We start from the raw sequence: 57671 nt of genomic DNA, 5'->3' as shown, positions 1-57671 counted from the left end.
AATCAACAGTACATTATGCGCCTTACAAATTTCAGCAACACGAGTTAAGTATTGCGGAGAAGGAACAATGACACCTCCGCCTGACATAAACGGCTCTAAAATAACACCAGCTACAGTTTCTTCTCCTTCCCAATTTATCACTTCCTCAATATAATTAGCAGCGAGAAGTTCAGGATCAGATGCATCACCAAAAGAGCTTCGATAACGATATGGAGCCGGAACATGGATAAAACCTGGAGCCATTGGATCATACTTCGTTTTACGATTTGCCTGTGCCGTTGCACTCATTGCCCCCATTGTCGATCCATGATAAGCGCGGTATCTAGATATGAATTTATATTTACCAGGATTTCCGTTCTGGGCATGGTATTGGCGTGCTATTTTGAAGGCCGTTTCATTCGCCTCCGAACCACTATTCGAGAAAAAAGTTGTATAGGATCCTTGCAATAGTTCACTTATTTTTGCCGATAATTTAATAGCTGGCTCGTGGCTTAAAGTTAATGGAAAATAAGATAAATTTAACATCTGTTCATACGCCGCCTCAGCAATTTCACGACGTCCATGTCCTAAATTGAGACACCACAATCCAGATACACCATCAAAATATCGATTGCCATCAATATCTGTAAACCAGCCTCCCTCACCACTTTTCGCAATCATTGGAACAGTATTTTTATGATATTTAGACACTGCATGCCAAAGATGTTCCTTATCCTCTTTAATCAACTTTTCTTTATTTATATCGAGCGACATATTCTTCTCCTCCTAGTTCTGTTTGACTTGTATGAAAGCTCCTTTTCCCCGAAACGGAAATATTTGTGCAGGCTGATGTGGCAATAGCAATAAAAGTAAACAAATATGAGTGGCACGGCAGCTCAAAAAGTGATAAGACTTATAAGAAGGTTATTTAATGAAAGCATTTCATCCTATCCCTATATTTTTAAGTGTAGAATGACGATTTAGAACTAATATTTTCTAAATCCAATTCACTTCTCCTCCATTCGGTCTCTTAAGATTTCATTTGCTATTAACTAAAATATAACTTATATAATGAATTTTCAAACTATTCGTGATGTTTCTTAACATATTTTATTTAAGGTTTCATATTTAGAGAGTGAGCATAGGACGGAAAGGGAAAAATATTTTAGCCATATAATAAATAGAGTGAGTACCCACCCTATCTATTATATGGCTTGTATGTGTCTCTATGATGATGAACAAAGCCCAATGAAATTAATGAAATAATTGCATGATTCTTCCTAACAGGATTCCGACGACACCAAAGTCTGCATCACCAAAAGTTGTTCCTTGGAAACCTAAAGAACCGAGAACTGGAAGGAGCAATGCTGGCAAGAAACTAATGATTAAACCATTGGCAAATGAACCGAGAACCGCTCCTCTTCTGCCTCCGGTAGCGTTTCCAAAAACACCTGCAGTAGCCCCTGTAAAGAAGTGTGGAACAAGTCCCGGAACAATCACTTTTAAACCTACAGCTGGGAGAATGAACATAGCAATAACGCCAGCGACGAAGCTTGAAAGAAAACCTATGACAACCGCGTTTGGTCCAAACGGGAATACTGTCGGACAATCCAAAGCAGGAATTGCATTCGGTACAACTTTATCCGCAATCCCTTTAAATGCTGGGACAATTTCTGCCAAAATCATGCGGACACCAGATAATACAACATAAACACCAGCGGCAAATGTAATACCTTGAATAAGTGAAAAGACAATAAAGTTTTGCCCTGCACTTAGTTTTGTTTCAATATATTGTGGCCCGGCGAAAATAGCAACAATGATGAATAATATCGTCATTGTTAAAGAGACAGAAACAGATGTATCCCGTAAAAATCCTAGAGATTTTGGCACTTTAATATCCTCTGTCGTTTTTTCACGATTCCCAACAAATTTACCTATTGTTCCAGAAACAAAATATCCGATTGAACCAAAATGGCCGATGGCGATATCATTCATTCCTGTAATTTTTCTTACATATGGCTGCAATAGCGCGGGCATAAGCACCATTAATAATCCAAGAATAATGGCCCCCGTAATAACTAAAGGTGCGCCTGACATACCACCGGTTGATAAAATAACAGCAATCATACATGCCATAAACATAGTGTGATGTCCAGTTAGAAAGATATACTTAAATCTAGTAAAACGAGCAAGCAATATATTTACAATCATCCCAAAAAGCATAATAGAAGCTGTCTCTGTTCCAAATGTTTTTTGTGCAACAGCTACGATCGCCTCATTATTTGGAATCACACCTTGAATCGAAAAGGCCTCATTAAACATTTTCCCAAACGAATCAAGAGAACCGGTAATAATAGTTGCTCCCGCGTTTAGAATTAAAAATCCCATGATCGTTTTCAATGTACCAGATACAATATCGGCCGTTCCCTTTTTTTGGAGAATTAATCCGATTAGGGCAAATATCCCTACTAAAATGGCAGGTGTCCCTAATATATCTTTCATAATTAAATTAATCATGGTTTATTCCTCCTTAAAGTACTGTTGTAAAGCCGCTTTAATTTCCGCTTGATCTAAAATATTTTGCAGGCCGATGATATATCGTTTACCGTCTTCTAATTGATCAACGATATCTTTTGACCCTAAATAAACATCCGCTAATTCCGTTTTGCTCGTTGTTAAATCTGTATGTGAAACGTCTGCTTGAATCCCTAATTCTCCTAAAATCTTTTTAACATTCATTTCAACGATAAAACTGCTTCCTAACCCATTCCCACATACTACTAAAACTTTTTTCATCTCGAAATCCTCCATTTATTTAGAATATCTTGAAATCAGATCAAGAATTTCATTTTTTTGTTTAGCATGAATGAGTATTTCTACGTTTTCATGCATAGATAACATATTCGAAAGCTGTGCCAGCGCATTTAAATGTGTTCCATTATCGATTGCAGCTAATACGATAATTAATTGCACTTCATGTTCTTTTTGATTTGAAAATGCAACAGGTGTCTCGAGCTTTAACAAACTCATTCCAACTTTTTTGACACCCTTCTCTGGTCTGCCATGTGGCAATGCAATTTTTGGGGCGATAACAATATAGGGTCCAAGCTCTTCTACAGTTTCTATCATAGAATCAACATATTCTTTTGAAATGTAATTAAGTTGTAGTAACGGCTTTGAAGCAACACGAATCGCCTCTTTCCAATCCCCCACTTTCTCTTCTATTTGAATAAATGATTCCGTTAGCAATTCATTTAACATTGGTTTTCTATCCTTCCTTAAAGGTGGCTTTGAATGTTCTAGTAAACTTTTTAACTCTGTAATCAAATTCGCCTCATCTTGTATAACAGCATGTTTCTTTACGATATCTAACACACTTTTAATACTGATAGATTCAGAAGTTGACGCTATACCTAGAAGCTTCCCCTTTTCTGCATCAGTTAGAATTGGACTGACAACTACTGTTCGATGGCGATGCTGGTGAATTGTGCTCGTTGTAATAACAAAATCAACATCACCGTCGAACTCGTTGTACTCTCTTAATGTGATTGGACCAATTAAATCAACATTAGAAAACAAGTGTTCTAATTGATGATATAGTATTTGCGATGTCCCCACGCCATTTGCACAAACAATCAGTGCCTTTTTACGGTCAGCAGGTCTTGCCCCCTGTCGTTTCATCCATCCTCCGAAGTGAACAGCAAAATATGCAACTTCATCTTCTGATATCGAGGTACCGACCAATTTTTCAAGAGGAGACAGCGCTTTTTTTGTTAACTGAAAAACATCTGGATATTGCTTTTTAATCGCATTTAATAATGGATTACTCATTTGAATATTAAATTTCAGTCTATAGAAAGCCGATTTTAAATGAAGATAAATATTATGTTCAAGCTTTGCACGATCATCAAACAGAATACAAGCATAGATTTGAAAAAGATCAATCATTTCGGCAATCAAATCACTCATCCACTGATCGTCTCTCAGTCCACCTTTGACCGATATAACATTTGCCCCTAACAAAATGGTAGAAATATAACATTTCTCATTATCATCGAGCGTGATGTCGAAAGTAGCATATAATGTATTTGCCAAATGACTTGCCGCTGCAAAATTCTTCGTTTTATAAAGATCGCTTTTTTCAAACTGATCCATATCAATCAAATTATGATTTAACATTCTTTTGATATAACAAGGCAATACATAACTGAGAGTCGTGACAATATCATCCGAAAATTGCATATGAAGCTGTTGTTCACAGTATTCAAGCCACTCCAAAATCACCCCATGTATGGAAGCATGACTTTTATATAAACAGGTATCGAACACTAGCTTAATATGTTCTTCCAATCCCTCTGCCAGAAGGCGTGAAATATGCATATTTATTATATTTCGGATGATCTGTTCATTCCCCAGCAGCTGATATCCATGGTTACGGTCATAGACTAAACTAATCTCATAGGCATGCAGTTCCTTTTTCAATTGCTTGACATCTTGCAAAACTGTATTTCTGCTCACCTCTAGTAATTTAACACAATCATAAGTTCCAATCGATCTATCAGATAAACAAACCATTAAAAAGATCATGGATCTGCGATCTTCAGCCGTAAAAATATCATTCACTTCCAAATGATCCATTAGCACCTGTTTCACTGCTGAACGGGTCTGATCATCCATATAAAACCCAGTATTGTAGGCATATCCAAGATAAGGTAAATATTGGTCTTTTAGCCATGAATTAATGGCATCAATATCGTAATAAATCGTCCTTCTTGATACATTAAACTTTTCCATTAAAGCATGAATGGTCACGAAGCCACTTGCTTGGGCAATCATTTTCAGCATTTGTTTATTTCGTTTTGTTAACATAGAGATCCCTTCAGTTTAATAAACTGCACAACATGTTGTGTTCATGAAATCCTTTACACCATTTATTATATATTGATCTATCGTGATTGTTTAGAACAAAAAAGCAACATAGATTTGTGCAAAAAATGTGCCTGACCCCTTTTGTGCTTCAACGCACAAAAGGGGTCAGGCACCAATAAAAAAGCACTTATCCAAGGATAAGTGCTTTTTACACATTTTATTTCTCTACGACGCTGTGTCCACCAAATTCATTGCGTAGTGCTGCGACAACTTTACCAGAGAATGTATCGTTTTCTAAAGAACGATATCTCATAATTTGAGAAAGGGTGATCACTGGTGCGACCGCTTGCAAATCAAGGGCTGTTTCAACAGTCCATTTACCTTCCCCAGATGAGTGCATAACGCCTAAAATATTATCAAGCTTCTCATCTTTTGAGAAGGCGTCTTCCATAAGCTCCATTAACCAAGAGCGAATAACGGAACCATTGTTCCAAAGACGAGATACGTCTTTATAGTCAAAGTCAAAATCACTTTTTTCCAAGATTTCAAAGCCTTCCGCAATCGCTTGCATCATGCCGTATTCTATGCCGTTATGAACCATTTTCAAAAAGTGACCGCTTCCAAGTTTACCAGTATATAAATAACCGTTTTCAACAGCAATATCCTTAAATAACTGTTCTACATGTGCAAAGGCTTCTTGCTCGCCGCCGATCATTGTGCAAACACCGTTACGTGCGCCTTCCATGCCACCGCTCGTACCGCAATCTAAGAAATAAATGCCCTTTTCTTTTAATTCTTTTCCGCGGCGAATAGATTCTTTATAATTAGAATTTCCGCCATCTATTATAATATCCTTCTCAGAAAGGTATCCTGAAATACTATTTAACACTTTTTCAGTAATGTCACCTGCAGGAACCATCAACCAAATTACTTTTGGAGAAGGGAGTTTAGCAACCAAGTCTTCATACGTTTCAGCGACTTCTATACCTTCTTTTGCAATTCTTTCTAACGCTTCTTTAGATACATCATTGGCAACTACTTCATGGCCTTTATCTTTCATATTTAATGCCAAATTGTAGCCCATCTTTCCTAAACCGATTAATCCTAGTTTCAAAATAATCCTCCTAAACTTTATTATAATAACATCTATATTATATCCATTAAATAAATAAGTTAGCAACCAGAAGGCAAATTAAAGCTGTAAACCATAATAAAGTCGTCGGAATGGACCAAACCATCATTTGTTCTTTTACTTCTTTTATTCCTAGCATTCGGTTTACTACCCAAAATAAACTATCATTGAAATATGAGAATACGAGAGCGCCCATTGCTGCTGCTTGAGCAGCTAGAACCATGTTCACATGTAACGGCATTAAAATCGGGGCTGAAATGGATGCTGCCGTGATCATCGCGACTGTGCCACTTCCCTGTACTAGACGAACGATCGTCGCAATAAAAAAAGGAAGCAAAATAGCCGGAAGTGACAAGTCCGTAATTTTCCCTGCAATAAAGTCACCTGCCCCGCTTGCACGCAATACTTCACCAAGCGCCCCACCTGCACCTGTAACGAGGAGTATAATCCCTGCTGATTGGATTCCTTCTTCCATACGCTCAAGTGTTTCTGATCGCTTCATATGTCCAGCAAGAAAGTAAATAGCAACAATCAAGCCAATACTGACAGCAATCACCGGAGTACCTAAAAATATAAGAATGTTATAAACGCCCTTTGTCGCTTTCAGAGCTGTAAGAGTCGTATTTAAAATGATTAGAATGATTGGAACTGCAATCGGTAAAATGGATGTAATTAATGAGGGAAGCTCTTTTTTTCTATCATCAATAACTTCTAGTAAATCAGGATATGCAATATTCTCAGCTGGTCGAGCAATTCCTTGTTCAGAACTGTCTGGAATTTGATAAATGCGGTTTCCTAACCATTTCGCATACAATACTCCAACAATTAATAGCGGAATACCGAACAATAGACCTGCGCCAATCATTGAACCAACATCAATCTTAAAAATACCGGCTACTCCTAAAGGTCCCGGAGTTGGCGGTACTAACGAATGGGTAATAACAAGCCCCGATGCTAAAGCAACTCCAATAGCAACGACGGATTTCCCTGTTTTTTTGGAAAGTGATTTAACTAAAGGATTTAAAATCACAAAAGCAGAATCAACAAAAATAGGGATAGAAATGATAAATCCTGCGATCGCCATCGCCCATTCTTCTTTCTTCCTCCCAACAGATTTTATAAGAGAATAAGCGAGAGTTTCAGCTGCCCCTGATACTTCCAATATTCTCCCCATCATTACACCTAAACCAACAATAATGCCAACGGACGCTAATGTATTCCCAAATCCCGCTGAAATTTTATTCGCCACGTCTACGGGAGCCATCCCCCCAACAATTCCTGCAATAGAAGCAGCAATTATTAAGGCTAAAAATGCATGAATTTTTGTTTTTAATACTAGAAAAATTAATATAATAACCGCTATTACTAGCCCAATAACCATTTGTGTTCCAGAAACTGAATTCATCATAGAACCCCCTCACGATGTAAAATAATAGCGTTTACAAACAGTTTAATAGGAAGGGCCATCCTTCCTATTAAACTCCATTCTTATGAGTGAAACTTCGGTGCATATTGAGCTGCCACTTTAATGCATTCCTCCATACTGGTACTTTCAGCAATATTTTTCCCTGCAATATCAAAAGCGGTGCCGTGATCAACTGATGTCCTTAAGAATGGCAGCCCATTCGTAATCGAGATTGTTCGATGGAAATCTGTCATTTTAGCCGCAATATGCCCTTGGTCATGATAGAGAGATAAAACTGCATCATATTTCCCATTTAAAGCCTGAAAAAAGACAGAGTCAGCTGGAACAGGCCCTACTGCACTGATTCCATCCTTCACAGCTGCTTCAATACCTGGTTTAATTTCTTCTACCTCCTCCCAGCCAAATAACCCGCCTTCTCCACTATGGGGATTTAATCCGGCAACAGCCAATCTTCTATTTCTAACCCCCAATCTCTGTAATGCTTGATCACAACGTATGAGATAATCATGCACGCGCTCTTTTTTCATCGTGGCAATAGCATCTTTTAAAGAAAGATGACGAGTTAAGAAAAAAATCCTTAGCCCATTGACTTCAAACATTGTTAATGGATCATGAGCTCCTGATAATGCCTCAAGCATTTCAGTATGACCAATATAAGGAACTCCTGCTGCCTTTAAAGATTCTTTGTTGATCGGAGTCGTTGCAAGTGCCTTCACTTCGCCATTCATTGCAAATTCAACAGCTTTTTGAATATATTCATAGGCACCTCGACCACATTGAGCAGAAACTTGACCATATTGAAGCTGATCCACGTCAATATTATTTAAATTAATAACATCGACAAAACCTAATTCATACTTGCCTTCAGCTGGAGAATGAATTTCATGAATTTTTAAATTAGTTCCTACAACTGCGATCGCTTTTTTCAGCACAGCAGCATCACCAATCACCACTGGTTTACAGACATCGTAAATCTCCTTTTTTTCCAAAGCTTTAATTGTGATTTCCGGTCCAATGCCTGCTGCATCTCCCATCGGAATTGCAATAATGGATCTATCCGTTTTCATAAGTTTTCCTCCTTTATGTTTTATAGATCGCTAGTGAGAGTATTTTTATCTAATAAATATTTGACGCATTTATAAATGGCCTGACGATCTCCGACCATCCCTCCTTTTGTAATAAGCGGAATTCCAGCGAAGTAACCCCCAATGAATTGCCCATATGCTACAAGTGGTAACACTTCATCTTCTAATCTAATACCTTCTGCCATACCAACAGAGCATAATGAGGCTGTCACATCACCTCCACTTGAAAAACAGCCGCCGATATCATGTGAACTTTGCAATATAACAAGACGAGTGATTTTACCTAAGCCGTCTGCTATTCGTTTTGCTAAAAAATCCTGACTAACATTTTGCTTATTTGCCAATGCTTTAAGATTTAAGTCATTTTCAGCAGAATTCGTTGTAATCACTAAAATGTGCTGATGATCTAATTTTTTTAATGCAACCTTTACCGCCCTTTCCACTTCCTGATCCCATATGTTCGTTATATTTGCGAGCTTTTCAGCATTGACAATAACGGGCCTTGCATTTATTTTTTTCACAAGGTACTGTAATTGTTTTTCAGTAATGGACGTCACGCTGCCGACAGTGACAATGATCTTTTTCTTTACTGCAGATTGCCGTATAACAGCTTGAGCATATGCAGCCGTCAACGGTCCAGGATCAACGGGAATCATTCTATAGCCTTTCATCAAAGTCATCGCATTTGCAATCTGTTCAATCTCTTCATCTGTCACGGCGTCTAAAACAATAATCCGTTTTCCATTGTTTATATGTTCTTTAATTGCTTGCTCTGTTACCTTCACCCCTTCCAAAACTGTTTCAAGACCAATGTGAGCAACGGCATATTTAGTCTGTCTTTGTACAATAGCAGGTACGTATGATCTTGTAAGGGGAGTAACTGGATCTTTTGCGACATCTGTTGTCTGTACAGGAACACCTTCAACTAATAAGTAGCCTCCTGTTGTTATTCGTCCTGATTCAGGGAAGGATGGCACCAGTACCGCAATGGTTTCTTCTCCCAAGTGTGTCAATACTGTATCAATTTCCACACCAATATTGCCGCGAACCGTACTGTCAATCCGTTTGCAAATAATGTCTGCACCCCAATGAATGAAATGCTCTAATACTGTTTTTACCCTCATTTGTGATACATCTTTTTGGGCATATCTGCTGTCTGTATCTACACAAATAGCATTATAGCCGCCAGCTAGAGGGGGCTGATCATAATACACCATCGTCGCCACATTAAAACCTTTCTTTTTCAGTAATACCCCTGTTCCATTTGCCCCTGTCAAATCATCAGAAATGACCCCTATCTTCATCAAATTCCGCTCCCATCCACCTTGATGATCTCTAAATGCTCTTTTAATTCCTTCTCCAATTCGTTTGTTATTTGATGATCCGTAATCACTCCATCAATCTCTGAAAGGTCGCACACTTTTGCTAAAGATATTTGATGAAATTTACTTGAATCAGCTACTAACCACGTAGTTTCAGCAGCTTCTATCATTAACTTTTTAATAGAAGCCTTCGCAAACGTTGGCACTGTGAGCCCAGCATCTAAATGAACAGCATGCGCCCCTAAGAAACAGAAATCTACATGAACATTTTTCAACAGTTGCTCTGTTGCGGGACCAAATAATGCACCTACAGTGTTTTGCAGTTCTCCCCCAGCTACAATTACTTTTAGTTCACTATCTACTAGTTCAGCTGCAATTTTAATGTCATTTGTAATAATCGTTAAATGTTGTTTCTTCCTTAACAGTTTTGCAATTTCTAACGTCGTTGTCCCAGAATCTAATATAATCGTTGAATCATCTCGTAAAAGACCGATGGCAGCCTGAGCTATCTCTTTTTTTTTGCTCACTATGCTTGCCTTCCTTTGCTCGGAAAGGGGTCTCAACAATTATTTGTTTTTTGAGAATAGCCCCTCCATGAGTTCGAATGATCTTTTCCTCTTCCTCTAGTAGAGCTAAATCCCTGCGTATGGTCATTCCCGAAACATGCAATTGTGTAACTAAATCATCGATATCAATTTTCCCGTGCTGTTTCAATTTCTCTAATATCAAGCCTCTTCGCTCTTGTGGTTGCAATATCATCACCTTTGTTCACTTTAAACATTTGACACTACTAATATATGTTCGAAATGAACAATAATGCCTGACCCCTTTTATGCAATAAAGCATAAAAGGGGTCAGGCACCTTTTTTTTGCAACATCATTTTTAATTGGACGAATATACTTTTTATTATAAATATAATGAATATTAATTTACTTTACCGAAAAAGGAGTGAATACATGGGGGAAATCTTTAATGATAAAGAAGAAGCATTAATATCTGTTGCCCACGTTTCTGAAAGGATTAAAGTTTTTCCATATTATTTTCGGCATCATATCCCTGGAGCACAGAATGACTGTTTTTTGAGAGAAGGTGTGGTTCAAAAATTATTAGCGGCATTGAAAAGTATTCCGGAAGAATACCATTTTGTTATTCTAGATGGATGGAGATCTTATCGAACTCAGCAGGCCCTTTATGATATGCACCAAACATATTTTTTACAGAGATATGACAAGAAAGAAGCGAAAAAACAACTATCACGTTTTGTTGCTGCCCCTTCAATGGATCCTTATAATCCCGCTCCCCATTATACCGGCGGTGCAGTTGACCTAACGCTTGCAAATGAAAAAGGGTGGTTAGACATGGGAACTGATTTTGATGAATTTACGGAGAAAGCACATTCTCTTTTTTATGAAAAAGAACTATTAACCGATGAAGAAAAGAATATTCGTGACCGCCGCCGCTTGTTAAGAAAAAGTATGATCGATGTTGGATTCCGTTCCAATCCCGATGAGTGGTGGCATTTCGACTATGGAAATCCATTATGGGCCAAGGAAAACAATACGTTACCAAAATACATGGGAATCGAACTCACAGCTAAAAAGGGAGGAAAACATGTTGAAAAAGATTAGCTTAATATTACTGATCGTTTGTATGATGGTCTTAATGACCGCTTGTAAAGAAAACGCAAATTCCCCATCAAAAAAAGCTACAACGAATACGACTGCCGCGAGTAATACAGGTAAAAATGAACTTGTCGTCGCCATTCCTGCCGATGTCGGAACAATCGATCCGGCAGTTACAATGGATAATACATCGTGGAAAATTATTTATTCTACATATGAACGACTTGTCGATTATGATGGAGCCACGACGAATATTAAACCAGGTCTTGCTAAAAAGTGGACTGTTAGTAAAGATGGAAAAACATGGACATTCACATTGGAAAAGGGCCATACATTTGCAGATGGAACACCTGTCGATGCTGCAGCTGTTAAAACCAGTTTTGAACGCACATTAAAAATTGCCAGTGGACCTGCAGGTGTGTTTAACATGATATCAAAAATTTCTGTAAACAATCCTACGACGATTACATTTAAGCTTTCGGAAAATTTCCCTCCATTCCTTTCAGCTCTCGCAACAAACTACGGAAATATTGTAAGTCCAAAAATAATGGAACATGAAAAAGACGGAGACTTAGGACAGAACTATCTTGCCAATCATACGATGGGAAGCGGTCCTTACCAATTAACAGATTGGAAAAAAGGTGACTCCATTACACTCGGACTTAATCCTCATTCAAAAGTGAAGCCAGCATTAAAAAATATTGTGTTTAAAATCGTTAGTGACTCATCTGTACAACGTATGCAATTGCAAAAGGGAGAAATTGACATCGCTGAAGGCATTCCTGTTGACCAAATGAAGGATGTCAAGAAGCTTAACAATGTTCAACTAATTCAGAAACCTAGCCTAACAACCGACTATGTATATATCAACACAAGTAAAGGAAACCCCGCACTTAAAAATGCAAAAGTTCGTCAAGCCTTAAACGATGCGATTGACTACGATTCTCTTATTGATGCTGTTCAATTAGGATATGCAACAAAAACAAATGGGCCTATTCCAGATGGTATTTGGGGTCATGATAAAACGGCTAAACCATACAAACATAGCGTGAAAAAGGCAAAAGCATTATTAGCAGAAGCAGGAGTGAAACACTTAACGCTCAATTTATTGTATTCAGATAATAAGTCATGGTGGAAAACAGAAGCATTAACCATTCAATCAAATATGGCTGATATTGGTGTAAAAGTTAATTTAAAAAGTGTCGCATATGCAACTTCTCGTGACATGATTGACAAGGGAGACTTTGATTTAGCCTTAGGAGTATGGAGTCCTGACTTCGGTGACCCTTATGGCATTATGAACTATTGGTACGATTCTAAAAACTTTGGTTTAGCTGGAAATCGCGCGTTCTATAAAAACAGTAAAGTTGATCAGCTATTACAAAAAGCTGCTACCAACAACAATAAAACAACCCGAGAACAACTTTACAAACAAGTTCAAGGAATTGTCATGAAAGACGCGCCTTATATTTTACTGTATCAGAAAAACTTTACTTTACCGATGAACAAAAATGTTAAAGGCTTCGTATATAATCCAATGCTCGACGGAATTTACAATTTAAGTGAGATGTCAAAATAATTACTGGAGTGACGAACCATGCAAAAAACGATCTTGAAGCGAATGGGGTTTCTTTTATTCGTCGTCTTTGGCGTAACATTAGTTTCATTTATTTTGTCTCATGTAATACCTGGTGATCCCGCTAGCATGATGGCAGGGCAGCATGCTAGCAAAGAAACAGTTCAATCAATTCGTCAACAATTGGGTCTAGATCAGCCGATCTGGATCCAATATTTCCAATATGTTGGCAATTTACTATCTGGTGATCTCGGAACATCAATTAGAACGCATCAACCTGTACTAGATGATTTAATGACCTATTTCCCAGCAACACTCGAATTAGCTATCGCAGCCTTTTTCATTGCAATTATTATCGGCATCCCATTAGGGGTTCTTTCGGCATTGAAAAAGAATACCTTTTGGGACCATTTTAGCCGTATCTTTTCTATTAGTGGTGTGTCAATCCCTGTATTTTGGAGCGGTTTAGTAATCATCTTAATTTTTTACGGATGGTTAGGGTGGTTCCCTGCAAATGGCCGTATTGATGAAACAATCAATCCACCAACACATATTACTGGATTCTATATTTTAGATAGTATTTTGACTGGTGACTCTATTGCCCTAAAAAGTAGCTTAAAGCATATTTTTCTGCCAGCAGTCGTATTGTCCTTTGCGCAACTTGCCATTATTACAAGACAAGTCCGGGCAAGTATGTTGGAGGTTATGAGGCAAGAATATATTCGAACGGCAATTGCAAATGGAATTCACGGACGATTATTAATCATCTCATATGCCTTAAGAAACGCTTTAATTCCTACCATTACCGTAATCGGCACGTCTTTTGGCTCATTGTTGGGCGGTGCCGTCGTAACAGAGACCGTATTCGGTTGGCCCGGAATGGGAAAATTTGTTGTCGACTCTATTGCCTATTTAGATTTTCCAGCCATCATGGGATTCACGATTGTCATTAGTATCGGCTATGTATTAATTAATCTAGTTGTAGATATCTTATACGGATTATTAAATCCACAAATGAAGGAATAGGGGGAATGATGGTGGCTTCTTCAATTACTTATAGTGAAAAAATACGCTCATTAAAAACAAACCCCATTTGGTATAAGTTGAAGCAAAATAAAATGACCTGGATTGGCATCTTTATTCTCGGAATAATTATTTTGCTATCTTTATTTGCTCCAATTGTTACACCATACAACCCAACGAAAATCAATATTTCCGAAAAGTTCCAATCTCCCTCTTTCCATCATTTGTTCGGAACGGATGAAGTTGGGAGGGACATTTTTACAAGAATCTTATATGGTGCAAGATTATCACTTGGTTTCGGCATTGTTGTCATCGTAATCGCAAGCCTCGTTGGTGTTGTTGTCGGAACGGTTTCTGGATATGTAGGAAGAATTTTAGATCAAATCATTATGCGGATTGCAGATATGCTGCTTGCATTTCCAAATCTAATATTAGCAATGGCCTTAGCAGCTGTATTAGGACCAAGCTTGCAAAACGCTATGATCGCCATTGCAATTGTAAAAATACCTGTTTATATTCGCTTAGCAAGAGGTGAAGCATTAGTTTTAAAAGAAACACTGTTTGTAAAGTCAGCTGAAACCTTTGGGATTGGCAAAATACGAATTATTCTCAAGCATTTCATTCCAAACTCTTTTTCTCCAGTTATCATTCAAGCAACGCTAGATGTAGGCGATGCAATTTTATTAATATCCACTCTTGGATTTTTGGGACTTGGCGCTCAACCTCCTACACCAGAATGGGGAGCAATGATTAGCGTAGGTTGGGAATATTTATTAACTTATTGGTGGTATCCTACTTTTCCGGGGCTCATGCTATTTCTATCATCTGGCGCTCTTAATCTAATTGGAGATGGTATTCGCGATATACTAGACCCTAAATCAGCAAGATAGGAGGAAAAGATATGCTGTTGGATATTAAAAACTTACATGTCGATTTTGTAGGAATGCGCGGGCGAACGGAAGCATTAAAAAATATTCATCTCTCCCTCCAAAAAGGGGAAATATTAGGCATTGTCGGTGAATCTGGATCCGGCAAATCAATTACTGCTCTATCAATTCTTGGATTATTAGAAGAAAATGCAATCATCTCAAGCGGGGAAATCATATATAATGGCAGGGATCTTCTTCAATTAAAACCTAATGATCGGCAAGCACTAAGAGGAAAAGAAATTGGCATGGTGTTCCAAGAACCAATGACTGCCCTCCATCCTACGATGAAAATCGGAAAACAATTACTTCACGTGATTAAACAACATCGAAATATCTCCACAAAACAGGCTAGGGAGTTAGTCCTACAAGCTTTACATGATGTTCATATTGATCATCCTGAGCTCGTCGCAAAGAAATATCCATTTGAATTAAGCGGTGGAATGCGCCAGCGAATTGTCATTGCACTCGCGATGTCATCCCCACCAAACTTATTAATTGCCGATGAACCAACAACTGCACTCGATGTCACAATTCAGTATGAAATTTTAAATCTCATTAAAGAATTAAATCAAAAAAGAGGGACCTCCGTTCTACTAATTACTCACGATTTAGGAGTTGTTGCTAAAGTATGTGACAGAACAGTGGTCATGTATGCCGGAGAAGTGGTTGAAAGCGGGAGAACAAAAGATATTTTGGAACATCCTTTTCATCCATATACACAATCATTATTGAACGCGTTACCTGATTTAACTGAACCTACCCAGCCATTAAAGGCAATCACTGGAGAGTCTCCAAGTTTGCTTCATCGCCCTAGTGGTTGTGCTTTTGCTGCTCGCTGCTATAAAAAAATGGAAATTTGCAATAGCAACCACCCTACATTATCCACTGTTAACGACTCTGCTCACCAAGCAGCCTGTTGGCTAGAAAGGGCGGTCTTATGATTGAAATCAAGCAAGTAGAAAAAACTTATTATACTGGTAAACATAGCACGAAAGCGGTAGGGCCAGTCGATATGAGCATTAAGCGCGGGGAAATTCTGGGATTAGTTGGTGAATCTGGTTCTGGAAAAAGTACATTAGGAAAGATGCTGATCGGTCTGGAAGCTCCGACGAGTGGAATAATTACGTATGAAGGTAAATCATTATGGAAGAAGAAACAATACCAACGAATTCGCCCAGGTGAAATTCAAACAGTATTCCAAGATCCGCATTCATCGCTTGATCCAAGAATGCGGATTAAAGACATTATTTTAGAGCCATTGCTTGCACTGCCGCGAACAGAGAGAAAAGAAAAGTCACAGAAATTAAAACAATTAATTCAGCGGGTAGGTCTTCAAGAGGAGCATCTTGGAAGATTTCCACATGAATTTAGCGGCGGACAAAGACAAAGAATCGCCATTGCAAGGGCACTCATAACAGAACCGACTTTTATCATATTAGATGAACCGACATCAGCCCTCGACGTATCAATTCAAGCACAAATATTAAATTTATTAAAAGAATTACAGAGAGAACAGCAATTAACCTATCTATTTATCTCTCACAATATGTCCGTTATTCGCTACATGTGTGAACGGGTTGCTGTCATGTATAAAGGGATTATTGTAGAAATAGGCGATACAAAAGATGTCTTCGAAACACCACAACACTCATACTCTCAAAAACTTTTATCGTCCGTTTTATAATAGGTGCCTGACCCCTTTTGTGCGATAAAGCACAAAAGGGGTCAGGCACTTTATGCGATTTCTAAGGCGATACCATGATTGACAAAGTAATCAGTTATTTCTTCAGGCGCTTCTTTATCTGTAATCAATAAGTCAATCTCATCAGGACGAGCAAATGTCGCAATGGAGCTCTTGTCCATTTTACTATGATCTAATAAAGCGATAACTTTTGAGGCTACTGATACCATTTTTCTTTTTAATTCAACTTCATAGTAGCTAAAGTCAGTAAGACCATCTTTAATATTAAAGGCATAGGCAGAGGTAAACAAAATATCGACATTAATCTTTTGCAAAAGCTCTTCGCCGAGCATCCCTTCAACCGAATTGGAAGAATTTCTTACAATGCCACCAATTATAATGACAGTTAGATACGGATTTTCCTTCAGCATGACAGCAGTAGCGATTCCACTTGTAACAACCGTTAGCCTTATTTTCACATCTCTTAAATATCGAGCTAGCTCAAAGCAGGTAGTACTTGCATCTAAGAGAATACATTGGCCTTCTTGTATATATTTTAGCGCATTACTGCCAATTCTTTGCTTTTCAACTCGGAACTTTTTTTCTCTTTCTTCATATCTTTTATCTAGTAACTCCGAATCTTCTTCCTTTATCATTGCTCCACCATGTGTTCGATTCAGTAACCCTTGTTTCTCCATCTGATTCAAATCTGATCGAATGGTTGCAGCAGAAATATTAAGTAAACTTGTCAGTTCATTTACTGTCACGGTCCCCTTTTCTGTTACGATTTCAAGGATTTTATTTCTGCGTTGATCAGCGAACATATTTTCACCTCCTCATAACTTGTTTTTATATTTTCTCATTTTTACCTACATATTAGAAATAAACACATTATATTATAAAGGAAAATAGACAAAAACTACTAGTTTTTTTAAATAGAATGTTTTCCTTTATCACAAATTTGCTTTCATTTATCCCTTTTTTATGAACGAGGTAAAAGAAAATGATGAAAATTAATAATGACGTGTACAGTTTATAAAAGTGTTTCTTTAATAGTTATAACTAGTTTAAAAAAACTGTATCCTTTTTGACTTCTTTTAAGGATACAGTTTACTCTATCTGGATGAATATGATCCAAAGCCGCTCATTCTTTCATTCAATTCTCCCAATCACTTTTTAGACAAACATATGAGAATCCAGTTGTTTGAGAATATATTGGAAACTTTCAATATCCCAAGCCGCCCTTCCAATGAACAGGCCATCAACATTCTCAATTTCGATATATTCAAGGAAATTGTTCTGATTCACACTCCCACCATATAAAAGAGGAATATCTATTCCAGCATCAGGGAAAAGCACTTTCAATGTATCCCGTATAAATGTATGAATAGCCGCAATATATTCGGCATCAGCAGGTATCCCTTGCTCTCCTATTGCCCAAACAGGTTCATAAGCAACCATTACATGCCTTGCCTGCTCTTCAGACAAATGTTTCAAGCAAACCTTTAATTGTGTTGCCAATATTTCCTTTGAAATATTATTATTTTTTTGTTCTAGATTTTCTCCAATGCAAATAAGAGGTTTCATATTGTATTTCAAAGCAGCTAGCACCTTTTTATTAATTGCATTGTCATTTTCATTAAAATATTGTCTTCGTTCCGAATGTCCTAGTTCAATAATATCTATGCCAATTTCATCTAGCATCTTTGGGGAAATTTCGCCAGTATAGGCACCTCGATCTTCCCAGTGCATATTTTGAGCACCTAGTTGAATGCTTGATCCAGAAATAATCTCCTTAATCGGCAACAATGCTGTGTAGGAAGGAATAATAAATAATTCTATGTTTGGTGATATCTCTTTTGAAATACTTTTAAGTTTTGTTGAATAGGATAATCCCTCAGCCAATGTCTTTGTCATCTTCCAATTGGTACCGATCCAAATCTTATCCACGATTAGCGAACTCCTCTAGCCATTCTCTCATAGATTTAAACATAATCCATACAGTTGTTGCACCAGCATCTTGATGGCCGATGGCTCTCTCACCTAAAGATTTGGCTCTACCAAATTTTGCAATATATTCTTTTGTGTTCTCCACACCTTTTGCTGCACTTTCTTCAGCCTCTTTAAGGCCTGCTAACAAACTTTGATTGCTAGCTGCACTCTGCTTTAAACTGTTTACCGCTGGTTCTAGTGCATCAATCATCGTTTTATCTCCTAAACTAGCTTTTCCTCTCACCTTGATTGAAGTTAATGCCTTTTCAAGAATTTCAGCTAATAACGGAAGATCTAATTCTTCTTTTGGTTCAAGCCCTTTAATTCCACCAGTAAACAGAGTGCCAAAAATAATGCCGGATGCTCCTCCCATAGATGAAATCATTGACATACCGATTGTTTTAAATACATCATGAATATTCGTAAACTCTTTTTTTCCTAGATTTTCCTCCGCCTTTTTAAAACCAACAGACATTCCGATTCCATGATCTCCATCACCGATAGCGCTATCAATTTTTGTTAAAAACGGTTTATTTTCTTGAACTTTCTCACCAACATAAAGAAACATATCTTTAACTTGAGTTGCGTTTAAACCTGTTGTTTGTATACTTTTTTCCATGATATTTCCTCCTATCTATTAATCACTTATTTTTTGTAATATGGTGAATAAGCAGGTGCATTATATAATTCTTTTAATTCGTCATCTAACTTCAATAGAGTGATTGAGAATCCACCCATTTCCTGTGTTGTACAATAACTATTTACATCCATATCGTATGCCCTAATTCCTCGTTGCTCCAAAATATGTTCTACTCTTCGGTTCACAATTAATAATTCCATTAATGTTGTAGAACCAAGGCCATTTACTAAAACAGAAACCTCATCACCTGCAACAATGTTGCCTTCCTCTAATAAAATTTCCATCAAATTATCCGTTAACTCGTCAGCAGGTTTTAATTTTGTACGTTCTACTCCTGGTTCACCATGAATTCCCATTCCTACCTCTATTTCATCATCTCCAAGTGTATATGGCAGTTCCTTAACACCCGGAATCGTTCCCGGAGACAATCCAACACCAATAGAAAAGGTTTGATCATTTGCCCTCTGTGCAATGTTAGCAACTTCTTCTAAACATAATCCCTTTTCTGCGGCTGCACCTGCAATCTTGACAACAAAAATATCACCAGCAATCCCTCTACGATCCGCTTTCCGTTCAACTGGAGCAGACGCCACATCATCCGTTACTAAAACTGTTTTACAGTTAATATCATCCAATTCCAATAACTCTACTGCCATATCAAAGTTTAAAACATCTCCTGAATAGTTTCCGTAAACGAACAAAACACCTTTTCCAGCATCAACTGCTTTGGCAACTTCCTGCACATTATACGGGGTTGGGGCAGCAAATACGTTACCAAGAGCTACTCCATCCGCAAGTCCTTCACCAACTAATCCTATAAATAAAGGCTCATGTCCGCTCCCGCCACCAGTGACTACAGCAACTTTATCTTTAAGGTCTTTCCGAATGACTCCGTTTACATTTTCAACCTTTTTATATAAATGTTTATTGGCAGCTATGAAACCTTCTATTGTTTCTTGTACAACGTTATCAGGATTATTAATAACTTTTTTCAAATGAAGTCCCCCATCCCATTACGGTAATTAAACTGAATATATATTTTCATTTAGTTTTATTTTCTTTCATTTTAAATTATAAAACATTTCGTTTATTTGTGTCAATTTTCATTTTTTGTTTTTTTTGTAATCTATTTTTATGTTCTTTACGCGGTTTTTCCTATGTACTTATTAAGATATATATTACTTTGTAACATCGTTAAAATCCTTCCCAAAAGTGAACTTTTATCATTTTATCTAAACGTTTTGCAAATAATCTCCGTTAATAAGCAACTATGATACGTAATTTCCCAGATGGCCCAAAGCATGTAGGTTATCTCATCACGCCTGGAAACGTCGGGGAGGCTCAGCACCGCCTGGAAAAGTGAACAGATCACCGGCAAAATTTAAAACAATAAAAATAAAAAAAGCTGTAAGCAATCTCCCGTTTTTAAGGAGACTGATTACAGCCTGCAAGGAACAATTTATTTGGATTCAATTTCAATCCTATCTACTTTACCAACTAAAAGCAGATAGGAAAGCGCACCAACTAGCGCAACTGTACTAACGAAGATAAGAGCGCCGCCAAAATGCTGGCTTTCTCCGACAATCATACCAATAACAATTGGTGTAACAATTCCAGATAGGTTACCTGCAAAGTTAAAAATACCTCCAGCGAGCCCTAAAAGTTCTTTCGGTGCAACATCGCCAATTAGTGTCCAAGAGATACCTGACATACCTTGAGCAAAGAACGCAACCGACATAATTGTTATAACTAGACCAATAGAAGAAGTATAATTCGCAAGAACGATTGTACAAGCTAAGAGCAGTCCGATAATAATTGGTGTTTTCCTGCTAATACTAGCTGATACACCTCTTCGAATAAGCCAATCAGAAATCGCTCCCCCAAACAGGACACCACAAAAGGCAGCAATATATGGAACCATTGAGTAAAATCCAGCATGAATAATCGTCATATGCTTTTCATTTACTAGATAAGTTGGGAACCACGTTAAGAAGAACCATAGTGTTGTCGTTACTCCAAATTGGCCAATATAAATCCCCCAGAGTGTACGGCGTTTAAGAAGGACACTGATCTGCGACCAACTTAGTTTTTTCTTGTCTTTCGCTTCTTCTTCAAGACCTCCGCCTTCTGCGATATATGCAAGCTCTTCGTCATTTACGTAAGGACTATCTTTAGGGTCGTGTACAAATTTAAACCAAATAGGAACAAAAATGAGACCCAATATCCCAGTAACGATAAAAATTGCATGCCAACTAAAATCGGAAACAATCCAAGCAAGAACTGGTGTTAAAAATGCTAATCCAACATATTCACCAGCAGTGTAGAAACCTGTAGCAAATGCACGCTCATGTCTAGGAAACCATGTGGCAACTAAACGGTTGTTTGTCGGAAAAGCGGGTGCCTCAGAGAGACCAAGTCCAAGCCTCAATCCAAATAAGGAACCGAATCCTCTTGCAAAGGCTTGGAACAACGTAAACAGTGACCAAATTGCTAACGCTACTCCATATGTGAGACGTGCTCCAAATTTATCTAAAAACCACCCACCAGGAATCTGCATGATTGCATATGTCCAACCAAAAGCTGAGAAGACTAAACCTAAGACAACTGCATTTAAGTGCAGGTCACTCTTTAACAAAGGAGCTGCAACAGATATATTCGTTCTATCAAGGTAATTTAAAGCAGTACTTAAAAATAAAATGAACAAAATGATATATCTTGCTTTCGTTCTCTTTTTAAATTGTTTCTTTTGTATAGGGGGCGACGGGTTTCTCAATCCCATACTTCTTCTCCTCCAATTTCCTCAATATTTTTGTTAGCGGTTACAAAAATAATATAATAAGAGTGTATACCAAATGAAACGAATCACTTTTTGAATAAAAAGTCCTTAACGTCACAAAGCTGAATAATAGATTACCATACGCCACATTTCAGTCATGTATATTTGTATCAGCTTCTTTATACTTTACATAGATTCATTGGAGAAATTGAAGAAGCTGATACTCTTAAGTTAGTTACCAAGTTCTAATCAATGTTAACCGTATTGCACCTCTTTAAACATTGCTTATTTTGCTGGTTGTTTTACTGATTCGATATCCTTTTTTAGCCAATGAATTAATTCTTCTTCGCGTTCGCGTTCCATTTGAACTGTAAATTCAGGTGTCCAATCATAGAAACCTTTTCCAGCTTTCGGACCTATATGACCGTTATCAACCAATTCTTTCATAGCTGGAAAGATCTCTTTTCTATCACATAAATCTTCAAAGAGATATGAAGTAATCGCGGCGTTCGTATTCAATCCACCCATATCCATCGTCATAAATGGACCTGTTACACCAAAACGGCGGCCAAGACTATAACGAATAGCTGCATCGATATCTTCCATAGATGCGATTCCCTGTTCAAGGATATATTGAGCCTCTCTAAAAATTGCATATTGCAAACGATTTCCAACGGAACCTAACACATCTTTTTTAACGAGAATCGGCTGCTTATTCATCGCTTTTAGTAAAGCAAGCGCACGTTCGGCTGTTTCGTCGGATGTATATTTTCCACGTACAACTTCAACTAACGGCATTAAATGAGCAGGATTCCAGAAATGTGTTACAACTGTACGCATAGGATTTTTTGTTAATTTAGCGATTTCAGTTGCACTAAGACCCGAAGTATTGCTTGCAATGATTGTATTTTCTGGACACAATTCATCCAGTTGTTTGAAATAGTCTTGTTTTAATTCAAGTATTTCGGGTATTGCTTCTATTACAAACGTTGCATCTGCAACACAATCAGTTAGCGAATCAGTAAACGTGATAGCTTGAATAATGTCTTGTTTTTCACTCTCAGTTAATACATCATAGCCCACTAATACACGTAATTTTTCCTCAAGTCCTACTCGAGCCCGTTCAATATCAGGTTCATTTGTTCCCCATACTTTAACATGAAATCCCGACCAAGCAGCAGTTAACGCAATGGAGTGTCCCATAATTCCTGAACCAATAATAGAAAGCTTTTCTTGACTAGACATAATGATTTCCACCTCACATGAATATTTTCTTTTATATAAAAGAATGATTTCTAAAATAAACCGCTTACTTTTCCAACTACAATTGGTTTTAAATTTTTTTCCACATATTTATATACATTATAGATAACTTTATCTGGATCTACGGCTGTTTCTGGAGTCTCCTCTTCAACCATAATCCAACCATCATACCCGTAATCTACTAAATCTCTTACAATTGTAGGAAAATCGATATCACCTTCGCCCATCTTTCTCCAAGAAAGATTATTTGAGCAATCTTTAAAATGAACATGCTTAATGATAGGCAGATTTTGGCGGATAATTTCAGCCGCATTCATTCCTCCTGCAGTAATATGCCCAGCATCAGGTGTATATCCGATATACCTTCTATCCAACTCCTCAAACAGAACGTTATAGTCTGATTCTGTTCTAAAATATGAAGTAGCTGGAGAAGCAGGATGGAATGAGGCAACGACACCATTTTCATACGCCCGCTTCCCAAGTGCGTTTGCACAACTTATAATCTCTTTTTGTCTCTTCAATAAATTATCACGATTTGGGCCTACTCTTGAAGGAACATTCAGCTTTGCATTCGGAAAATGTTTTACATATTCTATATAGAAATCAGCTCTTGCCTTTTCTTCTTCGGACTCTTTATCACTTAACCATGTGAATGGGACAGTCAATGCAGCTAATTCAATCCCTTTACTGTCAAGTCGTTCTTTAAGCCGTTGAGGATCATGTTTATATTTCCCAAGTAAAGCTACTTGAACATCAACACCTTCAAATCCAGCATCACTTACTGTATCAATAATTTGATCAATACAGTCAACCTCTTTATCGTAATCCAATACCCACGTAGACGTATGGCAACCGAATTTAATTGTCATATCCTTACACTCCTTTCAACATTTTCGGACTTATCATCAAGAATTTTCTGACTTTTTATGCCGTTTTTCTAGACTACAGTATTAGATCAATCTCCTTAAGACATCTATCTATTCCGTCTTTCTAGATCCTCCTTTAAACATATAAAATTATGAAACAATTACTTTAAAAAATAAAGCGTTAACAATAAACAAATAAATCATGCAGCAATTTCTATATTTAGAATATTATCATTTATTAACGTTTTGTCAACGTTTTTTTATTTTTTTAAAAATACTGATTGAAAACGAAAACAAATAAACTATAAACAATAACCTTTTCACCTACAGATCCATATTATAGTACTCTCTCTATTGTTATATATCCGTAGTCAACCATGTTCATTGTTTATTATCACGTTCATTTGTAGATCAATAGCTACTATATTTACATTATAGATGGTACGGATTACTTTAATTTCATTTACTTTCGTTTATTTTCATAATTAAAGAAAAATATTGACAAAAACGAAAACAAGTGAAAAAATATAAACGAATAAACAAAAAAATCAGGAGTGATTATCATGAAAATTGGTGTAGGAGCAGATCATAATGCATTCGATTTAAAAGAGGCTGTAAAAGCTTATATTGTAAACTTAGGACATGAAGTGATCGATTATGGATGTTATTCAAAAGAAGAAGTGGATTACCCAGGGGTTGCTTTTAAAGTAGCGACTGAAATAAAAGATGCCTCTATCGAGAGAGGTATACTTTTTTGCGGTACTGGAATCGGTATGTCCATTGCTGCAAATAAAGTGCCAGGTATTCGTTCTGCACAATGCCACGATGTTTATTCAGCAGAGCGAGCACAGCTCAGCAATAATGCCCAAATTATTACAATGGGTGCAAAGGTTATTGGAGAAGAGGCAGCCAAAAAAATAGCTGAGGCCTATCTAAATGTTTCATTCAAAGGTGGCAATTCCGAAAGAAAAATCAATCAAATTATGGATCAAGAAAAAGAATATTTTCTGCATGGTTCAAACTGCTAACTCCTTATCGTTCATGATCTTTTAGAATGGAGAGAATAACATGAAGTTCTTTTTAGATACTGCGAACATAGAAGAAATTACAAGAATTAATGCTTTAGGACTTGTAGACGGAGTAACGACTAATCCATCTATTATTTCTAAAGAAGGCCGTCCGTTTGAAGAAGTAATTAAAGAGATTTGTAATGTAGTAGAAGGTCCTGTAAGTCCAGAAGTAATTGGCTTACAAGCTGAAGAAATGATAAACGAAGCACGTGTCATTTCGCAATGGGCCCCAAATGTAGTCATTAAAATTCCTATGACTGAGGAAGGGTTGAAAGCGGTTCACACACTATCGAAAGAAAATATTAAAACAAATGTAACACTTATTTTCTCCGTTGCCCAAGGATTAATGGCTGCAAAAGCTGGTGCTACTTTTATTAGCCCATTTCTTGGAAGGCTTGATGATATCGGCATTGACGGAATTGAAATGATTAAACGGTTAAAACAAGTATTTGATCACTATGGACTAAAATCAGAAATTATATCAGCAAGTATCCGCCATTTAGGCCATGTCGAAGCGGCTGCAGAAGCTGGTTCCCATATTGCGACCATTCCAGGTTCATTATTTCCGAAGTTATGGGGGCATCCATTGACAGACAAAGGAATTCAAGGTTTTTTAAAGGATTGGGAATCTTTTAATAAAACATTAGAAGGTGAAAACCATGCAGTCACTCGATAATCAGGTCGTCCAGTCCCTTCGAGTCCTTTCAATTGATATGATTGAAAATTCAAAATCTGGACACCCCGGCTTACCAATGGGCGCAGCTCCAATGGCTACTTCCCTATGGAAAAACCATTTAAAATTTAATCCGAATAACCCTGACTGGTTTGATCGAGATCGCTTCGTACTTTCAGCCGGACACGGATCAGCACTACTATATAGCTTACTTCATGTATTCGGATACCACTTGCCTATGTCTGAATTGAAACGATTTCGACAAATGGGAAGCAAGACGCCAGGACACCCTGAATATAGACATACCGTTGGAGTTGATGCCACGACGGGTCCACTTGGGCAAGGCATTGCCATGGGAGTCGGAATGGCACTATCTGAGGCTCATCTTTCTGCTATGTATAATCATCCAAATCATGAAATAATCGATCACTATACGTATCTATTATGCGGCGATGGTTGTTTAATGGAGGGAATTTCGTACGAAGCAGCTTCACTTGCCGGTCATCTCGGCTTAGGAAAATTAATTTTATTATATGATTCTAACAACATTTCATTAGATGGTGATCTAGATAAGGCTTTTTCTGAAAATATTCAAGAGCGATTCCGCTCCTGCGGCTGGCAGACGCTTGTTGTCGAAGATGGCAATGATTTAATCGCAATCAATAAAGCAATTACGGAAGCAAAGCCAGAAAGAAACAAACCAACCATCATTGAAGTTAAAACGATCATCGGTTATGGAAGCCCAAATAAAGCTGGCACATCTTCTGTTCATGGTTCACCACTCGGTGCTGAAGAAGCTGAATTAGTAAAGAGACAATATAACTGGGAGCTCCCTCCTTTTACATTACCAGCTGAAGTAAAAGCCTTAAAAGATGTTTATCGTGAAAAAGGAGCAAAACTAGAAAAAGAGTGGCTTACAAGATTCAAAAGCTACTGTATAGAGTATCCAAAGTTAGCGTCTGAAGTTAAGGCATTGATTGAGGGCAGACTGCCAGAAGCTTGGGATGCAGGATTGAAACAATACAATCCAGAAGATAAAGCAATATCAACAAGAGATGCATCCGGCATCGCATTAAATCAAATCATAGAAAATTTACCAACTCTCTTTGGCGGAAGTGCTGATTTAGCTTCCTCCAACAAAACAGCTTTGAAACATGCTGGTGATGTAACGGCTGCAAATTATGAAGGAAAAAATATTTGGTTTGGGGTTCGTGAATTTGCAATGGGCGGTATTCTAAACGGAATGGCTTTACACGGAGGAGTTCAGCCATTTGGCGGTACATTCTTTGTTTTTTCTGACTATTTAAGATCTGCAGTACGTTCTGCTGCTTTAATGAACATTCCTGTTACTTATGTAATGACTCACGATTCAATTTCAGTTGGCGAGGATGGACCAACCCATGAACCAATTGAACATTTAGCTTGCTTCCGCGCAATGCCTGGGCTTACCGTTATTCGCCCTGCAGACGGCAATGAAACCGTTGAAGCCTATCGTTATGCTATCGGACAACAGGAACAGCCAATTATGATCGTACTTAGTAGACAAAACCTCCCGATTTTATCACATAGTCGTGAAAAAGCGAGCGATGGATTGAAAAAAGGAGCTTATGTACTTTTAGAATCAAAAGGAACACAAGCCGATATTATTCTCATTGGAAGCGGCTCAGAGGTCTCACTTCTCATCGAGGCCCAAAAGGTATTGTCTGAGCAAGGATATGACGCTTCTGTTGTCAGTATGCCAAGTTGGGAACTATTTGAAAAACAATCTAATGAATATAAAGAATCTGTTTTACCTTCCCATCATCAAAAACGTTTAGTATGTGAAATGGGCTCTACCTTTGGCTGGCACAAATATATCAGTCATGAAGGACGCATTATTGGTATCGACAGCTTCGGTGCCTCTGCACCAGGCGACCAACTCATTCAATCATTTGGCTTCACTGTTACGAATGTAGTGGAACAAGCAAAAGCTGTCATCCACAACGGTACTGCTGTAAGTGCAAATTAGATTTTCAAGGACTGTATAACTGCAATAAATGGTTTACAGTCTTTTTTTATATTAGCTTTCCCAAAATCTCCCAGTTGTTCTTGTTACGATGAATATATATAAAGGAGGAAATCTAAGCTATGCCTACAAAAAGTAAATTCGCTGAAATCATATGTACACAGAACTTGGTAATGGAATTTCTTGCAGTTTCCCAGCAAGCCGCCATTGCTTGTCATCCTTGGATTGGACGGAACGATAAAATGGGAGCTGACGGTTCAGGAACAAAGGCTATGCGCAACAGAATGAATCAAATTAATATGTCTGGTGTAATCGTAATTGGAGAAGGAGAAATGGATGAGGCCCCGATGCTCTACATTGATGAAAAACTCGGCACAGGCCTCGGTCCCGATGTTGATATTGCCGTCGATCCTGTAGAGGGCACCAATTTAATGGCAACAGGAAAAGACAATTCACTGGCAGTTATTGCCGTTGCAAGTAGAGGATGTTTACTGCACGCTCCAGATATGTATATGAAAAAAATAGCAGTAGGTCCTAAAGCAAAAGGTGTCATTAATATTGAGCGACCCCTTATAGAAAATATGCAAGCGGTAGCGAAAGCACTCGGAAAAGAGGTAAAAGACTTAACTGTAATGATCCAGGAACGGCCGCGCCATAATGAACTAATTAATGAAGTGATTAAAGCCGGTGCCAGTGTAAAGTTTTTTTCTGACGTGGATATCACTGGAGCTATTGCAACGGCTTTTGATGAATGTGATGTGGATATGCTAGTTGGCACAGGAGGCGCACCAGAAGGAGTAATTGCTGCTACAGCCTTAAAATGCTTAGGTGGCGATTTTCAGGCGAAATTAATTCCACAAAATCAGGAAGAAATAGATCGTTGTATTTCAATGGGCCTCTCAAATCCAGAAAATGTTTTAACGATTGATGAAATCGTTAAAACAGATGACTGTTTTTTTGTAGCAACAGGTATAACAGACGGAATGCTATTAAAGGGGTTAAAAAGAAAAGAACAAGGCTCACTCCTCGCCCACTCGTTAGTAATAACAGGCGGAAAAATGAAAAATACTCAATTCATTACTGGCAGCTTTTCCGTCGATAGTCATTTTTAAGTGCCTGACCCCTTTTGTGCGATAAAGCACAAAAGGGGTCAGGCACCTTAGTTTTCAAATGAAACTAGTACCTTATTAAAATCTAACGTTCGATCTGCCATACCTTTGAGATATTCCCCTACCTCTTCTACTTGAATTTTGTGTGAAATCATTGATTTAAATTGGATTTTTCCATTTGCCATATAATCCAATGCTGCCTTCCAAGCTAGACCAGGATATGGGGCAGTGTAGGAATTCCAAGATCCTTGAATAGTTATTTCTCCACGCATAAGATGATTCATTGTTTCTTCCCGCAAATTTAAACCTTTATGCGTTATACCCAAAAATACGACACGGCCTTTTTTCTTAGCTACTAAAATGGCCTGTTGCTGAGTGACGACACTTCCTGCAGTTTCAGCTACAACATCAGCGCCGCCATGAGTCAGTGCTTTTATTGCCTCCACTGCATTTACTTTCTTTGAATTAATTGTAATATCTGCACCGAGTGTTTTTACTAATTCTAATTTTTCATCGAAAATGTCGACTGCAATAATTGTAGTTGCCCCAAAAATTTTAGCCCATTGAACGGTTAATTGACCGATTGAACCACACCCCATTACCACGACCGTTTCTCCTGGTTGAATATGGGCTTTTTGTAGTCCATGATATCCAATGGTAGCTGGCTCGATTCCTGCTGCCGATTCATAATCTAAATGATCCGGAATCGGTATCACATGGCCTTGAGGAGCCTTTACATATTCTGCAAAAGCTCCATTACTTCCAGTTCCAATTATGTTATAATTATCACAGAGTCCATAGTTCGTTGCTCTACAATGTTCACACTTGCCACAGGGAACTAAAGGAGCAACGACTACTCTATCATTAACATTAATATGATCTACCTGATCTCCTATCTCTACTACTTCACCAGTGAACTCGTGTCCTAAGATCAAAGGATATTTCCGTGCACCGCTTATCATCGAGCGCGGAACATCTGATCCGCAAATCCCACAATACTTTACTTTAATTAACACTTCGTCATCATCAATTGTTGGAATATCCACCATCTCCGTCTCAAAATGACGAAGCGAATGCAAAACGGCAGCTTTCATTTTTCCTTCCATTAATGAATACCTCCTATTAACCATACTGCTTCATTACTTTTAGGAAGCGATATCTTCCTCAGTTACAGGATTGTTTTTCGCTGCTTGCCGATCTAAATAATCATAAATCGCCATTTTATTTTTTCGGAATAAGAACCATAGAATAAAGTAAATCACAACAGCAATTCCTATAAATAATATATTTTCACTTAAGAAAGCTAAGAAAACTAATCCCATTAAAGGTTTTCCGAGAATATTAAAACTAGTAATGAGAAGTGCTCCAGCAGGCAAAGCAATCCCTACATCTTTTGCAATATCCGTGAATAGAGGTGCTGTATACGTACACATATACAGGCCTAAGCTAAACCATATAATGCCGTTCACAAACACTTTGGCCATATTTCCATTAGTAATTGCTACAAGACCTTGAACCATAAATGGTAGTGCTAATAAGTCTACAACAGGCAACACTTTATTACCCGGCAGAATTAATGCAATAGCTACCATGAAAGGTATTAATAGAAGTCCAGAGGTTAAGGTTGCCGGCTCCCCAAACCCAGCAGCATCATTAATCCCTAAATACCACTCACGCCCTGATCCTTTCTCTCTTTTCATCGTTGATTTTCTCGCTGCATCTGTGATTGGAATAAATGCTTGAGAAAAAATCCCAGCTACTTTTGGAAATATTGCCATTACAGCACTCGTTGCCACACCGACAATCATGATCGTTCCCCAAGAATGTAATGAATCTAACGAATTAAGATTTCCAAGAAATCCGATAATGAGCCCGAGAAAAAATCCTAGAGTAATAGGTTCACCGATAATTCCTAAACGTTTTTGCAAGGCATCAGGATTTAGTTTAATTTTATTAAATCCTAGTTTATTTAATAGCGGATCCATTATGATCCCAAAAATTGTCGGTTCAATATTATGCATAGCAATAATCGTTGCATTTGGATATCCATAATAAGTTGACCACCTTCTTGCCATGATTTCCGCATTTAATAAGCTATATAAATTAAGGAGAATCATACACCCTAGCGCTAAAAGCATATGATGCGTTACAACATAGACCATTGATCCCCAAATAGCATAAGAATAGTTGTTCCAAAGATCTGATGGTTGGAACACGTCAGTCCATTTCACAAGAAAGAGGACAGTTTGTAAAATTAAGCCTACGGCTAAAAAAATCATTCCTGGCTGCGTCGAAAATGCCACTATCGATGTTGCTTGCCAACCGACATCAAATGCGGGGAGATTAATTCCTGTAATTTTTACCATATTCTTTATAACGGGTGAAATGATAGGGGTAAATGAGTTGAGCACTAGCATAAATCCTTGTAAACCGATACCTGCGTATAGCCCTGCCATTAAAGCTTTCTTTCTAGGAACTTTAAGAAGAAAGGCAATAATTACAATGATAACAGGTACAAGAATTGGAGCACCAAAAGCATTAAAAACGGCCTGTAAAGTCTTCAGCATATAGGTACACTCCTTTTAATTTTTTATTTTGCTAATGATCTCAGTACTGCCTCGACTTCATCGAAAAATTCTTCCTCTCCTATCCCTGTCAAACAACTGATTGAGCTAATTGTTGGGATGCCATAATCTGCTTTTGGCAATGGGCTCGTATGTGTAATAAGATCATAGGCCCCGCTTTGCGCAAAGCTTAATGCTTCAGTTGGTTTACCTTCATTCGTTGTAACTCTAATTCCACGCACTTCCATTTCCTCCTTTAATTTTTGTGCCACCATAGAAGATGTTACAGTTCCTGATCCACATACCGATAAAATTTTAAATGTTTTCAATATTAGTTCCCCCTTATTTAAAAATTCAAAAAATGCAAAAATTCATACCAACTCAAGAGAAGCTTTAATAACTTGATTTAAACTGTTTTCATCCTCTATGTCTTTCATTTGCGCCAATAATTCTTCATTTTGAAAGATCGCAATCAAGTTCTTTAATAATTGCACTTGCTCCTCTGGTTCTTTTACCGCTAAAAGAAAGACAATATCAACATCTATTTCCTGACTAGGGTCTTCCATTAGATAAAATTTCACAGGTCTATTTAATGTTGTCATAGATATTGCAGATTCATTTACATGTGTAACATCTGTATGGGGAATCGCGACATTTACAAGTCCAGTCTTTAGCCCTGTAGGCAAAATATCCTCTCTTTGCAGCACAGCCTCGATATAAGTATCTTTAACATAACCTGCCTCAAGCATCTGTACTCCAAGCCTCTCAATTATTTCTTTACAATTTCCTACTTGTAATCTAGTATTAACAATGATTTTTGGCACTATTACTTCACCTCCTTTCAATATTTATTGAGAAGTATACTTATCTAATAAATTGCAAATTTCTAATGGTGATCGTGATTGAATTATAGAATTTCTTTTATCTTGATTAGCAACTAGTTTCATTAGTTGAGTAAGCGCGCGCAAATGTTGTACCCGATCAATAGCGGCAACAACAACGACTAGATTGATGAAGTGATCTTTAACAAATTTCACTCCATTTTCCAAGCGCAACAAACTCATTGCTAACTTTTTTACGCCGTCATCTGGAACTGCATGGGGAATAGCAACGTTTGGACTAATCACAATATAAGGATCCGTATTATTCTTAATCATTGCTTCTACATAGTTTTCAGTAATACAGCCATTAAGAATCAATGGCTTTGAAGCGACTTTTATTGCTTCCTCCCATGATGTAACAGACCTCCTTGTGATGATCGTCTCCTTTCTTATTAGTTCGGATAAATTTGTTTCTTTTTTGGATCTATTCTTTTTAACAACCGGCTGGTCATCACGATGAAGATATTTTTGCAAGCCTTCTTTTAAGGCGATTTCATCATGAATAATACAATGATTCTTAATCATCTCTATTAGACCATTAACATCTATTTCACTTGGTACAAAACCATAGAGGTCTAACATCACTTGTCTTCTTAAACGAATTTTTTCTTCCTGATCTAAAAATGCTTTCGTAACAATTAATTTTTTATCTGTCTCCAAAAAAATGGAGGAAAAGATAATGTCATATTCAAATTGATAACCAATATATTCACGAACTGACAACGAATCTAAAAAAATAAACTCTGGAAATAGCCCTCTTAATTCATTAAACATGAGTCTTGAAACTGATATGCCTTGGGGGCAAACAACAATCGCTTTCACTTTTGTATGAATACTTTCTCCTTGTTGTTTCATCCATCCCCCGATCAACATAGTAATATATGTGATTTCACTTTCCGGTATAGGGTTGCCTATTATTTCTTCTAATGAGCCAATGGAACGCTTAACTAAATGATGGATTTCTTTAAACTCATTGCTAAAAGAAAGTTCAAAGTTAATGGTGTCATTAAGATGGTATTTGATCCGGTAATACGCTGGTTTAATATGTTGAAGAAGTTTATCCAACAGTTGCTCACGATTTTGAAAGTAAATACATGCACTTTCCTCAAAGTGCAATAGCATATTATCTATTGCTGGAAACAAATTCGGAATATCATCTTCTATTAAAGAATCAGACCAATAAACATTTGTCGTTAAAAGATGTAAAGTAATAAATATCCGTTCAGAAACGGGAATTTCTTCATGATTAAATAAAATCTCTTCCGTTGCCAAATATTCCTTTGTATGGGATAGCTCCTTGTAATCAATCGGTATTGATTGGATAATTTTTCCTTTCTTGATTCTCCTTAAGATTAAAATAAAAATAAACGGCATCGTTTCAAGTTTCTCATCAGTAAATTTTAGACTTAACTTGTTTTCCAACTTTCCAATTCTTGTAACGAATTCATTAATTTGCTCATTTTGAATTCCGGTTATTTGTTTTAATTGTCCTTTACCGTTATGAAAATTTAATATTTCAAAGGTCATTCTAATGAGCAATTTTCGAATTTGAAATTCTTTCCCCTCAATAACATAACCGTCTTTTCTTGTGTATTTAATCGTTAAGTCATACTCCTGCAGATACACCTGTACATGTTTCAAATCATTTAAAATCGTATTTTTGCTTACATCCAGTTCGAAAGCAAAATGATTTAATGATAATTCCTCTTTTAAGCTTAAAATCATCATGATAATAATAGCAACACGCTGTTTCTCAGTAAGAATATGAGGATGAATCTCCCTACTTTCACCATTCATTGTGATAAAAATATCTTCATTAATAATAAAATAACCCTGTCTTGTTCTCTCTATTATTGGAAGGTTGTTCGTGATAAGCCATTCATTTATTTTATTGATGCTATATCCAAGCTGTCTTCGTGTGAGATTAAATTTTTTCTCCAATTCCACACTAATAATAGACGGATTTGCCACAAGCTCATTTAAAATTTGCTTATTTCTGATACTTAATACCACTATCGCCCCTCCTCATTACTAATATTATCATTTGGCTTTACGCCAATGTATGCGGTTTCATCACAAACTAGCAGTTAGTTTGTGTACTACATTATGATGCACATTTACCGTGTATAACGTTGTGTTGTAAATTTATTGCTGAACAATACTGCTAGTAAAAGCCACTTTCGCCACATTTATAAGAGATAATACTTTCAAAAGGTGAATGGGCCACCATCAACAGCGTATTTATCATTGTGAAAAAGCTAAAAAAGGAAAACACTTACGATTACTTCATAAGTGTTTTCCTTTTTAATTAGAGTGTGAAATTCGAGACTTCTTACTCCTGACACCTTTCAAACAGTGCAGAAATTCCTTGCCCACCACCAATACACATGGCAACAATACCTTTATTTAATTGGGACCGCTCCATTTCATACATTAATTTAACAGTTAATATAGTGCCCGTCGCACCTACTGGATGGCCTAGGCTTATCGCTCCTCCATTGACATTTACTTTGTTTGGATCAATCTTTAAATCTCTTACTACTGCGTAAGCTTGCGAGGCAAATGCCTCATTAATTTCAAAAATATCAATTTCACTAAGGTCAATCTCACATTTTTCCGCTAATTTTTCCGTAGATATTTTAGGGGCATAGCCCATAACTTCTGGGCTGTTGCCTGCTACAGCATATCCTTTTATGCTTAGAATAGGTTTGATGCCCAACTCTACAGCTTTGTCTTTTGACATCATGACTACTGCTGCCGCTCCGTCATTAATGCCCGAAGAATTTGCCGCAGTCACCGAACCGCCATCCTTAAAAACAGGCTTTAATGTACTGAGCTTTTCAATCGTCAGTCCTTCTCTTGGATGTTCATCTGTATCAAATACCGTTATGTTTCCTTTTCTATCTTTTAGCTCTATTGGAACAATCTCATCTCTAAATTTTCCATTTTTAATTGCATTAATGGCTTTTTCCTGGCTACTTAATGAAAATTCATCTTGCTCTCTCCGTGAAACACAATATCTTTCTGCCACATTTTCTGCTGTAAGTCCATTATGGAATGGTCCGCCTGGCCAAGTTAAAATTGTTAATAATCCATCCTCTAATACACCGTTTCCCATTTTATAGCCAAAACGGGAGCCTTTATCGTAATATGGCAGCTGGGACATATTCTCTGTCCCACAGGCGATTACAATATCTGCATTTCCAGTTTGTATCTCTAACATACCATCTACGATTGATTGCATGCCAGATCCACATTGTCTATTAACTGAATAAGCAGTTGTTCCCTCTGGTAAACCTGATTTTAACGATATGACTCTTCCAATAAAACCATTTTCGGCAATTTGGCCAACATTCCCGACAATCAGTTCATCAACGCTTTGTGGGTCAATGCCCGCTCGCTGTACTGCCTCTTTTACTGCATAGGCAGCTAGTTCAGTTGGGTGGATATCTTTCAAACTGCCCCCAAATTTTCCAATAGGCGTTCTCGCACCAGATACAAGCACTACTTCTTTTAACTCGCCCATTTCTACTCCTCCTCATATTTCATTTTTCTCATTTTTAAATTGAGACCGCTAGAATCCTATATACTAAGAATTTTATTCTTCTCCATCAGCTCTTTTAAACCAAAACTTCCTTCTATAAAAAACTGTTCATTCATCACTTTTAAATCTTTACTAATGAGGGGCTGAAACTCCATCATATCTAAAACATCCTTTTGTAAATCAATTCCTGGAGCAATTTCAGTTAACATAACGCCTTCCTTCACTAATTTAAATACTGCTCTCTCAGTGATGAAAATCACATCCTGCCCCTTTTCCCTAGCTAAATTTCCATTAAAAGAAATTTGTGAAACTTTAGAAACCATCTTTTTAATAGAACCCTCTCTAACAACGGTAACTTTATTATTTTGAAGACTGATTTCCCCTCCGCCGGCACTGAAGGTTGCACAAAATACAACCTTTTTCGCATTTTGGGTAATATCTATAAAACCTCCTGCTCCAGTACACCGTGCTCCCATTTTAGTAGCATTAACATTACCTTCACTATCAAGTTCCCCCGCTCCCATAAACGTAACATCTACACCAGCGCCATTATAATAATCCATTTGGTCAACGTGCGATAGCATGGCATACACATTCTGCCCGATGCCAAAATCAATCCCTCCAGCCTGAACCCCGCCATAAATTCCAGATTCGACGGTGATCATAAATTTGTCAGAAACCCCTTCTTCATTCGCAATATTTCCTATTACGTCATTAGGAATTCCTGTTCCAAGATTGATTACGTCTCCATTGTGAATCTCAAGCATCGCCCTTCTGCCTATGAATTTTCGAATACTTAATTCTAAAGGTTTAATAGAAGTTTGCGGAACTCTTAAATTTCCAGAATAAGAAGGGTCATAAAACCATGAAGATGTTTGGCGATGATCTTCTAAAGGATTATCGCAAACGACAATGGCATCAACAAAAACCCCTGGAACAACAACCGTCTTTGGATCGATCGTCCCTGTTTCAGCTAATCGTTTTACTTGTACAATCACTTTTCCGCCGAATCTTTTTGTTGCAAGCACAGCAGGAAGTACCTCCAGCTTCATTGCCTCTTCTTCCATTGAAATATTTCCCATCTCATCCGCTGTTGTTCCTCTTATAATACAGATATCTAATGGTATTTTCTTATAAAACATATACTCTTCATTTCCATATTCAATAATTTCAGTAAGGTCTTCCAATTGTTTTGTTCTTTTATTCATCTTGCCGCCCTCAATGCGCGGATCGACAAATGTTCCTAACCCAACCTTACTCATTTTCCCTGGAAGTCCGCATGCCATTGAACGATATAGTTGAGCAATCTGACCTTGGGGCAAACAATAGGCTTCCACTTTATCATGAGCGATTAGTTCCATCCATTTCGGTTGAAGCCCCCAATGGGAACCGATTATCCTTTTCACTAGCCCCTCATGGGCAAAATGCTGAATACCATTTTTTCTGTCACTTTGCCCAGCCGAATGAACTAATGTCAAATGATGAGGGTGACCCGTTTGTAAAAAACTATTTTCAATAGCTTTTAAAATAGACTCAGATGCACCGACTAATGTCATGCCGACCGTTGCAACTGTATCGCCATCTTTTATTAAATCTATAACTTGATTAGCTTTTAAAACATTTGCTTTCAAAACAGCCCCACTCCTTTTTAAGTCAAGGATTCATAAGATTATTTTGCAAATCTATCAGTTATTAAGGTGTCATTCTTATTTTCATCGTCGTTTTTTAAGAAAAACGCATATCCAATAGCACCTACAATAGCAATAATTCCAGCAATAACTAATGCCAGTATAAAGTTGTGAAGCCGATCAGCTAAGTAACCTGTTATAATTGGTGCGATCCATCCTGAAATATTTCCGACAAAGTTTTGTAAACCAGATAGAGTGCCTATTGAATCTCTAGGTGCAATGTCCGCAAGCACTGCCCATACATTACTGTTTGCCAGCATCATTCCACCCATAGCAATAGATATTAAAGTTAAAGCTAGAGGAATACTCTCTGTAAATGCTGCTGGAATAATAACCGCACAAAGCAATGTTCCCACGGTCAACACAAATCTTCTCGCATTAATAGAACTCCAACCTCTCTTAATCAAATAGTCTGATAATTTCCCGCCAACTATAGCGCCTATTGCAGCCACTACCCATGGGAGAATCGAGTTAAATCCAGCTTTAATAAGTGTCATATGTTTGGCAACGACTAAGTAAGTTGGCAGCCATGTAAGGATTAAAAATAGTAAATAATCTTGTGCAAATAGCCCGTATAATAGAACCCAAACATTACGCTTCTTCAAAAATTGGTACCACCTAACGTCAGACTTAAGTTGCACTTCTTCCTGAAGTTGCTCCGATTTAATATATTCAATTTCTTCTTTTGAAGCATTGCTCTCTTCTGGCTTATTTTTAAAGATAACTAACCATGCGATAGTCCAGAGTAAACCTAGAACACCCGTTACAATGAAGGAAACCTCCCAGCCGAAAGTTTCAACAATCCAAGCGACAACCGGAGTCATAAGTCCTGCACCAACAGCCATCCCCATTGAGGAAAGTCCGTTTGCCAACCCTCTTTCTTTAGATGGTAACCAATCAGCGATGATTCGTGCATTAGTTGGAAAGGCGGGGGCTTCGCCGATCCCCATAAGAACCCGCATACCGATCAAAGCCCCAAAAGAGCGAGTTACTGAAATTCCCATTTGAGCGAGCGACCACCAAATAACGGCTACTGTATAGGTCAAACGGGCACCAAGTTTATCAACAAGCGCACCTACTGGCATTTGCATCAAAGTATAAGACCAGAAGAAGGCTGAACTTAATACCCCAAATTCGACTTTTGATAAATGCAAATCTCCCATCATCGTTGGTCCTGCAACACTCATATTAGAACGATCTAAATAGTTGATTGCTGTTGCTAGAAAAACTAAAGTAAATACACCCCATCTTACATTACTTCTTTTCTTCATTGCAGCATTCACCTCTTTAATAAAGTTTGAGTTAATGCCTACCAAATTTTAAAAAGGAGTATTACAAGTTCTTTTTAGTTGATGTTTTAAAAAATAAAAAATATTCCAAAAATTATTAGTGTATGTTCAACTCATTACTCAATCCCACAAGATTTTTTACTGACAAGCGCCCAATCCTTCCCGCGTTTTTTGCCTACAGTCTCCCTTGTGCAGAGGATTGTTAAAATAAAAGCTACGATCATGCAACTAGAAAGGAAGTATAGCCCCGTAATATAACCACCTTGCGCATTCCAGCCGCCACCAGCATTAATGAAAATTCCTAAAACGACAGGTGAGGCGCCTCCGATATACATACCTGTTTCAGCAATTCCCATCGCTGTACCAGTGTACCCTTCCTTCGCAGAGTCTGTAACTAGCGAGAAAATGACAGGGAAGATTGCATTTGTACAACAGCCCGCAAATAATTGAACCGCAATCAAAACAAGTATACTATTGGCACTAAATTGAAAAAGTACTAGTGCGATCGTTAGCCAGGCGAAGGCAATCATCATTGTTCTCTTACGGCCGATTACATCAGATATGCTCCCCCAAAAGATTTGGCCGATTCCGCCAGTAATCGTAAAAATAACAGACCAGCCAGCAGCTGCCGCATAATCAAAATTCCCTACAAAGGCAAGATAAGGAGCTAACCAGAAATTAAGTCCAGTAAACGCTGCCTCTGCTAAAAGTACACATATTGTGCCTACTAAAACATTGGGGTTTTTTAGAGATTCTAAAATGGCACCTTTTTTATGTCCGTGCACTTCACCTGAATCAAGCGACGGAGTTAAATTCATATTTTTAGCTTCTCGCTCATATTTTTTGAAATTTCTCGGATTAGAGAACATCCAATAACCGATATATATTGGAATAATTAATAGTGGTACAATTAAAAACGGCATCCGCCAATTGCCATGCGTACTGACAAGAATGACTGATATTAATAGTCCGCTGAGTAAAGTCCCCCATGGATAAGCTGAATGGTGAGCACCAAGGGCAAATCCCCTTCTTTCTTTTGGCCACCATTCTGAAACCGTCGTAACCTCAATAGATTCTCCAATTCCACCAAAGGCATTTTTGATAATTTGAAAAATAACAAAACCGGCAACAAAGGAAGTCAATGCTGGAACGCCTGTAAGGATAGAAAAGACAGTATAACCCAACGCCATCCAAACTCCGCTATATTTTCGCGCCCATCCTTGGCCCCTTTTATCTGACCATGCTGCCCCCCAAATAGATAATGCTCCGGTAGCTACCATAATGACAGAAACAATTACACCAACAACATCAGCTGAAAGGTGATATTCATCAATAATTGCCGGCATTACCCGATTCATAATCTCCCTACTAGTTGCATTCATGGCAAAGATAAGCCATAAAAAAAGCAAGGCAGTCCATGACAAAGTTGGTACACGTGGCAGTAAGCCTTTTTTCACTTTGACGGATTCAACATTCAAATTCGCTTGCTCAACTGAGTTCTTCATTCATATCCCCCTTATTCTCTTTTACCACACAAAGATTTATTGAACATTTACACGTTTTACTATTGAAGGAAAGTGACTGCATTGGAATTTGTTAATCGAATATTCATGACCTGGTAGTATATATTGAGCCCTTTTTCGAACTTCTTCCATACTCGAATACATTTCTTTTGTACTCGTTAAAATTCCAGCTGGAAGATTTTCATTAATATTTTCAAGTAAATTAGAAACGTCCCCCGACACACATAAAATACCTTCCTCTGTGTTAACAAGAACGGATTGATGCCCCTCAGAGTGACCAGGAGTCAAGAATACCTTTACACCAGGCACAATTTCATCTTCCCCATCTACAAATTTCCAATTAAAATAGTTGACTGCTTCAGAATTAAATAATTTTTTCAAATAAATAGGTTCTTGGCATGGGATTGGGTTATGGGCTGCCTCCCACTCTTTTCTTTGCACATAAAAACGGGCATTTTTAAAGAGCCGATTATTTCCACAATGGTCATAATGAAGATGAGTATTAATGACAATATCGACATCTTCTGGTGACCATCCTACACCAGTTCTCAAAGCCTCGATAATTGTTTCATCTGACTGCTGACGGCAAAGACCGATATGCTCCTCAACCCATTGTAATTCGTGAATACCGGTATCTATTAAAATATTATATCCACCGCCAGATAGAGCTGTTGCCCACATTGGTATCCATAGATGATCACCAACATCCTTTTGATAAGTTAAAGATGATTTTTCCACATATAACTCGCCCATCCTCAATGCTGTTGCCTTCCATTTAATATTCATCCATGTTCACTCCTTGCATTTAGATTGTCTTCACTTTATCTATAAATTTTTTACACCCCATTATTCCTTCCTTAAAAATTACCATATCCATTTCTTTTAAATCAGAAGCAATAAGAGGAGGAAAATCCATCTCATTTAAAATATCTTTTTCAAGATCAATTCCTGGTGCAATTTCTATCAACATTAGACCTTCTTTTGTTAATTGAAAAACGGCGCGTTCTGTAACATACATTACCTTTTTAGAATGATCAGCTGCATATGCTCCACTAAATGTAATCTGTTGAACTCGGTTCGTGAATTTCTTTATCATTCCCTCACGTAAAATATTCAATTTATTGTTTTCAACCGAAACCTCTAAACCGCTGCTTGTAAAGGTTGTGCAAAAAACAACTTTCTTCGCTGTTTGTGTAATATCTATAAATCCTCCGCATCCGACTGTTCTTGAACCAAACTTAGAAACATTCACGTTTCCAAATTGATCGACTTCGGCAGCTCCCATAAACGTAATATCTATTCCAGCACCATGGTAATAATCAAATAAATATTCATGATCTAAAATAGCATCCGCGTTTCTAGCAATTCCAAATTCATTTTCCCCGATAGGAATTCCGCCAATGATCCCAGATTCAAGTGTAAGTGTCATAAGCTGATTAATCCCTTCTTCATTTGTGATCGGACCAATTACATCACCTGGAATTCCAATTCCTAAATTAACAACTGCGGACGGTGTTAACTCTTGTATTGCCCTCCTCCCAATTACTTTTCGTATATCTAAAGGGAGCGATGTTAAATCTTTGGCAGGCGTTCGCAGATCCCCAGAGAAGATAGGTGAATAAACAGTGCTTGGTACTTGCCGATGCTCTGTTTCTGGATTTTCAGCTAAAACAACAGCATCAACTAGATAGCCAGGAACAACAACATCTTTTGGATGAAAGGATGTTCTCTCTGCCATATATTTAACTTGAGCGATGACCTTCCCTCCATATGCTTTTGCCGCATGCGCTGCCGAAAGAATTTCAAGTTTTAATGGTTCTTCCTCTGTTGTAATATTTCCATTTTCATCAATACTTGTTCCACGAATAAACACATAGTCAAAAGGAATTGAAGGATATAAGAGAAATTCCTCCTGATTAATTGAAATAACTTGAACTAAATCTTCCTTCTTCTTCGTCCGTTCATTAATCTTTCCACCCTCTACCCTTGGATCAACAAATGTTCCTAAACCGACTGGCGAAATTTGCCCGGGCATTTTATTAGCCATTGCACGCAACAAATGGGTTAATTGTCCCTGTGGCCAACAATAGCAATCGATTTTATTTTCCTCTATGAGTCTTCTCATTTTAGGAGCTAATCCCCAATGTCCTCCGATTACACGTTCTATAAGTCCCTCAATAGCAATATGTTCAATTCCATTTGACTTATCTGATTGCCCGGCAGTATGGAATACAGTAAGATGGTTAGGGGTTCCTGTCTTTTTATAGCACTCACCAATTGCTTTTAAAATTTTATCGCATTGCCCCATTCCTCCAAATCCGACTAGCGCAATTGTGCTGCCATTAGGTATTTCTAAAGCTAGTTGACTAGCATCTATTAGATGCACCATATTATCCCCCCCTGAATTCAATGATCCTTTCTAACATGAGAATCCAGCCCATTTAATTTAAATACGTTTCGTTTATAGATAACGCTTACAATTTTATTCATAAAAAACCATTTCCTTTTCTATTTGCACAGAAAAACAGTAATCGCTTACAAAACATACACTATTCTATTTCAAAACAAGATTTCAACATTCATCATACATGCACCAATTTTCTCTGATACTTCTTAAAGAACCATTCCACCGCCAACATTGATTACTTCACCGTTAATATAAGAAGCCTGATCCGATGATAAAAACGCAATACAGTTTGCTACATCTTCTGGTTTTCCGGCTCTTCCCATTGGAATCTTTGAAACCATTAAATCCCATACTTTTTCAGGAACCCCGCGTGTCATGTCTGTATCAATAAACCCAGGGCAAATCGCATTTACTGTAATGTTTTTCCTTCCTAATTCTCTTGCAGCTGTTTTTGTAATTCCTACGACACCGGCCTTTGCTGCTGCATAATTTGCCTGGCCAATATTTCCTAACCAACTCGCAGAAGAAATATTTATAATACGCCCACTCTCTTGTTTTCTCATAATATTACTTGCCGGGTGCATCGTATTAAAAACTCCAGTTAAATTGACCCCGATAACTGCATCCCACTGTGCATGATTCATTTTATGGAGCATAGCGTCCCGATTGATACCAGCATTATTAACAAGAATATCTAGCTTTCCATGCTTTTCAGCCGTCTTCTCCACTAGATTTTTTGCTTCTTCCTCGTTAGCAACATTACAAAGAAATGCTTCTGCGCTCCCACCTTTTTCAATTATTTCAGAAACAGTTATTTCCGCCCCTTCTTGATTCACATCACTTACAACAACATGGGCTTCTAAATTAGCAAGTTTTTCAGCAATCCCCTTCCCAAGACCTTGAGCTGCACCTGTTACAATAGCCACTTTTCCTTTTAAATTAATCATGTTTCTCCTCCTATTCTATTTCTCTATCAATACACATGAACAATATCCAATTCTCTTATTAAACCAACATTATTTATCATAGACTTCCAATGTTTTACAGCTTTCTCTTATTACTAATGTCGGTTCAAGCAAATGTTGCTCCGCCTTATCTTTGTTTTTATCCTTGATTAACTTAATTAACATTTCACAGCCTTTTTTTCCAATTTCATATGCTTGAGCATCAACTGTCGTCAAAGGTATACGGAAATCTTCTGAAAACGTAATATTGTCTGAACCAATGACTGAGATATCCCCTGGAACATCATATCCCCTATCTAATAAAGCTTTAATCGTTCCGAAAGCCATAACATCACTTGCTGCAAAAATGGCAGTAGGTAAGTCGGTATGCTTATCTAAAAACGTTTGAATATCCTGATAGGAAACTGAAGTATCATACTCGCTTCTAATCATGAGATTTTCTTTTGGCGTAATTCCATATTTTAACAGTGTATCTCTATAGCCTTTTTCACGTTCCCAACTATTAAGTCTATCACCGCCTATAAAAGCAATATCCTTATGACCATTTTGAATTAAATATTCTGTTGCGATCTCACCAACTTTATAACTGTTAATTCGAACAAAATTGCCTTCATATTCTTTAGGAGCGCGGTTGATTAAAACATGTGCGATGTTATGTTCCTTTAAATACTGAATACTTTTTGAATCTTCCTTATCGACAGTTGCAAGCACGATACCGTCTACACCTTGGTCCATAATTGATTGAACCAATTCATATTCTTTTTCAGGACGATCACCAGAAGTACATAACATAATCTTGTAGTTATTTGCTAAAGCAATATCCTCTACACCTTTTAGCATAAGAGGGTAAAAAGGGTTCGTAATCTCAGTTACGATTACGCCAATCAAAAAAGTTTTTTTCTTTTTCAAACTTCTTGCAAGTTTGTTCGGACGGTATCCCATATCCTTTATTGCTGCTTCAACTCTTTTTTTCAATTCTTCACTAACAAATTTGTTGCCATTAATCACAGCTGATACTGTTGCAATCGATACATTTGCTTTTTTTGCAACATCCTTTATTGTAACCACAAATAATCTCCTCCAGCAAAACGTTTAACTAGCTAATTATACTAATTGTAGTCCATATTGAACGAACATTGCAATTGTATAATGAATCCAGTGAAACGTTTAGCTAAACGTTTAGCTGATTTAAATCATAAATCCTATTCACAAAATTGTCAATATTCAATGCAAAAAAATAAAGGTGCCTGACCCCTTTTGTGCTTTATCGCGCAAAAGGGGTCAGGCACCTATTTGATTGTTACTTCATGAGTAGATTCGATCACAGCCTTATTTTTCTTATCTCTCCTTTTAAAGAAAACAACGCCAATAAATGAGATTAGAGCGGCAATCAGAATGGCTAGCGCAGTCATTCCTGTTAGTCCATTTTCTCCAGCAAATCCTAGTTTCGAGCATAGAATATAACTGGCCATAACCATGAAAATAATAACTCCACCCGCTTCAAATCGGTGCGCCCACGGCTCAATATCAACGACATTCTTCGTTGGAAGAACATAAGCTGTTTTTCTTGGTTTGATTTTTCCGATAACTAGCATGATTACACAACTGATCACGAACAAAATAGCCTCTTGATACAAGAAACTCATTTCTGGCTTAATGATCAATTGCAGAATTGCATACGTTCCGACGAAGAAGACGAGTGAAACTTTTGCTGCAATGGCTGGAACGCGCTTTGTTACATATCCCATAAAAATAACTGTGAAAATCGGCACATTAAAGAATCCGCTTACAACTTGTACGTACTGAAATAATCCTTCAGGTGCATACATAATCAATGGTGCAATAAATAACGAAATAATCCCAAGCAAGAAACCAAATCTTTTTCCCTTCCTTACAATCTCTTGATCCGTCTTCCCTTTTCCAAAAAGCGGTTCATAGACGTTTAGTGCAAACAAAGTAGCCGTACTATTAATGACCCCGTTAAAGACACTAAGGACAGACCCAAACATAACTGCGGCGAACACGCCAACTAACGGAGCAGGCAATACTTTATTCACTAATTGTGTATACATTAAGTCAGGATTTGACGTTTTGCCCCCAAATAATTGAAAAGCAATAATACCAGGTATGACAACGACTAACGGAGTTAGTACTTTAAAGAAACCTGCAAGCAACACACCTTTCTGCCCTTCTTTAAGATCTTTTGCTGCCAATGCTCTTTGAATAATCGACTGATCGGTACCCCAATAGTAAAAGTTTACCAAAATTAATCCTGTTAGAGCGGCTCCAAAAGGAACAACATCTGTATTACTTCCGATCGCATTAAATTTTTCAGGAGTTGCAGAAATAAAATGATGAAAACCTGCACCAAAATGTCCTTTCCCAAGTGCAAGAATTCCGAAGAAAGGAACGAGCAAGCCGCCAATAGCTAAGCCAATACCGTTAAACGTATCGGAAATCGCAACGGCTTTTAAACCACCGACAATCGCATAGAAAAATCCAATTATTCCAATGCACCATACCGTAATCCAAATGCTTGTCTGATAACTAATTCCAAAAATCTCTTGTATATGAAACATCCGGGTAATGGCAATTGCTCCCGAGTATAATGTGATCGGGATCATATTGAATACGAAAGAAATTAAGAATAAGAAAGATACAAAGCCTTTTACTTGCGGGTCAAAACGATCCGCTAGAAAGTCTGGTATCGTTGTGATTCCTTGTTTTAAATATCTTGGAACTAAGAGGAACGCAATAATAACAAGACATATACCAGACATAACTTCATATGCCATATTTGTCATATTTCCGCTAAAGGATTGAGCACTCATTCCAACAAAATTGGTAGCGCTTAAATTTGTAAGTAATAAAGAAGCCCCAATAACACCGCCTGTAAGACTTCTTCCCCCAAGAAAATATGAACCTTTTGATTCACTTCTATTAAACCCCCGCATTTTCCTATACGTTAAAAATGCTACCAATGCTAGAACAAAGACAAACGATAGAATCGTAAAGGTCTCCATCAAAATTCCCCCTCCCGCTAAACTTATAGAATATGAATGACACTCCACTTCTTAGAGACTAGCCTCAACAAATGAAAACGTTTTTACAGTGTCATTTTATATTTCCTAAATTGATATGTCAATAAAATATTTAGTAAAAAAACTGATATTTCCCACAGAAAAGATTACCTAAAATAATGCTTTTGAAAGTTATATGAAGCATTTATATTAAGCATATCGGCTTTACTTAAAGAGTTAGAACAATATCTCTTCAATTTTAAAAAAGAATATTTTATTAGATTAAGCGTGTATTTTTACTAAACTTTTACTATATTTACAATTAATCTATTGACACCTCTATAGTATGCGCTTACAATTTCTTATAAATATTACAGGATAACTCCACTATTTTCACTGATATCAACATAGAATAATTGTATAGTGGTAGAATTTCTCGATTATTGCTATCTTCCTTAAGAAAAATTGTGAATATGGGGGAAACATATGCTCAAAAAACAAAAGCAATTTTATTACGGTGGAGATTACACCCCTGAACAATGGGATGAATCTGTCTGGCAAGAAGATATGCGTTTATATTTAGTTGGGCTAACTTACAACCAAATGAGGAAACGTATGTCTTCACAACTTTAGATAAAATAATGGACATGCTTGCAGATATTGGAATTGGGGCGGACTTAGCAACTGCGACCGCAGCACCTCCAGCATGGTTATCTCATAAATACCCAAATTCCCTGCCAGTAGACATACATGGAACGCGCCTTTTACCTGGATAAAGACAGCATTATTGTCCAAATAGTAAAGACTATGCAAGATCAGCTGGAAACTTAACGAGAAAACTGGCAGAACGTTATCACTATCACCCTGCACTTATCATGTGGCACGTTAATAATGAGTACGGGTGCCATACCTCTGAATGTTATTGTGATCATTGCAAGCAAGCTTTCCAAACTTGGTTAAAGCAAAAATATCAGACGATTGAACATTTAAATACATGTTGGTCAACAGATTTTTGAAGCCAGCGGTACTATAAATGGGCAGAAATTTACTTGCCAGGAAAGACCCCTACATATGCTAACCCTAAACAACAACAAGATTATAAAAGCTTCATGAGTGATTCGTTATTGCAGTTATTTAAGATGGAGCGAGACATAATTAAAAACATAACACCGACGATTCCAGTTATGACAAATTTAATGGGAGCGTTTAAACCTATTGATGGGTTTAAATGGGCAAAGGAAATGGATATTGTTACTTGGGATGCATATCCGGATCCATACGAGAAGATTCCATATGTGCAGTTTTTAGCTCATGACTTAATGAGGAGCTTGAAAAAGCAGCCATTTTTATTGATGGAGCAAGCAGCAAGCGCGGTTAATTGGCGCAATCAAAATGCAGTCAAAACTCCCGGACAAATGCGACTATGGAGCTATGAGGCTATTGCGCATGGAGCCGATGGGATTATGTTTTTTCAATGGCGGGCATAGCAGAGAAATTCCATAGCGGGATGGTTCCGCATTCCGGGGATGAAGAAAGCCGAAATTTTAAAGAAGTCGTAGGGCTTGGAAATGAACTTAAACATTTAGAAAAGCTTATTGGTTCTGAATATGTCGCAAAGGTAGGCATTGTTTTTGATTGGGAAAATTGGTGGGCTTTAGAGCTCGACTCAAAACCTTCAACATTAGTAACCTATATCGAAGAAATCATTCCTTTTTACAGAGCATTGCATAAGCAAAATATTGGTGTTGATTTCATTCACCCAGATGAATCCTTAAATGCTTATAAAGTGATTATTGCGCCTGCAAGCTATCAAGTAACGAACGATTTTTCTACTAAAGTTGAGGACTATGTAAAAAAAGGCGGCGTGTTTATTACGAATTTCTTTAACGGCATTGTAGATGAGCATGATAGAGTTTATCTTGGCGGTTATCCAGGTGCATATAAAGAAGTATTAGGTATTTATATAGAAGAATTTGCACCGATGAAAGAGCATGCTGTTCATCAGATCCGTACAGAATTTAGTGATGTGTATAATAAAGTGTGGGAAGAAAACATTCACCTTAGAGGTGCAAAAGCACTTGCACAGTTTAAGGAAGGCTACTTGGCCAATTCACCAGCAGTGCAGTTACAATGAATCAATATGGCAAAGGATTAGCCTACTATATTGGAACACATCCAGACGAGCACTATTTATTGACGCTTTTAAAAGATATTCTTAAAAATGCCGATATTCACCCTTTATTAGAGGCCCCGAACGGTGTAGAAGTAACAATGAGAAAAAAGGAAAAGTAGCATTTATATTCTTACTGATGTAAAGTGCCTGACCCCTTTTGTGCGATAAAGCACAAAAGGGGTCAGGCACCTTTAAAAGAGGAGATGTTCACATTCGTCCAGACTCAACGGGCGGCTGAATAAATAACCTTGAAACTCATCACAACCGATTTGTTTTAGAAAGGTGCTTTGTGCTTCAGTCTCCACTCCTTCAGCTAAAACATTGAAGTTTAAGCCTTTCGCCATCATTACAATCAACTTAACAATTGCCTCGTCTTTCTCACTTTTTTCCAAAGATGAGATGAAAGAGCGATCAATTTTTAAGCGATTGATTTGAAACTGACTTAAATAATGAAGAGATGAATAGCCTGTTCCAAAATCATCAATGGCAATTTGAAAACCCATATGTTTTAGTAATGATAATTTTGCCAAAAAGTTCTCTATTGGCCCCATTGCTACACTTTCAGTTATTTCCAATTCAATTTGATTCGGATTGGCTCCTGTTTCGCTGATAATATTCGTAACCATTTCAATAAAATTAGTCTGTTGAAATTGCAAAGTAGATATATTGACGGCAATTCTTAAGTCTGTCAATCCCTTTTGTCTCCATGCAACTGACTGCTCGCATGCTTTCCGTAACACCTTTTCTCCGATTGCTAAGATAAGCCCCGTTTCTTCGGCCAATGGAATGAAATCAGCTGGAGGAATAAATCCATATCCTGGTCTTCTCCATCGCAGCAACGCTTCAACCCCCACTATTTTATTCGTAGCTATGGACACTTGTGGCTGATAGTATAAAAGAAATTCATCCCATTCTAGCGCCTTTCTTAATGAATGCTCGAACTCCATCATATGCTCCATACTCATAGAAGAAGTATAGACCTTATAGTTATTTTTCCCATTTGCCTTAACTTTGTACATAGCTGTGTCAGCTTTCATTAATAACGAGTCTAAATCACTTCCATGATCAGGAAAAATAGCTACTCCTATACTAGGGGTAATATGCAGTTCGAAGTCTTTTAGATAAAATGTTTTTCTTATCGTGCTCAATAACCGTAATGCGGTTTTTTCAATTTCTTGCTTATTCGTATTTTCTATAAGCAAAGCAAACTCGTCTCCACCTATTCGGAATACTTCTTCAGTTGGTTTTAAACATTGCACAATTCTTTTCGAAACTTCTTTTAAAAGAAGATCGCCATAAGAATGTCCGAGACTATCATTAATATGTTTAAAACGGTCTAAATCAAAAAGCATAAATGCCATTTGCTTTGATTCATCACTCAAATGTGGAATTGCTTGTGAAAGCCTTTTTTCTAAAAAACGACGATTAGGCAAATTAGTCACCGTATCATGGTAGGCCAAGTACTCCATATTATTAATGGTCTCTACCAATCTATCCGTTCTTTCTTTTACCTTAACTTCTAGTTCCTCATTTAATTGATTCAAATTATCTACTAGTTTTTTGTTTTCAAACAAAGTGAATAATTGTCGGACAATCACAAGTAATATACTTATAAACAATCCCAAAAAAGCGGGACTCTTTTTTTCAAAAAAAGAAATGGCATAAATAGAAAGAAAAATGACACCTAAATATGGAATACTATGCTTTATCAACATACTGCTATGCTGCCTGACCGGGTCGATGTGGGACTCTCTTGATTGAGATGGTGCATAACCGATGCTCGATAAACCAATAAAAAGGATTGATAATATCCACAAAGGTTCATTAACGCTTCCTACAGAATATTGATTGACTATTTTTAAATAGGAATAAATCGTGTCGGCAATAATTTGAATTAATAACCCAGCGGTAAGAAGGATAGTGGTTTTTTTAGAAAAAATCCTATGGTGGGATGCACTGAAAAAACTTAAAACACCAACAAATACACCTAGATCTAAAATAGGATAAAGAATTTCGGTAATATGGAAAATAATGGTCGTACGGTGTTCCAGCAATGGGCCGATTAAAAAAATCCAACTAAATGTAATGGCCACTACCATCGCAATAAGCATATCGAGAAAGGAACGAATCGTAAACAAATTGTTTTTTATGTTATTCATTGACACCAATAATGCGACAAAATAGAAGCCATTTTGTGCAAGCCAAAAAACTTCCGGCAATTTGTTTCTATTCGCACTAAGATGAAGGATAAAATGTTCGAAACTCCAAATTAAAGTCCCGATGAGATAACAAAGTATCCCCAAACTTAGCAGCACCCAAAAGCTTCTTAAAGATCCATGATATTTGGCAAAAGCCGAAATTAACCAGCCAACTGATATTAAGCAGGCAATCACCTGAAAGGTAACACCACCCCAGTCCAACAAAGCTTGCTGATTTCTCAAAAGGAGATTCCAAATAAAATTCGAAAGAATAAAAATAATGATAAAGAAATACGCAAACTTTTTTGTTTGAAATATATGCACCTGTTTTTCCTTCCTTAATTACTTTAGTAAAAATTTCCTTCAAGCTGAGTAATAAGCCAAGAAAACTCTCCCTTATTTTGGTAGATTTTCTCAGGATAAATGACAGTTGGAATCACATAATCTCCTTTATAATAAATTTTGTCGCTTACTGCTTCCAATGGGATCTTATATACATTTTTTAAGGCTCTGAAGAACACTCTTTCAAGAAGAGCAATTCCATAACGGACTTGATGAAATTCTGAATACAATACAAAGAGTGATAATAGCCTATCTAAATTTTTCCCTCGAAATTGCTTTAAAATGGCGACCTTATCAATTTCAATGACTGAGTTTGGATCTTGTTTTATAGATTCAAGCTGATAAAAAGGGTAAACTTGATTGATATTATTCTGAGGATCTAAAGTGTACGGTTTAAATTCAATGGTGCCAACTTTTTGATCGTTTACATCTGTAATGATGTACCGATCTGCGGGCTCATGTTCATTTTCCAAACCATACCCCTTTTCAAGCCAGCATTCGATCCATATTTGGTTAAAATGATTAAAAAGCGCTAAAGAATCTACTTTAATATACATACTCCGTTCCTCCACTAGCAAAATCTAGGATGCATTCCCGGATTATATATCATTTTCACAAAAAATAAAATGATGATCAGGAACTATTTTTCTGTAAAAATAAAGATGCTTGGCTCCGTTTAACGAGTATAAAAGAGTCAAGCATCTCAAATAGCTATTCAATTAAAGAAATCTATTAGTCATAATAAAATACACGAAAAGATATCCTCTAATTTATTGATGCCATATTCTACTAGCATTATCAAAAGGGTTTAAAGGTAGATCCCTTTGAATCCTTGACCTCCCTTTTTAAAATGAAAAGATTAAAAAAGTAAACTCAAAGGCAGCTAGCTTTGAATTGTAAACAAATTCTATATCTCTTCTTTTGTATTCAAACATCCAGCCAACTATTTCTTCCTCCGTTCATTAATTTTCCTTATCTGTTCTATATCTACTTTTGGCTCGCGATGTACATCGAGTAAACCATTTACTTCTTGCTGAACATCTGTTAATTGTGTGTAACAATACCCCGAAACATATTCCAAGTTTTGAATCGCTTGATGAATTTGATCAAAACGTTTCATAAACTCTTCTTCATTTTTAACTTGATTGCCGTATCCCCATCCCTTTTCGGTAGCAAAAGCAATCCCCCCAAACTCTGAGATAATGACAGGCTGGCCTTTATATGAGAAGCCTTTAGCGAAAGGAAACTTAAATTGATTATGCTGTATTTGATTGGAAAGTAATATACTTTCATTTTTATAGCGATTATAAAGTACCTCTCCCACTTCTTCATAATCGTGTAATGTAATAATATCCGAAAGTGTATGCTCCCAACCGTCATTTGTGATAACCGGTCTCATAGGATCAAAAGTTTTCGTTAAGTAATAAACCCCTTCTGTAAAATGTTGCATATTGGCGTCATCGTAAACATTACTAATCCCCCACGATTCATTAAAAGGAACCCATGTAATAATACTGGGATGGCTATAATGTTGTTTTAGAATCTCTAGCCATTCATTTGTGAAATTTGCGATCGCCTTGTCATCAAATGAATAGGTGGCAGCCATTTCACTCCAAACTAAAAGTCCTTTTTTATCACATAGATATAAGAAGCGATTATCCTCGATTTTCTGATGCTTACGCAAACCGTTATAGCCTAATGCCAGAATTCTATCAATATCTTTTTCGAGCGCTTCCATTGAAGGCGGAGTCAATTCACTCTCTTCCCAATACCCTTGGTCAAGAATTAAACGTTGGTATAATTCCTCATTATTTAACAAAATTTTGTTTCCTTCAATAGATATCTTTCGAATGCCAAAGTACGACTTTAATTCGTCTACTGTATCTTCGTTTTGGCGCAATGAAAAAGTCACGTCATATAAATTCGGTGTTTCTGGACTCCATTTTTGCACGCTCCATATATCACCATTTTTTAAAATAGTCGAAGTCATTTTTGCTTTTCCATCTTTAATCAACGCTGAAACTGTTTGTATTTTTTCACCTGAGAACGATATATCTGCCTGGACAATTATTTCTTTCTGGTTCGTTTGATTATTTGTCTCAATTTCAAATGTAACACTATGCTCATCTAAATTTGGGGTTATTTTAACATACTCAATAAAAGTATCGGACACATATTCCAACCATACGGTTTTCCAAATACCTGTTGTTTGCACATACCAGCATCCAAAATTTTCATCTAGCCATCTTTGTTTACCACGAGGTTGAGATGTATCAGGAGAATCTTCCACCCGGATTGTAATTGTATTTTCACCGCTTATTACAAAAGGGGTAATGTCAAAAGTAAAAGCTGTGTATCCACCCTTGTGCTCCCCAGCCTTTTCCCCATTGATCCAGACGGTTGTTAAATAATCACTTCCTTCAAAATGAAGTAATATGTTTTTACCAGTTTTGAACTGGACTTGACGAGAATACCAAATATATTGATGGTGATTAGGATCATGAATCCCACTTGCCTTTGTTTCATATGTGAATGGTACTTCGATCCTTCTTCCAGAAGGAAAGTTTACATACCACTTGTTCTTGACACCGAGATTTTCATCATCAAACGCAAACTGCCATTGCCCATCGAGTGTTTCCCAGTCATTTCTTTGAAATTGTGGCCGTGGATGAAAGTGTATCATCGAATTTCCCCCTTAGGAATTATATATCTATTCATTATTTGGTCGTCTGAATTCGTTTAAATCCTTTGTTCTTTGCAAGCGTAATTACACCTGAACTCATTAATAGAAACAAGCTGACGACATCCATCATAAAATAAGAAATAATGCCGCAAGAGAGAAACCATATTGGTGTTCTCCATAAGATAACTCCATCCTTCAATAGGTACTTGCCAAGGTATAAGTTTACAAGCCCTATGATTATAAGGAAAAAACCGAATATGACTACAAAATTAAAAATACTTCCGAATAAAGATTGCATCGCATGCATCTCAGGTATATTTAAACCCGCTGCTTTCGATCCTTGTTTTTTAATATATAATCCATATAAAAATATCGTTAATAGACCATCTACGATTTGCCATATCCCTGTACAATAAATCAACCCTCTTTCTAAACGTCTAGACACCACACTCTCCCCCTTTCTTATCCCTTGATGCCTGAAGATAGTGCCATTGATTCAAGGAAATACTTTTGAGCAAATAGATATAATATAAATGTTGGAATAATGGCAACAATAGCACCAGCCATCAAATGTGCCGGCTGCGCCTGATACATTCCTTGAAGAAGCTGCAAACCCGGGGTGATCGGCATCATATTAATATCATTAAAGACAATAGACGGCCATAGAAAGTCATTCCACGCACCTGTAAAAGTAAATAGCGCTACAACCATCAATACTGGTTTAATAAGCGGCAATATAACCTTCAAAAAAATTGTAAAATCGCCTGCTCCATCAATTCTTGCTGCCTCATCAAATTCAATAGGAATGTTGACCATAAACTGTCGCACAAGAAAAATATTGAAAACTGCAGCAGCACCAGGAACAATCGCTGCAAGATAGTTATTTACCCATCCAAATGTGTCAATAATTTTATAAAGGGGAATTAAGTTCACAACTGCCGGAAACATCATTGTAGCCATTAAGAAAGTAAACATAGTATCTCGCCCTCGAAACTTAAGACGTCCGTATGCAAATGCAGCCATTGAAACAATAATTAATACAAGTATGGTTTGTGAGACTGCAATAATCATAGAATTCATAAACCATCGCAAAAGTGGTGTTGCTGAGTTATCTAATAACAGCTCTGTATAGTTGGAAGTTACCCATTGGACAGGCAGGAATCGAAATCCTTCTGTCTGTATATCAATTTCATTTTTAAAGGATGTGACAATTCCCCATAATAGTGGAATGATCCAAATGATTGCCATGACAAGTAGGAAGAGAAAGGCAATCAGTTTGGGAACCAACTCTGCGCGTTTTTTCATCCTTGCTTCCTCCTTTGTCAGTTTCTATTTCTTAAAAAGAAAAACTGCACGGCAGAAACAATCATGATGCACAATCCAAGAATCACAGCCATAGCTGATGCTGTACCAGCAATTGATTGACCGTTGCCAAAAGCATCCTGCTGGATATACATGAGCAGAACCCTTGTGGAATTGGATGGACCACCACCTGTGAGCATTAGTGGCTGTCCATATATATTAAATTGCGCAATTGTTGTGATCACGACCGTGTAAAGCAATTGCGGCCGAATGCTTGGTAATGTGATGTTAAAAAATTTTTGAATACTGTTTGCACCATCAATATTCGCTGCTTCATAAAAATCTTTAGATATTCCATTTAATGCGGCTTGATAAATAATCATATTTCCTCCAATACACCACCAGACAGTTACAATGACAAGCGTGATCCAGGCATACGGTTGATTGCCAACCCAATTTACCCCAAGTCCAAATAAATGGTTAATAGGACCATAGCTCACATTAAACATAATGCTCCAAGTAATCATCACTGCTGAAATGGCAAATAGAGACGGTAAGTAAAACAGTGATTGAAAAATTTTAGATAACTTTGGTTTCGCATTTAATGCACTGGCTAAAAGAAGCGGCACAATAATACAAAACGGAACCGTAATAATTACAAAAATAAAGGTGTTCTTTAAACCATTATGCAATTGATCATAGAAAGTCGAGCTTTTTTGAAAAAGGATTTCTTTATAGTTTTCCAATCCGACAAAATCAGGCTTCCCGATTAAATCCCAATCAGTGAAAGATATATAGATTCCGTAGACAACAGGAATGAGAAAAAATATTAGGAAAATAATAAGATGCGGCCCGGCAAACAACCATGGAGTAACATTCCATTTTCCTCCATAATGATTATTCTGTTGACTCGCACTAATTTGTTTCATGTTCATTCTTAACCTCCTTACTTTATATGATGAGCAAGAGGCTGAGACAAAACGCCAAAGTGGTTAGCAGCTAAAGACGAACATTGCACAATCAGCTTTGTAAATATACGTAGACTCCTGCGGGAGGATAGACATCGGTGCAATCCCGCAGTGCCATTAGCACGAGGCTTACCAACCTCCCACAGAAATACCTAGTTGGTGCGCAATATTCAAGTTAACTTACTTTTGTCCCAGCCTCCTTGAGTACGAGTGCTTAACATTTCCCTTATTTACTTCTTATCCTTATCTACCTTATCTTGAACGTTCTTTTGCATACTCTTTAGTCCCTTATCGATTGTTGTTTTTCCAAAAATAATATCATTACCATTGGCATCTAACTGATCAGAAACATAACCATTGTATTTATAATCAAATATTTTAAGAGATTTTTGTTCAACCGGATCTAGCAGCAAAAATGATTGCGGCATTTTTTTGTATGCATCTTCTTTTATAATCTTTAGAGAAGCTGGATTTTGTCCTGCCTTAGCCCACGTGATGGAATGGCCGCGAACCCAATCAATAAATTCAAGAATTCCCTTTGTTTTTGCAGCATCCCTATCCTTACTTTTAAACATGACAAATTGATGCGATGAAGACCAAGTAACCATTTTACTCTTATCCGAGGAAAGCTGCGGCGCATTTGTAATACCCCAGTCAAACTTTGCTTCTTTTGCTTCATTCTGCATCCAAATTCCTTCAGGAGCAAATATCACTTTTCCAGCAAGAAATTGTTGGAAATAATCTTCTCCATCCTTAGTTGTGATACCTAATTGACTGAAATTCTTCCATAGTTGAAAAGCTTTTTTCGCCTGAGCATTATCTAATGTAGGATCAACCCCATTCTCAGTAAGCTTTCCGCCATATTGTGCATACAAACTTAAAAAGTCAGGTTTTACCCAGCTAACAGTAAGCGCCTTAATCCCATCCTTTTTTGCAGCTTCTCCAGCTTTTTTGATTTCATCAAAAGTAACAATATGATCATCCAATGAACTGCCCCCTGTCAAGTAGACAGTGGAAATAATAAAAATGATTTAAGCGGCTTTAGCTCTATATTCCATCGGGCTAAGGCCGTTTAATCGTTTTTG

The 57671-nt window shown here is 37.3% G+C and carries 51 protein-coding genes and 1 pseudogene (1 of these 52 running past the window's edge); 14 read left to right on the top strand and 38 right to left on the bottom strand.

Going from position 1 to position 57671, the window contains the following annotated elements; genetic code table 11:
* From G4D61_RS05075 to G4D61_RS18450, 10 genes are all read right to left on the bottom strand, one after another.
* Positions 1–753, bottom strand: the 5' portion of a protein-coding gene (locus G4D61_RS05075; protein WP_025727268.1) for an aminotransferase. It extends 606 nt beyond the left edge of the window; the window shows 753 of its 1359 coding nt (coding positions 1–753); its start codon is at positions 751–753; the stop codon falls past the left edge of the window.
* Positions 754–1233: 480 nt separating this feature from the next.
* Entirely contained in the window at positions 1234–2496 is a 1263-nt protein-coding gene (ulaA, locus tag G4D61_RS05070; protein WP_163173365.1) for a PTS ascorbate transporter subunit IIC, read from the bottom strand.
* 3 nt (positions 2497–2499) lie between these two features.
* Positions 2500–2775 carry a PTS sugar transporter subunit IIB gene (locus tag G4D61_RS05065; protein ID WP_025727266.1) on the bottom strand — a complete coding sequence of 92 codons (276 nt, stop codon included), beginning with the start codon at positions 2773–2775 and terminating at the stop codon, positions 2500–2502.
* Positions 2776–2790: 15 nt separating this feature from the next.
* Entirely contained in the window at positions 2791–4848 is a 2058-nt protein-coding gene (locus G4D61_RS05060) for a BglG family transcription antiterminator (RefSeq protein ID WP_025727265.1), read from the bottom strand.
* A 217-nt stretch (positions 4849–5065) separates the two neighbouring features.
* A complete protein-coding gene (gene gnd / locus G4D61_RS05055; RefSeq protein ID WP_163173364.1) occupies positions 5066–5962 on the bottom strand; it encodes a phosphogluconate dehydrogenase (NAD(+)-dependent, decarboxylating) in 897 nt (298 codons plus the stop codon).
* Positions 5963–6008: 46 nt separating this feature from the next.
* A complete protein-coding gene (locus G4D61_RS05050; protein ID WP_163173363.1) occupies positions 6009–7385 on the bottom strand; it encodes a GntP family permease in 1377 nt (458 codons plus the stop codon).
* Between the two features lie 83 nt (positions 7386–7468).
* The gene (gene pdxA, locus G4D61_RS05045; protein WP_025727262.1) at positions 7469–8473 is read right to left on the bottom strand and encodes a 4-hydroxythreonine-4-phosphate dehydrogenase PdxA; all 1005 of its coding nucleotides are present in this window, start codon (positions 8471–8473) and stop codon (positions 7469–7471) included.
* Between the two features lie 20 nt (positions 8474–8493).
* Complete coding sequence (locus tag G4D61_RS05040) at positions 8494–9795, bottom strand: four-carbon acid sugar kinase family protein (protein ID WP_163173361.1); 1302 nt, start codon at positions 9793–9795, stop codon at positions 8494–8496.
* A complete protein-coding gene (locus G4D61_RS05035) occupies positions 9795–10340 on the bottom strand; it encodes a DeoR/GlpR family DNA-binding transcription regulator (RefSeq protein ID WP_367613761.1) in 546 nt (181 codons plus the stop codon). The genes G4D61_RS05040 and G4D61_RS05035 overlap by 1 nt, the downstream gene beginning before the upstream one ends.
* Positions 10288–10572, bottom strand: coding sequence for a DeoR family transcriptional regulator (locus G4D61_RS18450; protein WP_367613760.1), 285 nt, complete (start codon positions 10570–10572; stop codon positions 10288–10290). Before G4D61_RS18450 ends, G4D61_RS05035 begins: the two co-directional genes overlap by 53 nt.
* A 198-nt stretch (positions 10573–10770) precedes the next feature.
* Between G4D61_RS18450 and G4D61_RS05030 the strand changes: the two genes are divergently transcribed.
* From G4D61_RS05030 to G4D61_RS05005, 6 genes are read left to right on the top strand one after another with little or no spacing between them, the layout of a single operon-like run.
* A complete protein-coding gene (locus tag G4D61_RS05030; protein WP_025727259.1) occupies positions 10771–11442 on the top strand; it encodes a M15 family metallopeptidase in 672 nt (223 codons plus the stop codon).
* The gene (locus tag G4D61_RS05025; RefSeq protein ID WP_025727258.1) at positions 11426–13015 is read left to right on the top strand and encodes an ABC transporter substrate-binding protein; all 1590 of its coding nucleotides are present in this window, start codon (positions 11426–11428) and stop codon (positions 13013–13015) included. The genes G4D61_RS05030 and G4D61_RS05025 overlap by 17 nt, the downstream gene beginning before the upstream one ends.
* An 18-nt stretch (positions 13016–13033) precedes the next feature.
* A complete protein-coding gene (locus G4D61_RS05020) occupies positions 13034–14038 on the top strand; it encodes an ABC transporter permease (RefSeq protein WP_163173359.1) in 1005 nt (334 codons plus the stop codon).
* Between the two features lie 11 nt (positions 14039–14049).
* Positions 14050–14925 carry an ABC transporter permease gene (locus G4D61_RS05015; protein ID WP_231473002.1) on the top strand — a complete coding sequence of 292 codons (876 nt, stop codon included), beginning with the start codon at positions 14050–14052 and terminating at the stop codon, positions 14923–14925.
* Positions 14926–14936: 11 nt separating this feature from the next.
* Entirely contained in the window at positions 14937–15905 is a 969-nt protein-coding gene (locus G4D61_RS05010; RefSeq protein ID WP_025727255.1) for an ABC transporter ATP-binding protein, read from the top strand.
* Positions 15902–16648: an ATP-binding cassette domain-containing protein gene (locus tag G4D61_RS05005; RefSeq protein WP_163173357.1), complete on the top strand. Its 747-nt coding sequence runs from the start codon at positions 15902–15904 to the stop codon at positions 16646–16648. The genes G4D61_RS05010 and G4D61_RS05005 overlap by 4 nt, the downstream gene beginning before the upstream one ends.
* A 50-nt stretch (positions 16649–16698) precedes the next feature.
* Here the strand turns inward: G4D61_RS05005 and G4D61_RS05000 are convergent, their stop codons facing one another.
* From G4D61_RS05000 to G4D61_RS04970, 7 genes are all read right to left on the bottom strand, one after another.
* Entirely contained in the window at positions 16699–17469 is a 771-nt protein-coding gene (locus tag G4D61_RS05000) for a DeoR/GlpR family DNA-binding transcription regulator (protein WP_035354708.1), read from the bottom strand.
* Between the two features lie 352 nt (positions 17470–17821).
* Entirely contained in the window at positions 17822–18595 is a 774-nt protein-coding gene (locus G4D61_RS04995; RefSeq protein ID WP_035354707.1) for a triose-phosphate isomerase, read from the bottom strand.
* The gene (gene dhaL / locus G4D61_RS04990) at positions 18588–19256 is read right to left on the bottom strand and encodes a dihydroxyacetone kinase subunit DhaL (RefSeq protein ID WP_163173355.1); all 669 of its coding nucleotides are present in this window, start codon (positions 19254–19256) and stop codon (positions 18588–18590) included. The genes G4D61_RS04995 and dhaL overlap by 8 nt, the downstream gene beginning before the upstream one ends.
* A gap of 26 nt (positions 19257–19282) precedes the next feature.
* Positions 19283–20272: a dihydroxyacetone kinase subunit DhaK gene (locus tag G4D61_RS04985; RefSeq protein WP_163173353.1), complete on the bottom strand. Its 990-nt coding sequence runs from the start codon at positions 20270–20272 to the stop codon at positions 19283–19285.
* Between the two features lie 464 nt (positions 20273–20736).
* Entirely contained in the window at positions 20737–22056 is a 1320-nt protein-coding gene (locus tag G4D61_RS04980; protein WP_035354705.1) for an MFS transporter, read from the bottom strand.
* 282 nt (positions 22057–22338) lie between these two features.
* The gene (locus G4D61_RS04975; protein ID WP_035354704.1) at positions 22339–23298 is read right to left on the bottom strand and encodes a 3-hydroxyacyl-CoA dehydrogenase family protein; all 960 of its coding nucleotides are present in this window, start codon (positions 23296–23298) and stop codon (positions 22339–22341) included.
* A 50-nt stretch (positions 23299–23348) separates the two neighbouring features.
* A complete protein-coding gene (locus G4D61_RS04970; RefSeq protein ID WP_163173351.1) occupies positions 23349–24185 on the bottom strand; it encodes a sugar phosphate isomerase/epimerase family protein in 837 nt (278 codons plus the stop codon).
* Positions 24186–24745: 560 nt separating this feature from the next.
* Between G4D61_RS04970 and rpiB the strand changes: the two genes are divergently transcribed.
* The 4 genes from rpiB (at position 24746) to glpX (ending at position 29042) form a co-directional block, all read left to right on the top strand.
* Positions 24746–25210 (top strand): ribose 5-phosphate isomerase B, encoded by a 465-nt coding sequence (gene rpiB, locus G4D61_RS04965; protein WP_035355691.1) that lies wholly within the window; start codon positions 24746–24748, stop codon positions 25208–25210.
* Positions 25211–25250: 40 nt separating this feature from the next.
* Complete coding sequence (fsa, locus tag G4D61_RS04960; RefSeq protein WP_035355695.1) at positions 25251–25928, top strand: fructose-6-phosphate aldolase; 678 nt, start codon at positions 25251–25253, stop codon at positions 25926–25928.
* Positions 25912–27933 carry a transketolase gene (gene tkt, locus G4D61_RS04955; protein ID WP_163173349.1) on the top strand — a complete coding sequence of 674 codons (2022 nt, stop codon included), beginning with the start codon at positions 25912–25914 and terminating at the stop codon, positions 27931–27933. Before fsa ends, tkt begins: the two co-directional genes overlap by 17 nt.
* Before the next feature lie 119 nt (positions 27934–28052).
* Positions 28053–29042 (top strand): class II fructose-bisphosphatase, encoded by a 990-nt coding sequence (gene glpX, locus G4D61_RS04950; RefSeq protein ID WP_052137938.1) that lies wholly within the window; start codon positions 28053–28055, stop codon positions 29040–29042.
* Between the two features lie 47 nt (positions 29043–29089).
* Here the strand turns inward: glpX and G4D61_RS04945 are convergent, their stop codons facing one another.
* From G4D61_RS04945 to G4D61_RS04880, 14 genes are all read right to left on the bottom strand, one after another.
* Positions 29090–30145, bottom strand: a complete 1056-nt coding sequence (locus G4D61_RS04945) for a galactitol-1-phosphate 5-dehydrogenase (protein WP_035355696.1) — start codon at positions 30143–30145, stop codon at positions 29090–29092.
* Positions 30146–30184: 39 nt separating this feature from the next.
* On the bottom strand, positions 30185–31606 hold the full coding sequence (locus tag G4D61_RS04940; RefSeq protein ID WP_035355698.1) for a PTS galactitol transporter subunit IIC: 1422 nt from the start codon (positions 31604–31606) through the stop codon (positions 30185–30187).
* A gap of 23 nt (positions 31607–31629) precedes the next feature.
* Entirely contained in the window at positions 31630–31932 is a 303-nt protein-coding gene (locus G4D61_RS04935) for a PTS sugar transporter subunit IIB (protein WP_035355704.1), read from the bottom strand.
* Positions 31933–31974: 42 nt separating this feature from the next.
* Positions 31975–32427 (bottom strand): PTS sugar transporter subunit IIA, encoded by a 453-nt coding sequence (locus tag G4D61_RS04930; protein WP_200886144.1) that lies wholly within the window; start codon positions 32425–32427, stop codon positions 31975–31977.
* A gap of 24 nt (positions 32428–32451) precedes the next feature.
* The gene (locus tag G4D61_RS04925) at positions 32452–34497 is read right to left on the bottom strand and encodes a BglG family transcription antiterminator (RefSeq protein WP_035355715.1); all 2046 of its coding nucleotides are present in this window, start codon (positions 34495–34497) and stop codon (positions 32452–32454) included.
* A gap of 319 nt (positions 34498–34816) precedes the next feature.
* Positions 34817–36010 (bottom strand): thiolase family protein, encoded by a 1194-nt coding sequence (locus G4D61_RS04920; protein WP_163173347.1) that lies wholly within the window; start codon positions 36008–36010, stop codon positions 34817–34819.
* 56 nt (positions 36011–36066) lie between these two features.
* Positions 36067–37659, bottom strand: coding sequence for an acyl CoA:acetate/3-ketoacid CoA transferase (locus G4D61_RS04915; protein WP_025727252.1), 1593 nt, complete (start codon positions 37657–37659; stop codon positions 36067–36069).
* A gap of 38 nt (positions 37660–37697) precedes the next feature.
* Positions 37698–38987, bottom strand: a complete 1290-nt coding sequence (locus G4D61_RS04910) for an MFS transporter (protein WP_025727251.1) — start codon at positions 38985–38987, stop codon at positions 37698–37700.
* Positions 38988–39121: 134 nt separating this feature from the next.
* Entirely contained in the window at positions 39122–40510 is a 1389-nt protein-coding gene (locus tag G4D61_RS04905) for an MFS transporter (protein ID WP_035355725.1), read from the bottom strand.
* Between the two features lie 36 nt (positions 40511–40546).
* A complete protein-coding gene (locus G4D61_RS04900; RefSeq protein ID WP_025727249.1) occupies positions 40547–41314 on the bottom strand; it encodes an N-acyl homoserine lactonase family protein in 768 nt (255 codons plus the stop codon).
* A 19-nt stretch (positions 41315–41333) separates the two neighbouring features.
* Positions 41334–42917: an acyl CoA:acetate/3-ketoacid CoA transferase gene (locus tag G4D61_RS04895; protein ID WP_035355727.1), complete on the bottom strand. Its 1584-nt coding sequence runs from the start codon at positions 42915–42917 to the stop codon at positions 41334–41336.
* Positions 42918–43141: 224 nt separating this feature from the next.
* Positions 43142–43882 (bottom strand): 3-oxoacyl-ACP reductase FabG, encoded by a 741-nt coding sequence (gene fabG, locus G4D61_RS04890; protein WP_152604348.1) that lies wholly within the window; start codon positions 43880–43882, stop codon positions 43142–43144.
* Positions 43883–43951: 69 nt separating this feature from the next.
* Positions 43952–44968: a LacI family DNA-binding transcriptional regulator gene (locus G4D61_RS04885; protein WP_163173345.1), complete on the bottom strand. Its 1017-nt coding sequence runs from the start codon at positions 44966–44968 to the stop codon at positions 43952–43954.
* 221 nt (positions 44969–45189) lie between these two features.
* The gene (locus tag G4D61_RS04880; protein ID WP_163173343.1) at positions 45190–46923 is read right to left on the bottom strand and encodes a solute:sodium symporter family transporter; all 1734 of its coding nucleotides are present in this window, start codon (positions 46921–46923) and stop codon (positions 45190–45192) included.
* 483 nt (positions 46924–47406) lie between these two features.
* Between G4D61_RS04880 and G4D61_RS18095 the strand changes: the two genes are divergently transcribed.
* From G4D61_RS18095 to G4D61_RS18080, 4 genes and pseudogenes are all read left to right on the top strand, one after another.
* On the top strand, positions 47407–47553 hold the full coding sequence (locus G4D61_RS18095; RefSeq protein WP_231473000.1) for a hypothetical protein: 147 nt from the start codon (positions 47407–47409) through the stop codon (positions 47551–47553).
* A pseudogene (locus G4D61_RS18090) lies at positions 47496–48407 on the top strand (beta-galactosidase). The gene G4D61_RS18095 and the pseudogene G4D61_RS18090 overlap by 58 nt, the downstream one beginning before the upstream one ends.
* The gene (locus G4D61_RS18085) at positions 48395–49054 is read left to right on the top strand and encodes a beta-galactosidase (protein ID WP_025727243.1); all 660 of its coding nucleotides are present in this window, start codon (positions 48395–48397) and stop codon (positions 49052–49054) included. Before G4D61_RS18090 ends, G4D61_RS18085 begins: the two are co-directional and overlap by 13 nt.
* Positions 49051–49212 carry a hypothetical protein gene (locus tag G4D61_RS18080; protein WP_235929323.1) on the top strand — a complete coding sequence of 54 codons (162 nt, stop codon included), beginning with the start codon at positions 49051–49053 and terminating at the stop codon, positions 49210–49212. The genes G4D61_RS18085 and G4D61_RS18080 overlap by 4 nt, the downstream gene beginning before the upstream one ends.
* Before the next feature lie 72 nt (positions 49213–49284).
* On the opposite strand, the gene G4D61_RS04870 is transcribed toward G4D61_RS18080, so the two are convergent.
* From G4D61_RS04870 to G4D61_RS04840, 7 genes are all read right to left on the bottom strand, one after another.
* The gene (locus tag G4D61_RS04870; protein WP_152604246.1) at positions 49285–51534 is read right to left on the bottom strand and encodes a putative bifunctional diguanylate cyclase/phosphodiesterase; all 2250 of its coding nucleotides are present in this window, start codon (positions 51532–51534) and stop codon (positions 49285–49287) included.
* A gap of 104 nt (positions 51535–51638) precedes the next feature.
* A complete protein-coding gene (locus G4D61_RS04865; RefSeq protein WP_025727240.1) occupies positions 51639–52190 on the bottom strand; it encodes a hypothetical protein in 552 nt (183 codons plus the stop codon).
* A 386-nt stretch (positions 52191–52576) separates the two neighbouring features.
* Positions 52577–54316 carry a glycoside hydrolase family 2 protein gene (locus G4D61_RS04860; protein ID WP_163173341.1) on the bottom strand — a complete coding sequence of 580 codons (1740 nt, stop codon included), beginning with the start codon at positions 54314–54316 and terminating at the stop codon, positions 52577–52579.
* Positions 54317–54350: 34 nt separating this feature from the next.
* Positions 54351–54761 carry a hypothetical protein gene (locus tag G4D61_RS04855; protein WP_025727238.1) on the bottom strand — a complete coding sequence of 137 codons (411 nt, stop codon included), beginning with the start codon at positions 54759–54761 and terminating at the stop codon, positions 54351–54353.
* Between the two features lie 17 nt (positions 54762–54778).
* On the bottom strand, positions 54779–55621 hold the full coding sequence (locus tag G4D61_RS04850) for a carbohydrate ABC transporter permease (RefSeq protein ID WP_025727237.1): 843 nt from the start codon (positions 55619–55621) through the stop codon (positions 54779–54781).
* A gap of 17 nt (positions 55622–55638) precedes the next feature.
* Entirely contained in the window at positions 55639–56547 is a 909-nt protein-coding gene (locus G4D61_RS04845; RefSeq protein ID WP_051476241.1) for a carbohydrate ABC transporter permease, read from the bottom strand.
* 269 nt (positions 56548–56816) lie between these two features.
* Positions 56817–57572, bottom strand: coding sequence for an extracellular solute-binding protein (locus G4D61_RS04840; protein ID WP_163173339.1), 756 nt, complete (start codon positions 57570–57572; stop codon positions 56817–56819).
* Positions 57573–57671 lie beyond the last annotated feature (99 nt).

The sequence above is a fragment of the Heyndrickxia ginsengihumi genome (assembly GCF_011008565.1).
Taxonomy (GTDB): Bacteria; Bacillota; Bacilli; order Bacillales; family Bacillaceae_C; genus Weizmannia; species Weizmannia ginsengihumi.
Note: the sequence above shows the minus strand (reverse complement) of the source record. Positions and strands in the feature narration are given on the sequence as shown.

Bases quoted from the DNA above. Each gene is read 5' to 3' on its own strand.
- G4D61_RS18450 (WP_367613760.1), bottom strand. From the start codon at position 10,572: ATGATATTGCAACCACAAGAGCGAAGAGGCTTGATATTAGAGAAATTG.
- G4D61_RS18085 (WP_025727243.1), top strand. From the start codon at position 48,395: ATGGCGGGCATAGCAGAGAAATTCCATAGCGGGATGGTTCCGCATTCC.
- pdxA (WP_025727262.1), bottom strand. From the start codon at position 8,473: ATGAAAACGGATAGATCCATTATTGCAATTCCGATGGGAGATGCAGCA.
- G4D61_RS04975 (WP_035354704.1), bottom strand. From the start codon at position 23,298: ATGTCTAGTCAAGAAAAGCTTTCTATTATTGGTTCAGGAATTATGGGA.
- G4D61_RS04905 (WP_035355725.1), bottom strand. From the start codon at position 40,510: ATGAAGAACTCAGTTGAGCAAGCGAATTTGAATGTTGAATCCGTCAAA.
- G4D61_RS05065 (WP_025727266.1), bottom strand. From the start codon at position 2,775: ATGAAAAAAGTTTTAGTAGTATGTGGGAATGGGTTAGGAAGCAGTTTT.
- ulaA (WP_163173365.1), bottom strand. From the start codon at position 2,496: ATGATTAATTTAATTATGAAAGATATATTAGGGACACCTGCCATTTTA.
- G4D61_RS05020 (WP_163173359.1), top strand. From the start codon at position 13,034: ATGCAAAAAACGATCTTGAAGCGAATGGGGTTTCTTTTATTCGTCGTC.
- G4D61_RS04910 (WP_025727251.1), bottom strand. From the start codon at position 38,987: ATGAAGAAAAGAAGTAATGTAAGATGGGGTGTATTTACTTTAGTTTTT.
- dhaL (WP_163173355.1), bottom strand. From the start codon at position 19,256: ATGGAAAAAAGTATACAAACAACAGGTTTAAACGCAACTCAAGTTAAA.
- G4D61_RS04970 (WP_163173351.1), bottom strand. From the start codon at position 24,185: ATGACAATTAAATTCGGTTGCCATACGTCTACGTGGGTATTGGATTAC.
- G4D61_RS04850 (WP_025727237.1), bottom strand. From the start codon at position 55,621: ATGAAAAAACGCGCAGAGTTGGTTCCCAAACTGATTGCCTTTCTCTTC.
- G4D61_RS04865 (WP_025727240.1), bottom strand. From the start codon at position 52,190: ATGTATATTAAAGTAGATTCTTTAGCGCTTTTTAATCATTTTAACCAA.
- G4D61_RS05005 (WP_163173357.1), top strand. From the start codon at position 15,902: ATGATTGAAATCAAGCAAGTAGAAAAAACTTATTATACTGGTAAACAT.
- G4D61_RS18095 (WP_231473000.1), top strand. From the start codon at position 47,407: ATGCTCAAAAAACAAAAGCAATTTTATTACGGTGGAGATTACACCCCT.
- G4D61_RS05040 (WP_163173361.1), bottom strand. From the start codon at position 9,795: ATGAAGATAGGGGTCATTTCTGATGATTTGACAGGGGCAAATGGAACA.
- G4D61_RS04895 (WP_035355727.1), bottom strand. From the start codon at position 42,917: ATGGTGCATCTAATAGATGCTAGTCAACTAGCTTTAGAAATACCTAAT.
- glpX (WP_052137938.1), top strand. From the start codon at position 28,053: ATGCCTACAAAAAGTAAATTCGCTGAAATCATATGTACACAGAACTTG.
- G4D61_RS18080 (WP_235929323.1), top strand. From the start codon at position 49,051: ATGAATCAATATGGCAAAGGATTAGCCTACTATATTGGAACACATCCA.
- G4D61_RS04880 (WP_163173343.1), bottom strand. From the start codon at position 46,923: ATGGAGACCTTTACGATTCTATCGTTTGTCTTTGTTCTAGCATTGGTA.
- fsa (WP_035355695.1), top strand. From the start codon at position 25,251: ATGAAGTTCTTTTTAGATACTGCGAACATAGAAGAAATTACAAGAATT.
- G4D61_RS05030 (WP_025727259.1), top strand. From the start codon at position 10,771: ATGGGGGAAATCTTTAATGATAAAGAAGAAGCATTAATATCTGTTGCC.
- G4D61_RS04860 (WP_163173341.1), bottom strand. From the start codon at position 54,316: ATGATACACTTTCATCCACGGCCACAATTTCAAAGAAATGACTGGGAA.
- G4D61_RS04940 (WP_035355698.1), bottom strand. From the start codon at position 31,606: ATGCTGAAGACTTTACAGGCCGTTTTTAATGCTTTTGGTGCTCCAATT.
- G4D61_RS05025 (WP_025727258.1), top strand. From the start codon at position 11,426: ATGTTGAAAAAGATTAGCTTAATATTACTGATCGTTTGTATGATGGTC.
- fabG (WP_152604348.1), bottom strand. From the start codon at position 43,882: ATGATTAATTTAAAAGGAAAAGTGGCTATTGTAACAGGTGCAGCTCAA.
- G4D61_RS04920 (WP_163173347.1), bottom strand. From the start codon at position 36,010: ATGGGCGAGTTAAAAGAAGTAGTGCTTGTATCTGGTGCGAGAACGCCT.
- G4D61_RS05010 (WP_025727255.1), top strand. From the start codon at position 14,937: ATGCTGTTGGATATTAAAAACTTACATGTCGATTTTGTAGGAATGCGC.
- G4D61_RS05000 (WP_035354708.1), bottom strand. From the start codon at position 17,469: ATGTTCGCTGATCAACGCAGAAATAAAATCCTTGAAATCGTAACAGAA.
- G4D61_RS05050 (WP_163173363.1), bottom strand. From the start codon at position 7,385: ATGAATTCAGTTTCTGGAACACAAATGGTTATTGGGCTAGTAATAGCG.
- G4D61_RS04945 (WP_035355696.1), bottom strand. From the start codon at position 30,145: ATGGAAGGAAAAATGAAAGCTGCCGTTTTGCATTCGCTTCGTCATTTT.
- G4D61_RS04845 (WP_051476241.1), bottom strand. From the start codon at position 56,547: ATGAAACAAATTAGTGCGAGTCAACAGAATAATCATTATGGAGGAAAA.
- G4D61_RS05060 (WP_025727265.1), bottom strand. From the start codon at position 4,848: ATGTTAACAAAACGAAATAAACAAATGCTGAAAATGATTGCCCAAGCA.
- G4D61_RS04900 (WP_025727249.1), bottom strand. From the start codon at position 41,314: ATGAATATTAAATGGAAGGCAACAGCATTGAGGATGGGCGAGTTATAT.
- G4D61_RS04980 (WP_035354705.1), bottom strand. From the start codon at position 22,056: ATGGGATTGAGAAACCCGTCGCCCCCTATACAAAAGAAACAATTTAAA.
- tkt (WP_163173349.1), top strand. From the start codon at position 25,912: ATGCAGTCACTCGATAATCAGGTCGTCCAGTCCCTTCGAGTCCTTTCA.
- rpiB (WP_035355691.1), top strand. From the start codon at position 24,746: ATGAAAATTGGTGTAGGAGCAGATCATAATGCATTCGATTTAAAAGAG.